General features: G+C 67.2%; 54 protein-coding genes (1 of these 54 running past the window's edge). 15 read left to right on the plus strand and 39 right to left on the minus strand.

Annotation, left to right across the window (positions count from 1 at the left end; translation table 11 throughout):
* Positions 1 to 106 precede the first annotated feature (106 nt).
* From A5645_RS04745 to A5645_RS04795, 11 genes are all read right to left on the minus strand, one after another.
* Positions 107 to 910, minus strand: coding sequence for an SDR family NAD(P)-dependent oxidoreductase (locus A5645_RS04745; RefSeq protein WP_065128624.1), 804 nt, complete (start codon positions 908 to 910; stop codon positions 107 to 109).
* 85 nt (positions 911 to 995) lie between these two features.
* The gene (locus tag A5645_RS04750; protein WP_065128625.1) at positions 996 to 3,383 is read right to left on the minus strand and encodes a CaiB/BaiF CoA transferase family protein; all 2,388 of its coding nucleotides are present in this window, start codon (positions 3,381 to 3,383) and stop codon (positions 996 to 998) included.
* The gene (locus tag A5645_RS04755) at positions 3,383 to 4,348 is read right to left on the minus strand and encodes an enoyl-CoA hydratase/isomerase family protein (protein WP_065128626.1); all 966 of its coding nucleotides are present in this window, start codon (positions 4,346 to 4,348) and stop codon (positions 3,383 to 3,385) included. Before A5645_RS04755 ends, A5645_RS04750 begins: the two co-directional genes overlap by 1 nt.
* 3 nt (positions 4,349 to 4,351) lie before the next feature.
* The gene (locus A5645_RS04760; protein WP_065128627.1) at positions 4,352 to 5,470 is read right to left on the minus strand and encodes a M24 family metallopeptidase; all 1,119 of its coding nucleotides are present in this window, start codon (positions 5,468 to 5,470) and stop codon (positions 4,352 to 4,354) included.
* A complete protein-coding gene (locus A5645_RS04765) occupies positions 5,460 to 6,662 on the minus strand; it encodes a M24 family metallopeptidase (RefSeq protein WP_081288160.1) in 1,203 nt (400 codons plus the stop codon). The genes A5645_RS04760 and A5645_RS04765 overlap by 11 nt, the downstream gene beginning before the upstream one ends.
* Before the next feature lie 23 nt (positions 6,663 to 6,685).
* On the minus strand, positions 6,686 to 7,852 hold the full coding sequence (locus A5645_RS04770) for an amidohydrolase family protein (RefSeq protein WP_065128629.1): 1,167 nt from the start codon (positions 7,850 to 7,852) through the stop codon (positions 6,686 to 6,688).
* A gap of 36 nt (positions 7,853 to 7,888) precedes the next feature.
* A complete protein-coding gene (locus A5645_RS04775; RefSeq protein WP_065128719.1) occupies positions 7,889 to 9,127 on the minus strand; it encodes a cytochrome P450 in 1,239 nt (412 codons plus the stop codon).
* A gap of 2 nt (positions 9,128 to 9,129) precedes the next feature.
* The gene (locus tag A5645_RS04780) at positions 9,130 to 9,324 is read right to left on the minus strand and encodes a ferredoxin (protein ID WP_036365249.1); all 195 of its coding nucleotides are present in this window, start codon (positions 9,322 to 9,324) and stop codon (positions 9,130 to 9,132) included.
* Positions 9,321 to 9,992 carry a TetR/AcrR family transcriptional regulator gene (locus A5645_RS04785; protein ID WP_065036725.1) on the minus strand — a complete coding sequence of 224 codons (672 nt, stop codon included), beginning with the start codon at positions 9,990 to 9,992 and terminating at the stop codon, positions 9,321 to 9,323. The genes A5645_RS04780 and A5645_RS04785 overlap by 4 nt, the downstream gene beginning before the upstream one ends.
* A 45-nt stretch (positions 9,993 to 10,037) precedes the next feature.
* Complete coding sequence (locus A5645_RS04790) at positions 10,038 to 10,958, minus strand: alpha/beta hydrolase (RefSeq protein WP_065128721.1); 921 nt, start codon at positions 10,956 to 10,958, stop codon at positions 10,038 to 10,040.
* Between the two features lie 8 nt (positions 10,959 to 10,966).
* On the minus strand, positions 10,967 to 11,773 hold the full coding sequence (locus A5645_RS04795; protein WP_065128630.1) for an SDR family oxidoreductase: 807 nt from the start codon (positions 11,771 to 11,773) through the stop codon (positions 10,967 to 10,969).
* An 87-nt stretch (positions 11,774 to 11,860) separates the two neighbouring features.
* Here A5645_RS04795 and A5645_RS04800 point away from each other — a divergent pair, with 87 nt between their 5' ends.
* From A5645_RS04800 to A5645_RS04810, 3 genes are all read left to right on the plus strand, one after another.
* The gene (locus tag A5645_RS04800; protein WP_081288161.1) at positions 11,861 to 14,641 is read left to right on the plus strand and encodes a helix-turn-helix transcriptional regulator; all 2,781 of its coding nucleotides are present in this window, start codon (positions 11,861 to 11,863) and stop codon (positions 14,639 to 14,641) included.
* 88 nt (positions 14,642 to 14,729) lie between these two features.
* The gene (locus tag A5645_RS04805) at positions 14,730 to 15,500 is read left to right on the plus strand and encodes an SDR family oxidoreductase (protein WP_065036722.1); all 771 of its coding nucleotides are present in this window, start codon (positions 14,730 to 14,732) and stop codon (positions 15,498 to 15,500) included.
* 30 nt (positions 15,501 to 15,530) lie between these two features.
* Positions 15,531 to 16,253, plus strand: a complete 723-nt coding sequence (locus A5645_RS04810; RefSeq protein WP_065036747.1) for an SDR family NAD(P)-dependent oxidoreductase — start codon at positions 15,531 to 15,533, stop codon at positions 16,251 to 16,253.
* Positions 16,254 to 16,260: 7 nt separating this feature from the next.
* On the opposite strand, the gene A5645_RS04815 is transcribed toward A5645_RS04810, so the two are convergent.
* Together A5645_RS04815 and A5645_RS04820 are read right to left on the minus strand one after the other, a co-directional pair.
* Positions 16,261 to 17,142, minus strand: coding sequence for a PPE family protein (locus A5645_RS04815; RefSeq protein WP_065128632.1), 882 nt, complete (start codon positions 17,140 to 17,142; stop codon positions 16,261 to 16,263).
* 137 nt (positions 17,143 to 17,279) lie between these two features.
* On the minus strand, positions 17,280 to 20,591 hold the full coding sequence (locus tag A5645_RS04820; protein WP_155767853.1) for a helix-turn-helix transcriptional regulator: 3,312 nt from the start codon (positions 20,589 to 20,591) through the stop codon (positions 17,280 to 17,282).
* 156 nt (positions 20,592 to 20,747) lie between these two features.
* Between A5645_RS04820 and A5645_RS04825 the strand changes: the two genes are divergently transcribed.
* Complete coding sequence (locus A5645_RS04825) at positions 20,748 to 21,962, plus strand: serine hydrolase domain-containing protein (protein ID WP_065128633.1); 1,215 nt, start codon at positions 20,748 to 20,750, stop codon at positions 21,960 to 21,962.
* Here A5645_RS04825 and A5645_RS04830 read toward each other — a convergent pair.
* From A5645_RS04830 to lpqS, 3 genes are all read right to left on the minus strand, one after another.
* Positions 21,865 to 23,139 carry an MFS transporter gene (locus tag A5645_RS04830; RefSeq protein WP_065128727.1) on the minus strand — a complete coding sequence of 425 codons (1,275 nt, stop codon included), beginning with the start codon at positions 23,137 to 23,139 and terminating at the stop codon, positions 21,865 to 21,867. The genes A5645_RS04825 and A5645_RS04830 overlap by 98 nt on opposite strands.
* Positions 23,139 to 24,314 (minus strand): PLP-dependent cysteine synthase family protein, encoded by a 1,176-nt coding sequence (locus A5645_RS04835; protein ID WP_081288162.1) that lies wholly within the window; start codon positions 24,312 to 24,314, stop codon positions 23,139 to 23,141. The genes A5645_RS04830 and A5645_RS04835 overlap by 1 nt, the downstream gene beginning before the upstream one ends.
* 106 nt (positions 24,315 to 24,420) lie before the next feature.
* Positions 24,421 to 24,822 (minus strand): putative copper homeostasis (lipo)protein LpqS, encoded by a 402-nt coding sequence (gene lpqS, locus A5645_RS04840; protein WP_065128634.1) that lies wholly within the window; start codon positions 24,820 to 24,822, stop codon positions 24,421 to 24,423.
* 145 nt (positions 24,823 to 24,967) lie between these two features.
* Here lpqS and A5645_RS04845 point away from each other — a divergent pair, with 145 nt between their 5' ends.
* Positions 24,968 to 26,620 carry a multicopper oxidase family protein gene (locus tag A5645_RS04845; protein WP_065128635.1) on the plus strand — a complete coding sequence of 551 codons (1,653 nt, stop codon included), beginning with the start codon at positions 24,968 to 24,970 and terminating at the stop codon, positions 26,618 to 26,620.
* A 97-nt stretch (positions 26,621 to 26,717) separates the two neighbouring features.
* On the opposite strand, the gene A5645_RS04850 is transcribed toward A5645_RS04845, so the two are convergent.
* From A5645_RS04850 to A5645_RS04885, 8 genes are read right to left on the minus strand one after another with little or no spacing between them, the layout of a single operon-like run.
* Positions 26,718 to 27,536 carry an alpha/beta fold hydrolase gene (locus tag A5645_RS04850; protein ID WP_065128636.1) on the minus strand — a complete coding sequence of 273 codons (819 nt, stop codon included), beginning with the start codon at positions 27,534 to 27,536 and terminating at the stop codon, positions 26,718 to 26,720.
* Complete coding sequence (locus A5645_RS04855; RefSeq protein WP_065128637.1) at positions 27,536 to 28,525, minus strand: cyclase family protein; 990 nt, start codon at positions 28,523 to 28,525, stop codon at positions 27,536 to 27,538. The genes A5645_RS04850 and A5645_RS04855 overlap by 1 nt, the downstream gene beginning before the upstream one ends.
* A complete protein-coding gene (locus A5645_RS04860) occupies positions 28,525 to 29,334 on the minus strand; it encodes a coniferyl-alcohol dehydrogenase (RefSeq protein ID WP_065036715.1) in 810 nt (269 codons plus the stop codon). The genes A5645_RS04855 and A5645_RS04860 overlap by 1 nt, the downstream gene beginning before the upstream one ends.
* Positions 29,335 to 29,362: 28 nt before the next feature.
* Complete coding sequence (locus tag A5645_RS04865) at positions 29,363 to 30,664, minus strand: LLM class flavin-dependent oxidoreductase (protein WP_065036714.1); 1,302 nt, start codon at positions 30,662 to 30,664, stop codon at positions 29,363 to 29,365.
* Between the two features lie 9 nt (positions 30,665 to 30,673).
* Positions 30,674 to 32,428: an FAD-binding protein gene (locus A5645_RS04870; RefSeq protein WP_065128638.1), complete on the minus strand. Its 1,755-nt coding sequence runs from the start codon at positions 32,426 to 32,428 to the stop codon at positions 30,674 to 30,676.
* Complete coding sequence (locus tag A5645_RS04875; RefSeq protein ID WP_065128639.1) at positions 32,425 to 33,345, minus strand: 3-carboxyethylcatechol 2,3-dioxygenase; 921 nt, start codon at positions 33,343 to 33,345, stop codon at positions 32,425 to 32,427. The genes A5645_RS04870 and A5645_RS04875 overlap by 4 nt, the downstream gene beginning before the upstream one ends.
* The gene (locus A5645_RS04880) at positions 33,293 to 34,975 is read right to left on the minus strand and encodes a bifunctional 3-(3-hydroxy-phenyl)propionate/3-hydroxycinnamic acid hydroxylase (RefSeq protein ID WP_065128640.1); all 1,683 of its coding nucleotides are present in this window, start codon (positions 34,973 to 34,975) and stop codon (positions 33,293 to 33,295) included. The genes A5645_RS04875 and A5645_RS04880 overlap by 53 nt, the downstream gene beginning before the upstream one ends.
* Positions 34,975 to 35,838, minus strand: coding sequence for an alpha/beta fold hydrolase (locus A5645_RS04885; RefSeq protein ID WP_065128729.1), 864 nt, complete (start codon positions 35,836 to 35,838; stop codon positions 34,975 to 34,977). The genes A5645_RS04880 and A5645_RS04885 overlap by 1 nt, the downstream gene beginning before the upstream one ends.
* 116 nt (positions 35,839 to 35,954) lie before the next feature.
* On the opposite strand from A5645_RS04885, the gene A5645_RS04890 reads away from it, so the two are divergent.
* Together A5645_RS04890 and A5645_RS04895 are read left to right on the plus strand one after the other, a co-directional pair.
* Positions 35,955 to 36,620, plus strand: a complete 666-nt coding sequence (locus A5645_RS04890) for an IclR family transcriptional regulator (protein ID WP_155767854.1) — start codon at positions 35,955 to 35,957, stop codon at positions 36,618 to 36,620.
* A 7-nt stretch (positions 36,621 to 36,627) separates the two neighbouring features.
* A complete protein-coding gene (locus tag A5645_RS04895; RefSeq protein WP_065128642.1) occupies positions 36,628 to 38,247 on the plus strand; it encodes an FAD-dependent oxidoreductase in 1,620 nt (539 codons plus the stop codon).
* On the opposite strand, the gene A5645_RS04900 is transcribed toward A5645_RS04895, so the two are convergent.
* On the minus strand, positions 38,237 to 39,454 hold the full coding sequence (locus A5645_RS04900; protein ID WP_065128643.1) for a sensor histidine kinase: 1,218 nt from the start codon (positions 39,452 to 39,454) through the stop codon (positions 38,237 to 38,239). The genes A5645_RS04895 and A5645_RS04900 overlap by 11 nt on opposite strands.
* Before the next feature lie 59 nt (positions 39,455 to 39,513).
* Here A5645_RS04900 and A5645_RS04905 point away from each other — a divergent pair, with 59 nt between their 5' ends.
* Positions 39,514 to 40,167, plus strand: a complete 654-nt coding sequence (locus A5645_RS04905; protein ID WP_065119042.1) for a response regulator — start codon at positions 39,514 to 39,516, stop codon at positions 40,165 to 40,167.
* Between the two features lie 7 nt (positions 40,168 to 40,174).
* On the opposite strand, the gene meaB is transcribed toward A5645_RS04905, so the two are convergent.
* The gene (gene meaB, locus A5645_RS04910) at positions 40,175 to 41,053 is read right to left on the minus strand and encodes a methylmalonyl Co-A mutase-associated GTPase MeaB (protein ID WP_065128644.1); all 879 of its coding nucleotides are present in this window, start codon (positions 41,051 to 41,053) and stop codon (positions 40,175 to 40,177) included.
* Positions 41,054 to 41,204: 151 nt separating this feature from the next.
* On the opposite strand from meaB, the gene A5645_RS04915 reads away from it, so the two are divergent.
* Both A5645_RS04915 and A5645_RS04920 read left to right on the plus strand, forming a co-directional pair.
* A complete protein-coding gene (locus A5645_RS04915) occupies positions 41,205 to 42,077 on the plus strand; it encodes a proline iminopeptidase-family hydrolase (RefSeq protein ID WP_065128645.1) in 873 nt (290 codons plus the stop codon).
* An 86-nt stretch (positions 42,078 to 42,163) separates the two neighbouring features.
* A complete protein-coding gene (locus tag A5645_RS04920) occupies positions 42,164 to 42,967 on the plus strand; it encodes a transglutaminase-like domain-containing protein (protein WP_065128647.1) in 804 nt (267 codons plus the stop codon).
* A gap of 93 nt (positions 42,968 to 43,060) precedes the next feature.
* Here A5645_RS04920 and A5645_RS04925 read toward each other — a convergent pair whose 3' ends face one another.
* The 4 genes from A5645_RS04925 to A5645_RS04940 are packed head-to-tail and all read right to left on the minus strand — an operon-like array spanning position 43,061 to position 47,202.
* Positions 43,061 to 43,828: an enoyl-CoA hydratase/isomerase family protein gene (locus tag A5645_RS04925; RefSeq protein WP_065128648.1), complete on the minus strand. Its 768-nt coding sequence runs from the start codon at positions 43,826 to 43,828 to the stop codon at positions 43,061 to 43,063.
* The gene (locus tag A5645_RS04930; RefSeq protein ID WP_065036703.1) at positions 43,829 to 44,917 is read right to left on the minus strand and encodes an acyl-CoA dehydrogenase family protein; all 1,089 of its coding nucleotides are present in this window, start codon (positions 44,915 to 44,917) and stop codon (positions 43,829 to 43,831) included.
* The gene (locus tag A5645_RS04935; RefSeq protein ID WP_065128650.1) at positions 44,904 to 45,809 is read right to left on the minus strand and encodes an acyl-CoA dehydrogenase family protein; all 906 of its coding nucleotides are present in this window, start codon (positions 45,807 to 45,809) and stop codon (positions 44,904 to 44,906) included. Before A5645_RS04935 ends, A5645_RS04930 begins: the two co-directional genes overlap by 14 nt.
* Entirely contained in the window at positions 45,787 to 47,202 is a 1,416-nt protein-coding gene (locus tag A5645_RS04940; RefSeq protein ID WP_065128652.1) for a class I adenylate-forming enzyme family protein, read from the minus strand. The genes A5645_RS04935 and A5645_RS04940 overlap by 23 nt, the downstream gene beginning before the upstream one ends.
* Positions 47,203 to 47,303: 101 nt before the next feature.
* On the opposite strand from A5645_RS04940, the gene A5645_RS04945 reads away from it, so the two are divergent.
* A complete protein-coding gene (locus A5645_RS04945) occupies positions 47,304 to 47,585 on the plus strand; it encodes a 2Fe-2S iron-sulfur cluster-binding protein (protein ID WP_065036701.1) in 282 nt (93 codons plus the stop codon).
* A gap of 20 nt (positions 47,586 to 47,605) precedes the next feature.
* Positions 47,606 to 47,914 carry a DUF4286 family protein gene (locus tag A5645_RS04950; RefSeq protein WP_065128731.1) on the plus strand — a complete coding sequence of 103 codons (309 nt, stop codon included), beginning with the start codon at positions 47,606 to 47,608 and terminating at the stop codon, positions 47,912 to 47,914.
* 81 nt (positions 47,915 to 47,995) lie between these two features.
* Here A5645_RS04950 and A5645_RS04955 read toward each other — a convergent pair whose 3' ends face one another.
* The 4 genes from A5645_RS04955 to A5645_RS04970 are packed head-to-tail and all read right to left on the minus strand — an operon-like array spanning position 47,996 to position 52,043.
* The gene (locus A5645_RS04955) at positions 47,996 to 49,069 is read right to left on the minus strand and encodes a CaiB/BaiF CoA transferase family protein (protein WP_081288176.1); all 1,074 of its coding nucleotides are present in this window, start codon (positions 49,067 to 49,069) and stop codon (positions 47,996 to 47,998) included.
* Between the two features lie 29 nt (positions 49,070 to 49,098).
* Positions 49,099 to 50,055 carry an LLM class F420-dependent oxidoreductase gene (locus A5645_RS04960; RefSeq protein ID WP_065128654.1) on the minus strand — a complete coding sequence of 319 codons (957 nt, stop codon included), beginning with the start codon at positions 50,053 to 50,055 and terminating at the stop codon, positions 49,099 to 49,101.
* Positions 50,040 to 50,465, minus strand: a complete 426-nt coding sequence (locus A5645_RS04965; RefSeq protein ID WP_065036698.1) for a cobalamin B12-binding domain-containing protein — start codon at positions 50,463 to 50,465, stop codon at positions 50,040 to 50,042. The genes A5645_RS04960 and A5645_RS04965 overlap by 16 nt, the downstream gene beginning before the upstream one ends.
* Positions 50,466 to 52,043, minus strand: a complete 1,578-nt coding sequence (locus A5645_RS04970; protein ID WP_065036697.1) for a methylmalonyl-CoA mutase family protein — start codon at positions 52,041 to 52,043, stop codon at positions 50,466 to 50,468.
* 101 nt (positions 52,044 to 52,144) lie between these two features.
* Between A5645_RS04970 and A5645_RS04975 the strand changes: the two genes are divergently transcribed.
* Positions 52,145 to 52,579 carry a hypothetical protein gene (locus tag A5645_RS04975; RefSeq protein ID WP_065128656.1) on the plus strand — a complete coding sequence of 145 codons (435 nt, stop codon included), beginning with the start codon at positions 52,145 to 52,147 and terminating at the stop codon, positions 52,577 to 52,579.
* Between the two features lie 199 nt (positions 52,580 to 52,778).
* On the opposite strand, the gene A5645_RS28060 is transcribed toward A5645_RS04975, so the two are convergent.
* Positions 52,779 to 52,949: a hypothetical protein gene (locus tag A5645_RS28060; RefSeq protein WP_172830467.1), complete on the minus strand. Its 171-nt coding sequence runs from the start codon at positions 52,947 to 52,949 to the stop codon at positions 52,779 to 52,781.
* On the opposite strand from A5645_RS28060, the gene A5645_RS04980 reads away from it, so the two are divergent.
* Entirely contained in the window at positions 52,915 to 53,607 is a 693-nt protein-coding gene (locus A5645_RS04980; protein WP_081288165.1) for a cutinase family protein, read from the plus strand. The two genes, A5645_RS28060 and A5645_RS04980, sit on opposite strands and share 35 nt — an antisense overlap.
* A 2-nt stretch (positions 53,608 to 53,609) precedes the next feature.
* Here the strand turns inward: A5645_RS04980 and A5645_RS04985 are convergent, their stop codons facing one another.
* The 3 genes from A5645_RS04985 to A5645_RS04995 are packed head-to-tail and all read right to left on the minus strand — an operon-like array spanning position 53,610 to position 55,941.
* A complete protein-coding gene (locus A5645_RS04985; RefSeq protein ID WP_065128658.1) occupies positions 53,610 to 54,422 on the minus strand; it encodes a class I SAM-dependent methyltransferase in 813 nt (270 codons plus the stop codon).
* A gap of 22 nt (positions 54,423 to 54,444) precedes the next feature.
* The gene (locus A5645_RS04990) at positions 54,445 to 55,215 is read right to left on the minus strand and encodes a M15 family metallopeptidase (RefSeq protein WP_436405468.1); all 771 of its coding nucleotides are present in this window, start codon (positions 55,213 to 55,215) and stop codon (positions 54,445 to 54,447) included.
* 54 nt (positions 55,216 to 55,269) lie between these two features.
* Positions 55,270 to 55,941 carry a sensor domain-containing protein gene (locus tag A5645_RS04995; protein WP_065128739.1) on the minus strand — a complete coding sequence of 224 codons (672 nt, stop codon included), beginning with the start codon at positions 55,939 to 55,941 and terminating at the stop codon, positions 55,270 to 55,272.
* Positions 55,942 to 56,096: 155 nt separating this feature from the next.
* Here A5645_RS04995 and A5645_RS05000 point away from each other — a divergent pair, with 155 nt between their 5' ends.
* Positions 56,097 to 56,747: a biliverdin-producing heme oxygenase gene (locus tag A5645_RS05000; protein ID WP_065036693.1), complete on the plus strand. Its 651-nt coding sequence runs from the start codon at positions 56,097 to 56,099 to the stop codon at positions 56,745 to 56,747.
* Positions 56,748 to 56,874: 127 nt separating this feature from the next.
* Here the strand turns inward: A5645_RS05000 and A5645_RS05005 are convergent, their stop codons facing one another.
* Positions 56,875 to 56,909 carry the final stretch of a GlsB/YeaQ/YmgE family stress response membrane protein gene (locus A5645_RS05005; protein WP_065036692.1) on the minus strand. It continues 250 nt past the right edge of the window, so only the last 35 of its 285 coding nucleotides appear in the window; its start codon lies beyond the right edge, outside the window — the gene reads right to left on this strand; the stop codon is at positions 56,875 to 56,877.

Consider the following 56,909-nt stretch of genomic DNA (forward strand, 5'->3'; position numbering starts at 1 on the left):
CCGGAGCAGGCCGCCGAAGGGTGGCGCCATTGTTGCGCGAGCACCCGACAAACCCCCCCCCCGCGGGGGGGGGGGGGTGTTTTCGCGTCTGCTCGCGCCAACAAACCTAGGGTCCGAGCTGGTAGGTCCCCGTCTGCGGGTTGTGATACCAGCCGGCGGCCGCGTGTGTTCCGCCATCGACGTGCAGGGTCTGGCCGGTGATGTAGGCGGACATGTCCGAGGCGAGAAACACTGCGACGCCCGCTGTTTCGTCGACATGGCCGGGACGCCCCCACGGGACGACGGCACCCATCGCCGCGCTGGCATCCGCGCCGCCGAGCGCCGCGAGACCTTCGGTCATGGTGATGTCGGGTGCGATCGCGTTGACCCGGATGCGATGGGGCGCCAGCTCCAGTGCGGCGGTCTTGGTGTAGTTGATGACACCGGCCTTGGCCGCGGCGTACGCGGCGTAGCCCGGCGCCGCCCGCACGCCTTCGATCGACGTGACCGACATGATGCTGCCCGGCAGGCCGGCCGCCACCATCGTTCGCGCGACCCGCTGCGTGCACAGCAGGACGTGCCGCAGGTTGGCCCGATACAGTGCGTCCCAACCGTTTTCGCTGGTCTCCAGCAGCGGCGAAGAGAACACCCCGCCGGCGTTGTTCACCAGGATCGTCGGTGTGCCCAGCTCGGCCACCGTGCGCTGCAGGGCGGCGTCGACCTGGGCGCTGTCGCGAACGTCGGTGGTGATGCCCAGTGCACCAATCGATTCTGCGGCCCGTGCGCAGGTCTCGGGGTTGCGCTCCCAGATCGCCACCCGGGCTCCGAAGGCCGCGAACCCGGCGGCGATCCCTCGGCCGATGCCCGCCCCGCCTCCGGTGACCACCGCGACGCGGTCGGTGAGCAGGATGTCGGAAGGATCGATCGGCACGCCACTCACCCCCACCCGCGAGCAGACGCAAAAGCCCCCTCGCGGCACGCGATTTGGGGGCTTTTGCGTCTGCTCGCGCAACTAATCATCGCGGTGCCTGGCCGATCACGCCGTCGGCCTCCAGCTCCGCGATCTCGGCATCGGTCAACCCCAGCTCGGTGAGCAATTCGTGGTTGTGTTGCCCGAGCAAGGGCGCGGGCTGGGTATGAAACCGGCACGGACCGCCGGACATCCGCATGGGCACGGTACTGAGCCTAGCCGGGCCGCACACCGGGTGGTCGACGACTTCGAAGAAGCCGCGCGCGTCCAGTTGCGGTATCTCCGTCTGACGGTGCGGCTGCAGGACCTTGGCCACCGGCACGCCGGCGTCCCAGAGCGCCGCGACGATCTCGTCGCCGCTGCGGCCTGCACACCAGGCCGCCAGCTGCTCGTCGATCCGGTCGGCGTCGGCTCGCCGGCCGGCGGCGGTACTCAGCGCGGGATCGGTTGCCCACGACGGAGATCCGAGTGTGTCACAGAGCCGGCCCCATTGCCGGTCGGTGGCCACCGCGATCGCAACCCAACTGTCCAGCCGCCCGAATTCGTCGATCTCGTTGGTACGGTACAGATTCTGCGGCGCGGCGGTAGGCCCGCGATTGCCCGCCCTTTCCAGCAGCACCCCGTACGCCGAGTACTCGATAACCTGCTCCGCGGCGATGTTCAGCGCCGCATCCACCATGGCCGCCTCCACCAGCACACCCTGGCCCGTTCGGCGCCGATGTTCGAGGGCGAGCAGCAGCGCGTTGAGTGCGTGCACCCCGGCGTTGGGATCCCCGACGGAATACGGCTCGAATGGTGTGCGGTCGGGATAGCCGGTCAGCCAACTCACTCCGGATGCCGATTCGATGACGTAGGCGAAGGCCGGGTTGTCCCGCCATGGTCCGTCGAGGCCGAAGCCCGGCATGCGCACCATCACCGCGTCGGGCCGAATCGACTGCACCGCAGCAAAATCCAGCCCGATCGAATCGAGGACGCGGGGTGTGAAGTTCTCCGCGACCACATCACAGGTGCCGATCAGTCGATACAGCAGTTCGCGCCCCCGCCGACTCTGCAGATCCAGCGTCAGCCCCTTCTTGTTGGTGTTCAGGGCGGCGAAGATCGGCGACTTCTCCCACCATTGCTCCTCGGTGACCGGTATGCCGGCGATCAGCCGGGTCCCGTCCGGGCGGCCGGTGGATTCCACGTGGACCACCTCGGCCCCGAGCATGGCCAGGAAGTGGGTGCAGGATGGTCCTGCCCAGAAGGTCGTCAGGTCCAGTACCCGAAGCCCGCTCAGCGGCAGGTGCGGTGTGGGCCGGTCCTGGGTCGACACCGGACGGGGGGTGAGACGCGCCGCCCGGTACTGGGCGGTGTGCTCACCGAGTCGGGGGGCCGGGCCCGGCTCGCGCAACTGGGCGGGTTGCATCCGATAGGGGTGGCGCGGCTGGGTGAATCCGTCGCGCGGGTTGCGCATGAATGAGTCGCGTGCCCGAAAGTGGTCCAGCGACGCGACGTTCGCACCGTTGGCCACCGGCGCGTTGGGTATCCGGAAGGCGGTGGCCAGTTCGCGGATCTCGTCGGCCGGCTGGCTGCGGACCCACGCGTAGATGTCGTCGGCATGAATGTTGGCCTGCTCGGTGATCGTCAGCCGCGAGTTCTCGTCGATCCATTCCGGGTGGCCGACCATGGCGCACAGGTCGAACCACTGCTGCGCGGTCCCGCAGCCGAGGTCCACCAGACCGTCCTGCGCGACCGCCACCCCGGGCACGGTGGGCCGCCGGGCGTCCCGCCAGGGGCGGTCCAGCATCTCGAAATAGGTGACGGGATAGTAGGTGAGACCGAGGATCTGAGTCTCCAGCATCGACAGGTCGATGAGCTCACCGCGACCGAGGTACCGCGTGGCGAGCGTCGCTGCGCTGGCATAAGCACCGGCCAGATATTCCCCAACCTGCCCGCCGACGTGGACGGGTGCCCGGTCGGCCACCCCGCGGCCCAGCCCGATGATGCCCCCCGACCACGCCTGCAACGTGAATTCGGTTGCCGTGCGGTCCCGCCACGGGCCGTCCAGTCCAAACGGAGTGATCGATGTGACGACGAGATGCGGGTGGTCACCCCGGATCTTGTGCGGTGGAAATGATTGCGCCACCGCGGATCCCGGCGACCAGACCACGGCGTCCGCGGCGGCGAGCAGCCGGTTGAGTAACCCGATGTCGTCCACCTCGCGCGGGTCGACGACGACGCTGCGCTTGGACCCCGCCAGAAAGCTGAACAACGCGCCGTCGCAGCCGGGCTCGATCGTCGCAGACGAAGAAGACCAGGACCGTAACCAATCCCCCTCCAATGGCTCAACTTTGATGACCTCGGCGCCTCCATCGGCGAGCAGTTTGGTGCAATAGGCACCCGCGATGCCGGTGGACAGGTCGACGACGGTGTAACCGGACAGCGGCGATTCCACTAGCGCTTCCGCTTCCGTTTGGGGTCGGGGCGCCGGTCCTTCTTGCTCAGCCGCCACTCCGGCGGGAATTTGGCGTCATTGTTCTTGACGGCCTCACCCAGCCCCCGGTCGATAGCCGTGTCCAAGGTGAAATCGTCGGCGTCCGGTTGCGCGCCGCCGCCGACGGACTCGAAGAAACCGCTGAGCAGACTGCCCATGTACTCGCCCTGGAACTGTTTCATGATCTCGAAGAACGTCTTCTGCATGAAGACGGTGTCGGTGGGGCGGTTACGCGCACAGGCCAACGCGTACTTCGCCACCTCGGCTTCGAGTTCGGCGCGGGGTACCACGCTGTTCAGGAAGTTGCAGTCGTACATCTCGGCCGCGGTGAAAGCCCGTCCGGTGTAGACCATTTCCTGGAACTTTCGGATGCCCATGGTCTGGGCCCACCACCACATTCGTGGTCCCCATCCGTAATAGCGGAACGACGGATGGCCGAACAGTGCGTCGTCGCTGGCGATCACCAGGTCGGCGTCGGCCGCCTGGTAGAAGTGCCAGCCGTAGCAGTAACCCTTGACCTCCAGGATGCTGATCTTCTTGAAGTCCTGCAGCCCGCGAATCCCGGAGTTCGGGTTGGCGTACCACTGCCCGATGGATGCGCCATGCCGAAACGTGCCCCGAGGCGGGTAAGTGATTTCGTCGGCACCGACCCGGAATTCGGTCAGCAACGGAGCCGGTTCGGCCGCGTCCTTGGCCCGCATGAACTCTTCCAGGTCCGCACCCGATCCCAGGTCGTCACCGGCACCCCGGATCACCACAACCTTGACCTTGTCGTCGATGCTGGCGCGGTGCAGCAGGTCGGCATAACGTTGCCGCGCGGCGATCGTCGGAGCGTTCAGGTATTCCGGCCGGTCGAACGTGATGATGGCGATCCGGGTCTTGGCGTCCTTTTCGTAGCGAATAATCTTCTCCGCCTTGGCGGCCATCGATCACCTCCGCCAGGACGGGCTCGCGGTCAGCACCTCGGGCCCGTCGGCGGTGATCAATACCGCTTCACGTCCGAACACCGCGCCGACGCCCGGCTCCCAGACGTAGCCCGTGACGGCGAGAACCATGCCGGGCTCCAGGCGCTCCTCGCCGGCGGTCCGGGGCAGCAGCGCGGAGATGACCGGCGGGTCGAAGCCCATCCCCAGTCCGCGGGCAACGGGCATCGGCGGTGCGGGTTCGCCGGCCGCCGCGTAGGCCGACAGCAGCTCGCCTGCCCCGGCTCCTGGTTGACACGCCGCGATCAGCAGCGACCACAGCCGATCCCAACGCTCGTACAGCGCTGCGGCACTGGGGTTTTCGCCCACTGGCCAGGTGCGGCCGACCTCGCCGATATACCCACCGGCCACCACGCCGGCCGACAGCGCGACCAGGTCACCGTCCTGCACCCGGCCGTCACCAGCGACTCGCCGCCAGGGGTGTTCACGAGAGGTCACCCATGCCACATCCTGACTCGACGGAGTGCTCACTCCGCCCGCGGCAAGCGCCTCCAGCAGCACCCCGGCCAAAGTCTGCTCGCTGACCCCCGGCCGCAATTCGGATACTGCGACACCCAGCCCGGACTCAGCCACCCTGATGGACCCACGCAGCGCATCGACCTCCGCGTCGGTCTTGATACGCCGGGCCGCACGCATCGCGAGTTCTCCGTCGACGAGTTCGGCCGCAGGAAACGCGGTCGGCAGCAACTGCGCGAAAACCGGTGAAAGCGCATCGGTTCCGACCCGCCGGGCGTCGGCCGCGCCGTCGATGCGCTGCAGCGCCGCGATGGTGTTGACCGGATTCCAGGAGATGCCGTAAAGGTTCTCGTGCGGAATGTCCTCCGGCACACCCTCGTCCCAGGTGCTCAGCAGGTGAATAGCGCCGGTCGCGCGGACCAGCACACACGTCGGGCCGAACGGCCGGGTCCCGGCGACCCACAGTTGCGGCGCGCCGGTGACGTAACGGACGTTGGCCTGGCGGCCCAGCACCAGCACGTCGAGGTTGTGCTCGGCCATCTGCGCCAGGGCTCGTTCGCGGCGTCCGCTGCGCAGGGCGCGGGCGTCGGGCAGAACCTCAGTCGACATAGGGGTCATAGGGGTAGTCGGTCAATCGTGTCGAGCCTTCCTCGGTGATCACCAGGACCTCTTCGCTGCGGTAGCCACCGGTACCGTCCTCCCAGACCACCGGCTCGAGCACCAGCACCATGCCCTGCTGGAGGACGAAGTTCTCGTCGAACTGGTCACCGAGATCCGTTCCGATCATCGGCATTTCGGCGGCGTTGACGCCGATCCCGTGGCCGAGGTAGAAGTGCGGCAGCCACGGCCGGGCGCCTCCGTTGGCGGCGATGGCCGCCCGGCCGAGGTCGGCGGCGGTGGCGCCGGCCCGGGCCACCCCCACCACGGCGTTCATGATCTCGCGCCACTTCTCGAACTGGGCTTGCTGGCGCGGCGACGGATCCTGCCCGACGATCCAGGTCCGCCCGAAGTCGGAGCAGTAGCCCTGGTAGGTGATGCTGACGTCGGTCCACAGCACATCACCTTCGGCAAGTTCGCGTTCGGTGCTCAGCAGCGGCAACGCCAGGTCACCGTGTGTGGTCCACACCCCCTCGGCCTTGCTGGGCGGCATCACCTGCCAGATCGGCTCGAGCATGCTGGCCATCGCCCCCAGCTCGAAGGCCCGGCGCAAGAACCGTGCCGAGAGGTCGATCTGGCGGATGCCGGGGACCAGCGCCCGGTGGACTTCGATCATGGCCTGATCGGTGATCCGTACCGCGGTGCGGATGCAGGCCAATTCGTCCGCGGTTTTGACCACCTTGGCGGCGCTCACCACTGCCGAAGCGTCGACGGGAGCACCGTTGGGGAACAACGACTTCCGGGCTCGTGACATGGCACCGGTGAATTCGTCGACCGCCACTGTCGATCCGGCGGGAATCAGGTCGGCCAGCTGCCGGGCGAAATCGTCTACCCCCTCGTCGAATTCGAGATAGACCGGCCCGTGCAGGTGGTCGGTGGGCAACTCCGATTCCTGCGCGGCGCCCTCCCGGAACGGCAGGAAGAGATGCGGCCACGGATCGTCGGCCAGCACCACCGCCACCGGGCGTTCGACGTAGGACACCCCGGCATCGCCCAGCGGCCAGCTCGCCCCGGTGGCATAGACGACGGCGTTGTTGCCGAGCAGGACCAGGGCGTCGACGCCGCGCTCGACCATGGCGGCCCGCAGCCGCGCCCCGGTCTCCCGGCGCATCCGCGACAGGTCGGGACGCTCCGGGATGGTCATCCCAGGTGCATCGGCAAAGACGGTCACAAGCCCAGGAATTCGGTGATGTTGCCGCTCACGATTCGCGCGGCCCGCTCCGGTCCGACCGCGTCCACCACAGCCGCCAGCGACTTCTCCGAATACCCGTACGTGCTTTCGTTGTGTGGGTAGTCCGAGGACCACATCACCTTGTCGACGCCGATCCGGTCGATCAGCTCCAAGCCCAACGGGTCGACCATGAATGACGCGCTCATGTGCCTATCCCAGTAGTACCGGACGTCGTGCTGCAACGGCCGGTTGAACATGTGCTGGTAGGAGGCAACCAGGTGTTCGGCGTCCTGTAGCGCCCACGGCACCCACGCGATCCCACCCTCGAACCAACCGATCCGCAGACCCGGGTGTTGATCGAGGATGCCCCCGAAGATGTACTTGGAGAACGTCTCCCGGAACCCGTCGATGTTGATCATCATGCCGACCACCACGCTGTTGAACTCGCACGGGCTCTTGGGTGGGGTCTCGCCGATGTGGTGGGTGACCGGGATGCCGGCGGCCTCGATCTCATCCCACACCGCGCTCATCGCCGTGCTCGCGTAGTCGATCGGGTTGCCGTCGTCGTCCTTGCCCGGGTTGAGCGGCATCAGGAACGTCTTGAGCCCCAAGGACTTCAGCTCGGCCAGGGTGTCCCTGGTGCCCTTCGGGTCCCACCAGTTGATCAGGCCCGCGCCGTAAAAATGGCCGTTGGAACGCTCCTGCAGTTCCGCGATGTACTCGTTGTAGATCCGGAAGGTGAGCTCGCGAAGTTTCTTGTCCGGGTAGTGGAACAGTGCCAGCACCGCGTTGGGGAAGGCCAGCTCCTTGTCGACGCCGTCCTCGCGCAACTCCTGAATGCGGGCGTCGATGTTGGTGCTGGCCGCCCCAGGCAGATCGTCGTATTGCATGAGCACCGCGCTGAAGTCGCCCGGCAGGAACGACTGACCTTTGCGGCCGACCTGGTATGCGCCCTCCTCGTACCAGATCCGGGGCGCCTTGTCCTTCAGGTCTTCGGGGAAACGCTCGTAGAAAATGTCGGCGGCGAGCGAAATGTGGTTGTCCGCCGAAAACACCTCGGTGCCCGTCGGCAACCCTACATCGCTGCCGATGGCATGCCCGCGACGATCCTTCGGTGCGCCGAAGCCTTTCGGCGGATACAGGGTGCTTGTTGGTGTAGTCATCGTCGACCTTTCACATACTTCTCGTTGGGCTGAGGCTTACCAGGTGACCGGCAACTCGTAGACGCCGTAGGCGAGGCGGTCGTGTTTGAACGGGATCTCGTCAAGCGGGACGGCAGGTTTCAGCGTCGGGATCCGCTGGAACAGGGTGCGGAAGACGATCTGCAACTCCGCCCGTGCCAGTTGTTGGCCGACGCACTGGTGACGGCCGTAGCCGAAGGCGACATTGCGTTCGGCGCCAGAGCGATGCAGGTACAGGCGCTCGGGTTCGGTAAAGGCCTGTGCATCCCAGTTCGCCGGAGCCAGGTCGATGATGATGCCCTCGCCGGCGCGGATCACCTCGCCGGCGATCGGGATGTCTTCGATGGCGACGCGGCGCTGACCGTTCTGAATGATGCTGAGGTAGCGCAGGAGTTCTTCGACCGCGTTCGCGACGATCTTGGGATCGTCGGCATCGCGAATGGCGGGCAGCTGGTCCGGATTTTCCAGTAGCGCAAGCACGCCCAGCCCGATCATGTTCGCGGTGGTCTCGTGACCGGCCACCAGTAACCCGTTGGCGAGCTGCGCGGCCTCTTTCACACTGAGCTCGCCGGCCTTGACCCGTTCAGCCAGATCGGAGACCGCGTCCTCGGTCGGGTTCTCCATCTTGGCCTCGACCAGCTTGATGATGTACTTGTACAGGCTGATCGCGCCTTTGGTGGTCTCTTCACCGGTCGCGTAGCGGGCCAGCCCGACGTTTGCGTGTTCCTGGAACAGTTCGGCGTCCTCATAGGGTACCCCGAGCAACTGGCTGATCACCAATGACGGCACCGGCAACGCGAGGGCACTGACCACATCGGCCGGCTGCGGCCCGGCCAGCATGGCGTCGATGTGGTCGTCGGTGATCCGCTGAATGGCCGGTCGCAATCCTTCGACGCGCCGAAAGGTGAACGGCCTGGACAACATTCGACGGAAGCGAGTGTGTTCTTCACCGTCGGAGGTGAACACCGAGCGCGGGCGCTTGTGCACCGTCGACAACATGCCGGCGTTCCAGTGCGGGAACCCGGGCACCCGGTCGTCAACGCTGACCCGGGAATCGGAGAACAACTCGCGGCACTGCTCGTACCCGGTGATGAGCCAGGGGGTACTGCCGTCCCAGATCCGAACCCGCGACAGCGGTTTGGCTTCGGCCAGTGCCATCACGTCCGGGGGCGGTGCGAACGGGCAACCGGCCGCGCGCGGCATCGGATACTCCGGGATGTCCGTGGCGGTGGTGTTATCCGTCAGGGTGTCGGACACGGTCACTCCTCGATCTGGATGGCCAGAGCCGGGCAGAAGGCGGCGGCTTTGCGCGCGCCCTCGGCCTGGTCGGCGGGCGGGTTCGGGTTGAGCAGGACGACGACGCCGTCCTCGTCGCGCTGGTCGAATACCTCGGGCGCGTTCATCACGCAGTTACCCGACGAAGCGCAGATATCCTGATTGACAGAGACTTTCATCTACCTGACTCTTCATCCGCAACGGTGACGGGTGCCAGCCACAGTCCGACGATCGCGTCGATCAGTCCGGTGGCGGCGGCCCGCCAGGACGGCCGGGGCACCGGGGTACCGTCAGCCAGCGCCCGCTCGAGATCGGCGCAGGTATGCATCAAAAGGTTGCGCGCCATGATGTTTCGTTCGAACCGGACGTCGACGGGCAAGTCGGGCAGGCAGCTGCTGATCCCGTCGATGACCTGAACCAGCGACGACGAACTCAACGCATCCTTGACGACGATGTTCTGGTAGGCGGGATCCGTCATGGCCTGGGCGGCGAACCGCGCATACCAGGTGGGATTACCGAGTGCCTCGAGGTGATCGGTCAACGGACGGACCAGGCAGGCGACCCAGTCCCGCATCCCGGCGGCGGCCGGCAGCGCCGCCACCATCTGCTCGCGTAACTGCTCGACGGGACCGCGATGCTTCTGCTCGATCGCGCGGACCAGGTCGGCCTTGGTGCCGAAGTGATAGCCGACCGCGGCGTTGTTGCCTTGCCCGGCCGCCTCACTGACCTGGCGGTTGGACACCGCGAAGACGCCGTGTTCGGCGAACAGCCGTTCGGCGGCGACCAGAATCGCCTCCTGCGTGGAGCTGGCCCGCTCGCTGCGCACGACCCGGCCGACTGTGGTCATACCGGCCAGTCAACGCCTCCCGCACCATTAAGTCAAGCGACTGATTTAATTCGGCCGGGTATCCCCGCCAACAGCCCTCGAGACGTGCTCCGCTATTCGGGCATACGCGCGGCGGGTGACCTCAGCGGCCCCGGTCATGATGTTGTAACCGTGGTCGACGCCGGGCACCTCGTAGTACTCCACCAACGCGCCGACCGCTGCCAGTTTGTCCGCATACCTGCGGGCCTCGTCGCGAAGCCGGTCGTGTTCGGCCGTCACGATCAAAGCGGGCGCTATGCCGGCGATGCCGTCGGCATTCGGCCCCCAGGCCGGTGAGGCCAGCCGATCACGCCGGTTCGCCGGATCGGGAATGTAGGCGGTGTCGAAAATCGCGCCCATCCACGGCTTCATCACCGCCCGGCCACCAATCGTGGACGTCTTGTCCCCGGTGGGCGTCACCAGATCCAGCGGCGCGTAGTGCAGCACCTGCAGCGCGATGGCAGGACCCCCGTTCTCCAGGGCGAGGCGGGCCGCGGCGGCGCTCAGGTTGCCGCCAGCGCTCTGCCCGCCGACGCAAAGACGCGTCCCGTCCCAGTCCCGATCTCGGTTTCCCGCCCAGCGCACGACGTCGTAAATCTGTTGGGGCGCAGCGGGAAAGCGATGGCCGGGAGCCAAGACGTAATCGGTGTTGACGACGACCACACCGGTGTGGGCCGCCAGGTAACGACACCACGGGTCGTCCTGTTCGGGATGCCCCACGACGAATCCCCCGCCGTGCACATTGACATAGACAGGGGGTGAAACCGGGTCACCGGGCGGGTGGTAGACGGTGGCGGAGACCTCGCCATGCCCGGTAGGAATCACAACCCGTGTGGTGCGGCCGGCGATCTCGGGGAAGCGTACGGCAGGCTTGGGAGCCGGGTTGAGCGTGGCCGCGATGACCCGAGCCACCGTGTCGGCCACCGCCTGTTTAGACAGGATCGACATCGGCAGCATCAGTCCCGCTTGCTGGACCGAATCACCTTGCCGGCCACCGTTCCCCCGTCCACCGGAAGCACGATACCGGTGACGTAGCGCGATCGTTCGCCCGCCAGATACAGGGCGGCCTCGGCGACGTCATCGGGGGTGCCTTCCCGCTTGAGCGGCCTATCGTCGCGCATGCCCTGTCGAATCCGGGCCTCGAATCGCTCGAGTTCCTCGGGGTCCATGTCTCCTGCCGACGACGCCAGGATGGGCGTGGGGATGTTGCCGGGGGCGATAGCGTTGACGCGTATCTCGTGATATGCCAACTCAATTGCCGCCGACTTGGTGAATTGGATGACCGCAGCCTTGGACGCGCGGTACGTCATGACACCGCCGCCGGCCTGGATGCCGCCGATCGAGGTCAGATTGATGATCGATCCCCCGCCGTTGGCCGCCATGTGCCGCGCCGCATCGCGGGTGCCGGTCATCACCCCGAGGACGTTGACCGCCATCACGCGGTGGAAGTCGGCGAAATCGTCGTCGAGCAGGCGGCGTAGCGGCCCGGAGACGCCTGCGTTGTTCACCATGATGTGCAGGCCCCCGAATGTCTGCACCGCTGTGGCCACCAGCGCGCTCATCTGTTCGGGATCGGAGACGTCGGTGCGCTGGAAGACGGCATTGGGACCCAGTGTTTCGGCCAGTGTCTGGCCGCCCTCGGTCTCGACGTCGGCGATGACAACCCGTGCGCCCTCGGCGGCGAACCGTTGGGCGATTCCACGGCCCAGCCCCGATGCCGCACCGGTGACGACGGCAACCTTGTCCACCAATTCGTTGACCACCCGTCGAGTTAATCGGCGGCGACCGCATTAAGTCAAGCAGTTGATTTAACAAGAGGCTCCGCGCTATCGGTAAGGTCAACCGGCAGGGTGATTACCGATCGGGCGCTTCGTTTACGGGGTCGGCGCGCGGAATGCGCGGCGCTGGAACGGTTGATGTCCGCAGCCCGGTCGGGACAAAGCCAGGTGCTGGTGCTGGGCGGTGAAGCCGGGATAGGCAAGACGGCCCTGCTGGATTTCACCGCGGAGCGGGCCGCGGGCTTCCAGACGGCGCGGGTGTCGGGCGTCGAATCGGAGATGGAGCTGGCTTTCGCCGCGCTGCACCAACTGTGTATACCGCTGCAGGACTGGATCGGTGAGCTGCCGGCGCCGCAGCGCGACGCGCTGGAGATCGCGTTCGGCCGCAGCGCCGGGCCCGCCCCCGACCGTTTCCTGGTCGGGCTGGCGGTGCTCAGTCTGATCGCGGCGGCCGCCGAACGCCAGCCGCTGCTCTTCCTCGTCGACGATGCGCAGTGGATCGATCGGGTGTCGGCCCAGACGTTGGCCTTCGTCGCCCGCCGCCTGATCGCCGAACCCGTCGCGATCGTTTTCGCGGTACGCGAGGGTCCGGGCGAGGAGCTGGCCGGGTTACCGGAGCTGACCCTGCAGGGGCTGAACGCCGCCGAGGCCCGCGCGTTGCTGGATTCGGCTGTACTGGGCCGGTTGGACAACGAGGTGCGCGACCGGATCGTCGCCGAAACCCGGGGCAACCCGCTGGCCCTGCTGGAGTTGCCGAAAGGGCTGACCGCTGCGGAGCTGGCCGGCGGATTCGGGCCGCCCGATGCGCAACCGCTGGTCGGGCAGATCGAGCGCACCTTCCTGCGCCGCATCGAGCAACTACCCGGCCACACCCAGCAGCTGCTGGTCACGGCCGCGGCCGAGCCGGTCGGCGACGCGGCGTTGTTGCTGCGTGCCGCCGCACACCTCGGGCTACCCGATGACGCCGCGGTGGGGGCCCAGGCGGCAGGGCTGATCGATGTCGGAACCCGGGTGCGGTTCCGCCACCCGTTGGTGCGTTCGGCCGCCTATCGGGCCGCGGGCCTGATGGAGCGACGACGCGCGCATCGGGCCCTGGCCGCGGTCACCGACGGGGACTCCGATCCGGATCGCCGCGCCTGGCATCTGGCGCTGGCCGCCACGGGACCCGACGACTCGGTCGCGGTGCAACTCGAGCTGTCCGCCGAGCGCGCGCAGGCGCGAGGTGGGGTGGCCGCCGCGGCGGCATTCCTGGAACGGGCCACCCAGTTGACCGCCGATCCGATGCGCCGGGCGGTCCGAGCGCTCGCTGCCGCCCAGGCCAAGTGGGACGCGGCGGCCTTCGACTCCGCCGACGAGCTGTTGACTATCGCGGAGTCCGGTGCCGCGCTGGATGACCTGCAGCTGGCCCGGCTCACCCGGCTGCGCGCCCAGATCGCCTTCGCCCGCAGCCGCAGCGGTGATCCCGAGGCGCCGACCGTCTCCGATTCGGCGGTCGGGCTGCTGGACGCCGCCCGGCAGCTCACCGCACTGGACAACGCTCAGTCCCGGGAGACCTACCTGGAAGCGGTGGGCGCGGCGTTGTTCGGCGGACGGCTGTGTCCGTACGGCGGCATCCGGATGACGGCCGCCGCCGCGCGTACGGCACCACCCGGCCCCCATCCCGCACGGGCGGTGGACCTGCTGCTGGACGGCATCGCGATCCGGGCCACCGAGGGCCACGCCGCGAGCCTGGTAACGCTGCGCGACGCACTGGCGCTGATCCGTTCCGAGGCCGAGCGCGGCAGCGACGACATCATGCGCTGGTTCTGGCAGGCGTTCCCGATCGTGCAGGAGTCCGCGGCGCACGAACTCTGGGACGACGAGATCTGGCATCAACTGGCCACTCACGCGGTGCGGATGGCCCGGCAGGCCGGTGCGCTCGCCGTCCTGCCACTTGCCCTGGTGTACCGCGCGGGAGTGCATGTGCAGGCCGGCGAGTTCAGCGCCGCCGCGGTCCTCATCGAGGAAGCCGACGCCATCACGACCGCCACCGGCTACGCCCCGGTGAAGTACCACTCGGTGTTGCTGGCGGCGCTGCGTGGTGCCGAATCGGAGGCCCTGCACCTGATCGGGTCGGCTCTGCACGACGGCGTCGCCCGCGGCGAAGGCCGGGTGATCGCCCTGACGAGCTTCGCCACGGCCGTGCTTTACAACGGCCTGGGCCGGTACGAGCAGGCGTGTGCGGCCGCCCGGCGCGCGTGCGAGGACGACGACTTGGGCCTATTCGGTTGGTGCCTGGTCGAATTGATCGAATCGGCGGCCCGCAGCGGCGAGCGGGACACCGCACGGGATGCGTTGACCCGTCTGGAAGAGCGTGCCCTGGCCAGCCAGACAGACTGGGCGACAGGCATTTTGGCGCGCTCTCGGGCGCTGCTCGCCGACGACCGCCGAGCCGAAGCCCACTACCGGGAAGCGATCGAGAAGCTGGGCAACACCCGGATCGCCGTCCAGCTCGCCCGCGCGCATCTGCTGTACGGAGAATGGTTGCGCCGCTGCAACCGCCGCGTCGACGCCCGCAGCCAGTTGCACACCGCCCACGAGATGTTCACCCGGATGGGCGCCGAAGGGTTTGCCGAACGCAGCCGCCGGGAGCTGCTGGTGACCGGTCAGAAGGTGAGCAACCGCGCCGCGGCTCCGGCGATGGAGCTGACGGCGCAGGAGGCGCAGATCGCGAAGCTGGCCGGCGAGGGTCTGACCAACCCCGAGATCGCCGCGCAGCTGTTCATCAGCACCCACACCGTGGAATGGCACCTGCGGAAGGTGTTCGCCAAGCTGGGCATCAAGTCACGCCGACAGCTCCGGCCCACGGACTGACTACGGACTTTCAAGGGTTCACCCCACCCCGTGGCCGGGGGATGCTGAACGTGCCAGTTCATCGGGAGAAACTTGGAAAGGCGTGGCAATGAAGATCTTGGTCGTAGGCGGCACCGGACTGATCGGGTCGCAGGTGGTCGCGAACCTGACCGAACAGGGACACGAGGCCATTTCGGCGTCGCCCAGCTCGGGTGTCAACAGTCTTACCGGTGAGGGTGTCGCCGAAGCGATGGCGGGGGTCGACGCCGTCGTCGACGTGTCCAACTCGCCGTCGTGGACCGACGAAGACGTGCTGAACTTCTTCACCACCTCCACCCGCAATCTGCTGGAGGCCGAGCGCGCCGCCGGCGTGCGCAACCACGTCGCGCTCTCGATCGTCGGCCTGACCCGGGCCGGTGACAGCGGCTACATGCGGGGCAAGATCGCCCAGGAGCGAGTGATCACCGAGTCGGGGTCGCCATACACGATCGTGCGGGCGACACAGTTCTTCGAATTCGTCGACGGCATCGCCGATTCACTGGCCGACGGTGATACCGTGCGCGCTCCGCACGGGGCCTTCCAACCCATCGCCGCCTCGGACGTCGCCGCGGCAGTGACTCGCGCCGCGACCGCCGAACCGGTCAACGGGGTCGTCAACATCGCCGGGCCGGAGAAGGCCGGCATGGACGACTTCATCCGCAACCGGTTCGCCGCCACCGGCGACCCGCGTCAGGTGGTGACCGACCCGGCCGCCCGCTACTACGGCGCGGTGCTCGACGAGGACACCATCGTTCCCATCGACGGGGAAGAAGTGACCATTTATCCCACCCGGTTCAGCGACTGGATGGCCGCGAGCGTGGCCAGCGGCACCGCCCGCTAGTCGGTGGGCGCCGCCCCGGAGGTGAATCGGATGGAACTGATCGACCACACCGCGGTCGTCACCGGCGGTACGGCGGGCATCGGGCTGGAGGCGGCCCGACTGCTCGCCAGCGAGGGCGCCACCGTCATCATCTCGGGCCGGGATCCGGTCCGAGGTGAGCTGGCCGCCGAGGCCATCGGGCCGAACGCCCGGTTCGTAAAGACCGATATGGCCGACGCCGAGTCGGTGCAAGCCCTGGTGCAGCAGTGCGGCGACGTCGACATCATCGTCAACAACGCCGCGAGTTTCCCATCCGCGCTGACCGTCGATCAGGACATGTCCAGCTTCGAGACGATGTTTGACACCAACGTCCGGGGCGCTTACTTCCTGGTCGCGGGTTTGGTGCCGGGCATGCTGGAGCGGGGCCGGGGCAGCATCGTCAACGTCACCACCATGGTCGCCGTCAAGGGCGTGGCAGGGGCCTCCGGCTACAGCGCTTCCAAGGCCGCACTGGAATCTCTGACCCGGACGTGGGCCGCTGAATTCGGCGCCAGCGGCGTGCGGGTGAACAGTGTGGCACCCGGCCCCACCCGCACCCCTGGCGTCGCCGCCGAATGGGGCGAGGTCAACGAGGAACTCGGCAAGGCGCTCCCACTGGGCCGCACCGCCCACCCGGCGGAGATCGCCGAGGCGGTGCTGTTCCTCAGCTCACCCCGGGCCAGCTTCATCACCGGCTCGACGTTGCATGTCGACGGCGGCGGCTCGGCGGTTTGATCGGCGATCAGGCGATCGCGCGCACCGCGCCCATCGCCACAGCGCCCCAGCTGGGCGGCACCACCAACCGCCCGACCACCACACCGCGGCCCATGGTCAGCTTCATGTCGGGCTGCGCAGGCATCTTCGGCCGCGCCGAAGTGCCCGAGGAAGTCATGCTCCGCGACGAGCTGATCGCCGAGGCGAAGGCGCTCATCGGGGAGGCGAACTTGCACTGCCGCAGCAGCCTGGCGATCCCGGAGGTGACCGCGGCCGACCGGACCGGTCCGGCGAGGCTGCGCAGCGCTTGAGGCACCGCCGGCATCGCGGGCGCCAACATGGCCGGGGTGCCGTCGCCTTCGTCGGAACCCATCAGTGCCGGCATGTTGTAGCCCAGCGCGGGCGGCGTCAGCGACGGAAGGGTGGCGGCCGCTGCCGAGGCGGCGGCATAACGGTACATCGCGGCGGCGTCCTGTGCCCACATCTCGCCGTAGTCGGCTTCCAGGGATGCGATCGCCGGTGTGGACTGGCCGGTCGCGTTGGTGGCACTCAACGCCGCCACGCGGGCACGGTTGGCGTCGACGACCGACGGCGCGACGGTGACGGCGAGCGCGTCGTCGAAGGCGCTGGCCGCGGCCCTGGCCTGACTGGCGATCTCTTCCGCCTGGCTCGCGGTACGGGTGAGCCAGCGCAGATAGGGCCCGGCGGCGTCGGCCATCGCATCAGCAGCGCAACCCTGCCAGCCGTCGGCTGCCAGGGCGGCGATGGTTGACCGGTAGGCATTCACGGTTCCGTAAAGCTCGTCGGCCAGCCGGTCCCAGGCGTGCGCGGCCTCCAGCATCGACCGGGAGCGGGAACCCGCATACATCCGGCCGGAGTTGACCTCCGGTGGCAACGCCCCGAAATCCATGGTTCACCTCACCGCGCGCACTGGACGCGTTCACCTTTCGTTAACCTTATGTTAAGGCCCAGTTGAGCAGCTGTTGGTGCAGCCGACGAAATTCACATGGAATTCGAATGACGCCGTTATGTGATTTCCGCGCGGCCTCAGGAGTCGGCGCTGCGGCGCGCGGTTTCGCGGGCGAGCTGTAGCCGGGAGGTGAAGCCGAGTTTGGTGTACATGTGGGTCAGATGCGCCTGGACCGTGCGAGGCGAGATGAACATCCGCTCGGCGATGTCCTTGTTCGCCAGCCCCTCGCTGACCAGGCGGGCCACGTCGAGCTCGGTCGGGGTCAGCGACGCCCAACCGATGGCGGGCCGCTTCCGTTCGCCGCGCCGGCGCAGCGCATGGCCGATGGCATCGTCGACGGTAAGTGCCGCGCCGGCATCATAAGACGCCTGAAATTCACTGTCTCCCAATGCTTTCCGACATTGCTCGCACGCCGAGTCGTAAGGGGGCTGGTACACGGGAAAGCGCAGCTCGCCGACGCGGGCGCGCTGGGCGTCCGCCGCCCCAAGCAGCCGGGCGGCCTCGGCGTGGCTGCCGGCGTCCACCGCCAGCCGTGCCAGGACCTCCAGAGCCGCCGGGACGCCGAGCCGGCCCTGATTGTCGACGGCCGTCGTCAGCGCGCGATGGGCGTCGCGGCGGGCCTGCTCGTTGTCGCCGCGATCCGCGGCGATGTGTGCGCGGACGCTCAGCGCGAGCAGGCGGTGCCAACCTTCGAGCGTGGTAACCGCCTCGTCGGCCAATTGCTGCGCCTTAGCGAGGTCGCCCTCGACGTGCGCGCACAGGGCGACGGCGCTGGCGGCCACGGTGCCGCGGTGAACAGCGGGATGGTCCCAGACCTTTGCGCCAATCGCGCTCGCGGCTTCGGCGTCGCCCTCGGCCACGGCCGCAATGGCCAGCACGGTTGCGGCCGCGAGTTCCAGTATCGCGTCGATTTCGGCCCCGGCGGCCACCGCCGCGTGGCCCGCGTCCCGGGCCGCGGCGACATCCCCGCGGTACACCAGGGCGCAACCCATGCTGATCAGGCACAACATGCCACCCAGAATGTTCCCGTCGGTTGTGCAGTCGGCGTGCACGTTGCGGAAGGTGTCCACGGCGCCGTCCAGATCCGCCCGAAACATCTGGGACATGCCCACACTCCAGCGGCACCAGTGCTCGTTCAGCCAGTCACCGAGCGCACCGGCGACTTCCGCGCCTTCGCGGCCGAGGTCCTCGGACGCGACCGGGTCGCCGGCCATGGCAGCGAGGTACGCCTGCCTACCCAGGATCTGACTGAGCCGCCAGTCGTCACCGCTCGCCCGGACCAGATCGATCGCTTCGGTGAAATACCCTGCCGCCGAATCGAAGTCAAGATTGGCGATGCAACCACATGCGGTCAGAGTGCGTGCTAGCAGCGTGGGGTCCCCGAGCTCGCGTGCGGTATCCAGGGCGCGGTGCACCTGCTCGACACTGTCAGTCGCCGCGGTGAAGGAATCCAGCACGGCCTTGTCCGCGATGGCGCGGGCATATATCGCCGGGTCGATGACAGCCGGATCGACGTCGGCACGGTTGAGCACCGAATTGAACCACGTCAGGCCCTCGCGCAACCGGCCGCGACCTTGCCACAGCGGTTGCAGTGAGGACGCCAGCTGCAACGCCTGTTCACACTCCCCGTTGTCACAGCAATGGGCGAATGCGGCCCGCACGTTGTCGAGATCTGACTCGACGCGGGCGACCCGGTCCCGAAAGTCGTTGCGTGTAGGGGTATCCAGCGCGGTGGCCAGCGCGGCGTAGTGGTCCCGGTGCCGACGACGCACCGCCGCGGCCTCGCCGGACTCGTTGAGCCTCTCCAAGCCGTACTCGCGGATCGTTTCCAGCATGCGGTACCGCGCCCGGTCGGCGATGTTGTCGGCCTGCACCAGTGACTTGTCCACCAGCAGGGTCAGCTGGTCGAGCACCTGATAGCGCTGCACGCCCTCGCCCCCGCACACCGATACAGCGGCGTCGAGGTCGAAACCACCTGCGAATACGGCCAATCGACGAAAGAGCACGCTCTCCGCTTCGGTGAGCATCGAATGCGACCAGTCCACCGAAGCCCGCAGTGTCTGCTGCCGCCGAACGGCCGTGCGTGCGCCACCGGTGAGCAGCTGGAAACGGTCCTGCAAGCTGTCCAGGATGTCGGCCGCCGACAACGCCCGCATCCGGGCGGCGGCCAATTCGATGGCGAGCGGCATCCCGTCCAGCCGCCGGCAGATCTCGGTGACCGCGTCGATATTGCTCTGGGTGATGGCGAACTCGGGCCGAACGTGGCGGGCGCGGTCGGTGAACAACGCGATGGCGTCGTCGGCCACCCCGAGCGAAGGAACCTGCCAGTTCACCTCGGCCGCGGTGCGCAGCGGTTCGCGACTGGTGGACAGTATCCGCACGGCGGGGCAGCGACCCAACAGCGAATCCACCAATGCCGTAACCGCTTCGCGCACATGCTCGCAGTTGTCCAGCACGATCAACGTCGGGTTGTCGGCAATGCGTGCCACGACGGTGTCGGCGATAGACCGGCCGGGTTGATCGGGCAGGCCCAGGGCTTGGGCGACGGCTCCCTCCACCAGAGCGGGGTCGCTGATCGGAACGAGATCGACATAGTGGATCGGGCCGCCGACCCCCTTGGTGAGATGTGTTGCCAGCTCGACGGCCAACCGGGTCTTGCCGACGCCGCCCGCGCCGGTCAGGGTCACCAGCCGGTGCTCGTTGACGAGCCGCGTAAGCTCCGCGATTTCGGCGCTGCGCCCGACAAAGCTGGTCAACGGTATCGGAAGCGGTTGAGCGGCAGCGCTATCCGATGACCGCAGCGGCGGGAATTCGACGCGCAGGTCGGGATGGCACAGCTGCACGATGCGCTCGGGCCGGGCCAGGCCACGCAGTTGGTGCGTGCCGAGCTCGGTCAGCCACGCCCCATCCGGCAGATGATCGACCACGACCTGTTCGGTGGCCGCGGTGAGCACGGTCTGGCCGCCGTGCGCCAGGTCGCGCACCCGGGCGGCCCGATTGATGGTGGGTCCCATGTAGTTGGCACCATCGCGGAGCTGAATTTCGCCGGTGTGCACCCCGATTCGCATCCGCAGCGGAGCCAGCGGTGCCCGCTGCAACGCCAGGGCACAGCACGCGGCGTCGCTGGCGCGGGCGAATGCGACGACGAAGCTGTCCCCCTCGCCCTGTTCGACCGGGCGCACCCCGTGGTGGGCGTCCACCAGCTCAGCCAGGGTCGCGTCCAGGCGCGCAACTGCCTCGGTCATCTCGGCGGGATGGTTCTGCCACAGCGCAGTGGATCCTTCGATGTCTGCCAGCAGCAGGGTCACCGTACCGGTCGGCAGTTCGCTCACGCCCAACTCGCTCCAGTTCAGCGGCGCCGTGTCCACGCGGGGATCAGATTCACCCATGCTAGCCAGCCTGCGGCGCGTCGTGGCCCGCAACATCGGCGGATATGCGTAGAAAAATCACCCGCTCACCGCGGCGGCGATTTACGCGATCCGGCCAATGCGCCGCGGGCGGCGCGGACCGCATATTTGCAGAACCGACCACAGAGGAGATCAACCATGACCAGACAAATCTGCGATACCGCAGTCGACGCCGTCATCGCCGGACACTACGACCCGCGCTTCGCCGACCTGGCGGCAGGCCTGGCCGACGAGCTGTCCACCGGCGGGGAACTCGGCGCCGCCATTGCGGTCGACCTCGACGGCGAGACGGTGGTCGACATCTGGGGCGGCTACGTCGACCGCACCAAGACCAGGCAATGGAACGCCGACACCATCGTCAACGTCTTCTCCAGCACCAAGAACGTCACCGCGCTGGCGGCGCTGCTGCTCATCGACCGCGGTGATCTCGACCCCTACGCGCCCGTCGCCCGTTATTGGCCGGAGTTCGCCGCGAACGGCAAGGAGGGCATCGAGGTCCGCCACGTGCTGAGCCACACCTCGGGGGTGTCTGGTTGGGAGCTGCCGTTCACCATCGAAGAGGTTTACGACTGGGAGAAAGCCACCGCCCATCTCGCCGCGCAGGCGCCGTGGTGGCAGCCCGGCACCGCATCCGGCTACCACGCGGTGAACATCGGCCACCTGGTCGGTGAGATCGTCCGCCGCATCACCGGCAGGACGCTCAAGGAGTTCGTGCGGGAGGAGATCGCCACCCCGTTGAGCGCCGACATCCAGATCGGCGCCCGCCCCGAGGATGACAGCCGTATCGCCGAATTGATCCCGCCACCACCGCTGGACATCCCATTGGACGCCGTGCCCGAGGACCACCCGATGCGTAAGACCTTCGGCATGCTGGCACCGACCGGTGAGGCCGCGCTGCTGGCGCAGAGCACGGAGTGGCGGCGCGCAGACATCGGTGCGGCCAACGGCCACGGCAATGCCCGTGCCCTGGTGCGAGCACTGTCTCCGATTTCGCTGGGCGGCAGGGTCAATGGGCGGCAGTTCCTGAGCCCGGACACGGTCGATCTGATCTTCACCGAGCAGGCCAACGGCATCGATCTGGTGCTGGGTATGCCGGCGCGCTGGGGTATCGGATTTGCGTTGCCCAAAGTGGAGGCGGTGCCGGATATTCCGGCGGGACGGATCTGCTACTGGGGTGGCTGGGGTGGGTCCACGGTGGTCATGGATCTCGACCGGCGGGTGACCTTTGCTTATGTGATGAACAAGATGGGCCAGGTCACCTCGGCCGGATCGGATCGAACCCAGAGGTATAGCCGGCTGATCTATCAAGCTCTGGAGCGGATCTGTCCAACCGGACCAACCCCAGGATCGTGACTATGCCCAGCAATATCAAAGCGGCCCAGACCATTTCGTCAGCGTTCCATCCGTGTGCCACGTCCATCAGGGCGCCGAGCGCGAGGTTGCCCGCCAAGATTCCCACCCCCACGATCGTGCTGTAGAACCCGTAATGCGTTGCGACCAGTCTGTCCCGCGACAGGGTCATCACGGTGCGCATTTCGAAGGGAAACAACGCGGCCGAGGCGATCGCGAGCAAGCCGGCTGAGAGCAGCAGTGCCGTCACCCCGGCGGCCGTGCCGAACCGCTGAGCGTTCGGCACCACGACGAGCGGCACGAAGGACGCCGCCAGGATTGCCGCGCCGACAACCAGGCTGCGGGCAGGCTCCCAGCGCTCGGCGAACCATGCGGTGATACGCAGTTGGCCGGCGATCGCGACCAGCCCCGAAACCGCGAACACCGCTGCCACGACCAGTGCTTGGCGCCCCGGCACCAAGAGCGACGCCTGCATCGGAAGCGCCAGATAGACCTGGAATGACAGGACGTAGGCGCCGGACATTGCAGCGGCGAAGGCGAGGAACCGCCGATTGCGGACCACCGTGCGCCAATCGTGTAGGACCGAGCCTCGTTCGGCACTGGGCTCGACCGTGCGCTGAGGTAGCGCTCGTAGCTGCGCCACCGTCAGCACGGCGAACACCGTCGCCGCGGTCAACACGGTCGCTCGGAAATCCACTGTCAGCAAGGCCAATCCCGCCAGCGGACCGAGCAGGATTCCCGCCTGGTAGAAGACGTTGAACGTCGCGAATGCGTCGACCTTGCGCTCACCGGAGTCGGCGGCGAGGTAGGCGCGCACCGCGGGATTGAACAGCGCCCCGGCGAAACCCGTGGCGGCCGCCGCGATCACTAGGCTGGGCAGGGATTGCGCGACGGACAGCAGAGCGAACCCACCGGTGCGCAGCAGGCATCCAGCGACGATCAACGGCTTGTACCCGAACCGGTCGGCGAGCGTACCGCCCACGAAGAACATGCCCTGCTGGGAGAAGTTGCGTACGCCCAGCACCAGACCGACGGCCCACGCCGCCAGCCCGAGGGGACCGAAAAGGTAGTCGGCCAGATACGGCATCAACAGGTAGAAGCCGAAATTGATGCCGAACTGGTTGACCATCAGCACCCGGGTGGGTCGATTGAAGCTGTGAAACTGCCCCAGCAATCCCATCACGCCACCGCCCGAACCGGGTTGACCACCGTGGTGGTACGCGTCCAACGGCTCACCACGGCGTCCGCCGGCGAGGCGATGTAGTCGGGGTCGGTGGCCGGGCGCCCGCCCAGTATCCCGCGGTCCGCGCAGTACTCATCGTTGTAGACGGTGTCGAAATACCGTTGCGGGCCATCCGGGAAGACCGCGGCGATCGTCGCGTCGGGCGACAGCGTGCGCGCGGCCCAGCCGGCGACCAGCGCGACCGCCCCGACGCTCCACCCGCCGCTGGCGAAGTGGGTGGCCGCCATGTTGCGCGCGGCCCACACCGCCTCGGCCGGAGCAACCCAGTGCACCTCGTTGAATGCGCCGTAGTCGACGTTGTCGGGATAGATGCTCGAACCCAATCCACGCATCACGCGGTTGGCTGCGGGCTGACCGAAGATGGTGGACCCGATGGTGTCCACGCCGATCAACCACAAGTTGGGGTTGAACTCCCGCAAGACCCGGGCCACCCCGGCCGAATGGCCGCCGGTGCCCACCGAGCACACCAGGACATCGACACGGCCGAGCTGAGACACCAACTCCAGGGCCAAGGTTCGGTAGCCGTCCACATTGTCGGGGTTGCTGTACTGGTTGGGGTTCCACGCGGCGGACTCGGTGGCGAGCAGCTCGCTGACCCGGTCCTTGCGGGCCTGCTGCCAGCCGCCGACCGGATGCGGCTCGGTGACCATGTCGACCCGGGCACCGTAGGCGGTCAGCATCCGCGCGATGATCGGCTCCAGACCCGGGTCGGTCACCAGGGTGACCGGATGCCGATACACGTTGCCGGCCAGCGCCAGACCCAATCCCAATGTGCCGCTGGTTGACTCGATGATTGTGCCGCCCGGTGCCAGGTCGCCGCGTGCGCGGGCACGTTCCACCATGTGCAGCGCGGGGCGATCCTTCATGCCGCCGGGGTTGAATCCCTCCAGCTTGGCCCAGAATCCGTGGCCGGTAGCGCCGACCGGGCTGGTCGCTCCGGAGACCCACAGGACCGGGGTGTTGCCAACCATGTTGGCAGGCTGATGATTCCGGGCCGGGACTGGGCGAGATCTTTGGGGAACAGGCCGGTACCGGTCGCGGTTAGGTCGAATCGCGGTGAGGTGAGCACGGTTGGAAACGCGCAGGTCTTCAACGTTCAGTAGAAAGTTCATTGGTTCCGTCGCTTCTGCATCGGTGCCGGCAACGAGTGCGCGGCATGGCTGGGGTCAGCGGTCACCGGCCACGGCGGCATTGCCGCCACGGCGTGGCGCTGACCACTCAGCGACGAGCCAGGCAGTAGCGGGTCAGCAAGTCCTGTCCGCAGGTGGAGGAATCCAGCGCCCGGGGCGGCGCGCGTCCCGTCGACTCCGCCGGGTGAGCGTGCGCGGCCACGAGACCCGCAACCGGCACTACCGACGCAGGGGTGAATATTGTTGCATTCGAACGTGATAGCGGAACGGCCACCATGTCCAGTTGGCACGGCGGTGTCGAGTTGTCGGAGAAGTGCGCGTGATCGGCGTTGACCGTGAACTCACCGCCTACCGCGGCCGCCAACGGATGCGGGGTATGCGGCGCGCCGTGCTGAACATGCGGCAACCAGCACTGGACGACCACCACCGCCACCAACCAGGAAACGGCGGCAAGAACCACCATTCGCATCGATCGGCGACGCAGGTTCATGCCGGACACTGTATACCCCCTATGGGTATAGTGTAAAGGGTGTTCCGGCGGAGCCGTCCCCGCCGTTCGGGTTGCGGTATGCTGCCGCGCTGAGCAGGGTGGAAGGCGTTTGGTTCGACGAATCGACGTAGACGAGGAGCAGTCCATGCCGGCGCAGCCGCCCAGCGGTTACCCCTCAGGCAGCGTTCGCTTCAACAGGCGCGGCTTCCTCGCCGCCGGTATCGCCGGCGGATTCGCGCTGGCCGCCTGCGGCCACAAGACGCAGATGTCCCCCATGGCGGCCGCAATCGCGGCGACCGAGGCCGAGCGTCCGCACAGTGGACGGACGGTGACCACCACGCTGACACCCCAACCCGCACGGGTCGACATCGGTGGACGGATCGTGGACACGTTCGCCTACGGCGACGCCGTCCCGGGCCCGCTGATTCGCGCGACCGTCGGCGACGAGGTCGTGGTCTCGGTGACCAACAAGCTCGATCGCCCGACGTCGGTGCACTGGCACGGCATCGCGCTGCGCAACGACATGGACGGCGCCGAACCCGCCACCCCGAACATCCCCGCCGGAGCGGACTTCACCTACCGGTTCTCGGTGCCGAATGCGGGCACCTACTGGGCCCACCCGCACACCGGCTTGTCCGCGGACAAGGGGCTTTATCTGCCCTTCATCATCGACGATCCGACCGAGCCGGGCCGCTACGATGCCGAATGGATTGTCGTCCTTGATGACTGGACCGACGGTGTCGGTAAGTCCCCACAACAGCTCTACGACGGGCTCGTCGATCCCAACAAGCCGACGATGCAGCCTCCCCCGCCCACCACCACAACGTCGACGTCCACCAGCACCAGCAGCAGCACCAGCACCAGCACCCCGACGACAACCACGACGACAACGACGAGTGCGCCCAGCACGACGACTACTTCGGCAAGCCCGACGAACAGGATGCCCGAAATGCCGGGGATGGGCGGAACGGGTGAGGTCGGTACCAGCGACCTGCTCGGTGGTGACGCCGGTGACATCGCCTACCCGTACTACTTGATCAACGGGCGAATTCCCGAGGCGGCCACCACATTCAACGCCAAGCCCCGGCAGCGCATCCGGATCCGCATCATCAACGTCGCGTCCGACACCGCGTTCCGTGTCGCATTGGCGGGACACACGATGACGGTCACCCACACCGACGGCTATCCCGTGGTCCCCGCTCAGGTCGACGCTCTGCTGATCGGGATGGCCGAACGCTACGACGTCCTGGTGACGGCGGCCGACGGCGTCTTCCCGTTGGTCGCATCCGCCGAAGGTAAGAACGCGCTGGCGCGCGCCTTGTTGGTCACCGGCAAGGGCAGTCCGCCCGACCCGCAGTTCAGGCCGGACGAACTGAACAAACGGGTCGGCGTGGTCGACATGTTCACCGCGACGACGTCTGTCAACCTGGGTCGCCCCGAGCCCAACCTCGACCTGCCGGTGGTGCTCGGCGGCACGATGGCCAAGTACGACTGGACCATCAACGGCGAGCCGTACAGCAGGACCAGACCGCTGCATGTGCGCGAAGGTGAACACCCGACCCTCACCTTCGACAACACCACGATGATGTGGCACCCGATCCACTTGCACGGACACACTTTTCAGGTGATCAACAGTGATGGCACCCTCGGTGCCCGTAAGGACACCGTCATCGTGCTGCCCAAGCGCAAGCTACGGGCGGTGCTGATCGCCGACAATCCAGGGACGTGGGTGATGCACTGTCACAACACCTATCACCAGGAAGCGGGCATGATGACCCGGCTGGACTACGTCTTCTGACGGTCGATTGCCGAGACTGAAACCCTGCAGGTCCGCACTCGCACTTCTGCTGCAATTCTTCAATCTCGGCGAACCCCCGGCCCCCATGTGGAGCTCTTCAGCCGCCGAAGAAGTCCAGCAGCAGCTCGTTGACCACCGCGGCCTGTTCGATCTGCGGGCAGTGGCCGGCACGGGGAACCACCACCGAACGCGCCCCGTCGATCTGGTCGGCAATCTGCGCGGCCCAGCCCGGCGGAAGCAGTTTGTCGCCGCCGCCCTCGACCACCAGCGTCGGCACCCCGATCCGGTGGTACGGACGCGCGCTTGACGGCGTCGCCGGCGGAGCGGCGTTGGGGCGCCGGAACCTGGCTGCCGCCACCGCTTCCCACGCACCCGGGGCGGTGCTGGACGCGTAGCGGCGCCACACATAGTCCTCGTCGGCCGGATACGAGGCGTCGTAGAACAGCGCCTCGACGATGTTGCGCATCGCCGGCAACGTGGCGTCATACTGCTGCAAGGCATCGAAGTGGTGGTTCTGCTGAATCTCCCCGCCACCGCAGATGATCGCCATGCTGCGCACCGGCAACAGCGGCGCATCCGACGTCATGTCCGTCAGCAGATTGATGGCACCCATCGAGTTGCCGGCGAAGTGCGCCGACGAGACACCGAGCAGCTGGCAGAACCGGGCGACATGCCGGATCCGCATCGCCCTGCTGTTGACGAAGTCGATGACCTTGGCCGACTGGCCGAAGCCGAGCTGATCCGGCGCCAGCACCCGGTAGCGCGCAGCGAGCGCGGGTATCGTTCGCTCCCAGCCCAATTCGGCGCTGGCGCCGAACTCACCGCCGTGCAACAGCACCACCGGGTCACCCTCGCCGGCCTCCAGGTAGCTGGTGGTCAGGCCGTCGACCTCGGTGGTCCTGAGCTGTATCTCCATCACTTGATCGCGATCGGATTCACCGGCGAACCCACCGCACCGGTGAACCGCAACGGCGGTGCTATCAACTGGAATTCGTAGACGCCGTCCGCGGCGCAATCGGCGGCAAGCGCGGTCAGGTCCCAATACTCGCCGAGCATCAGACCCATGTCCCGCAGGCAGAGGAGGTGGAAAGGCAGGAACAGACCTTCGACGTCGGACACCGGATCCTCGACCTGCAGGTTGTCGGACGCGACGGCGGCGACGTCGTGGTCGTGCAACCATTGCGCGCAGCGCCAATCCAAGCCGGAATAGGGCTCCACCTTGTCACCGGTAAGCAGAAACCTTGTCCACCAGCCGGTTCGGACCAGCACGATGTCGCCGCTCTCGATCGTCACGCCCTGCGCGCGGACGACGTCGTCCAGCTCCTCCGGGGTGATCGGGTTGCCGTGTTCGAGGAACACCTCGGCGCCCCGATGGCGCACCAGGTCGAGCAGCACACCACGGGACGCGATGCCTTTGACGTCGACCTTGTCGATGCCGCAGTGGAATGCGCCCAGGCTGGTCACCGAATCGGCCGGGAACCCGTTGTAGAGCCGGTCCTCGTAGTACACGTGGGACAACGCATCCCACTGCGTGGCGGCCTGCAGCGGCATGATGATCATGTCGTCGTTGAAGCGGAACGGATTGTCGGCGAGGTAACCGCTCAGCTGGGCCGCGGTCGGATTCTTCTCCCACCCGGGCCCGTACTGCAGCAGGGAGTTCGCGTCTCCCCCGTCGACTGTCATCACGTGCACCGGATTGTGCCGGAAGCCAAAGGCCCCTTGGGGTCCCGACGATCCGAAGTCCACACCCAGTGGGAAGACCTTGCCGTGGCGCACCAGGCCTGCCGCCTGCCGCACCTTCTCGGGGGTGATGAAGTTCAGGGTGCCGAGTTCGTCGTCATTGCCCCATCGGCCCCAGTTGCTGACGTCCTTGGCGACCCGGCGAAAATCAGCCATCGTGGCCATCAGGCCTCCTCGAGTTCACGGGCGATGGCGGCACCGACGTTCCCGCCGTCGACCCAGACGACTTGGCCGGAAATATAGCTTGCGGCGGCGCTATTCAAGAACAGCAGCACGGCGGCCTGTTCCGCCGGATCGGACACCCGGCCCAGTGGCTTGGGGATGTCGTCGAGAAATGCCGGCCCGTACGCGGTCCGGAGCTGGTCCAGGATCGGTGTTTCGGTGACGCCCGGGCCGCTGCAATTGATCCGGATGCCGCGCGCACCGAGTGCGGCGGCACTTCGCATGGTGTAGAGGATGACCGCTTCCTTGGCCAGTTGATAGCCGGTACCCAACGTGTCCGGGTGGCGCTGCGCCCATTCGGCGCCTTCCTGCATCGTCGCGGTGCGCAGCAGCGGGGCGATGTCGCGCAGGTGTTCGCGGTAGCCGGCCGCGGCCAGTGAGGACACGCTGACGATCGACGATCCCGCGCTCATCGTGGGGATCACCGCCTCGGTCAGGTGGCGCAAGCCGAGGAAGTTGACGGTGAGGACAAGCTGCGGGTCACCGACTCCCGAGGAGACGCCTGCGACGTTGAACAACGCGTCGACGGGCCCCGCGACGGCTGCGACGGCTTGGTCGATCGATGCCGGGTCGGCCAGGTCGACTTCGTGAAAAGCGTTGAGCTCGACCGCGGGTCGCCGTTGGTCCAGTCCCACCACTTCGGCACCCAGCTCGGTCAACCCGGAGACCAGGTGTGCGCCGATGCCCGAGGCGCATCCGGTCACCACGGCACGACGGCCGTCGTAGCGCCACAGCTCCTCGTATCGGGTCAACCGCTCTCCCGCGCAAGCCGATCTTTCGTCACTTGCCCTGCTCCTTCAGTCGCTGCGCCGCCTGTACCCGGCCCTCGTTGATCTCGGCCATCGCCTCCGGGATCTCGCTGGCGGTGAACTTACCGCCCCGCCCGGTCGGCAACCCACCGAACGAATAGTTCTCGTCGAACGGCGGCACCGTGGATTCGGGCCGGCGCGCCTCCACCTTTTCGATCACCGGCGCCAGCCGTGCGGCCTTGTCGGCAACCGCCTTTTCGTCCCGCTCGATGAACTCGGGCAGCACCTCTTTGCCCATCAACTCGATGGATTCCATGGTGCCCTCGTGACTGCGCGGGTTGAGCAGCAAGATGATCTCGTCTACACCGCTTTCCTCGTAACCGCGCAGGAATTCGCGCACGGTGGCCGGTGACCCGATCGCGCCCCGCCCCGGCCCATAGGCCAGCGTCGGGTCCTTCTCGACCTCCTCGAGATAGCGTTCCCAGACGCCGGTGCGGCCCGGGGTGTGCACACCGGTCATGTAGTAGTGCATGATTCCGAAGGAGAAGAACCCGCCGCCCTGGCCGAGGCGTTGCAGCGCAAGGTCATCGGACTTGGCCACCATCATCGACAGGTCCCCGCCGATGGCCAGGATGTTCGGGTTGATTGCGGGCGTGACGGGGACGCCGTTCTCCTCGAATTCCTTGTAGTAGCCGTTCACCCGCTCGGTCAGCGGCCCGGGCCCGGTGTAGGCGAAACTCAGTGCGCCGATCGCCTTCTGGGCCGCCATCTGCACGCTGGCCGGGCGGGTACACGCCACCCAGACCGGAGGGTGTGGCTTCTGCAGCGGCTTGGGAATGACGTTTCGGGCCGGCATCTGGATGTGTTCGCCCTTGAACCCCGAAAACGGCTCCTCGATCATGCACCGGATGGAGACCTCCAGTGCCTCCTCCCACTGCGCACGCTTGTCGGCGGGATCGATGTTGAATCCGCCGAGTTCGCCAACCGAAGACGATTCGCCGGTGCCGAATTCGACCCGCCCGTTGGACAGCAGGTCCAGGGTGGCGATCCGCTCGGCCACCCGGGCCGGGTGATTGACAGCGGGCGGAAGATGCATGATGCCGAATCCCAACCGAATGTTCTTGGTGCGCTGGCTGGCCGCGGCCAGAAAGATCTCCGGCGCGGTGGAATGGCAGTACTCCTCAAGGAAGTGGTGCTCGGTAAGCCACACAGTGGAGAAACCGGCCTTGTCCGCCGCCTCGACCTCGTCCAGGCAGTCCTGCAGCATCTGGCGTTCGTCGTCGGGCACCCACGGGCGCGGCAGCGCAAACTCGTAGAACAGCGAAATCTTCATCGTTACCTCCTAGGAGTATTCGGGGTCTGGGGTTGCGTCGAGCGCGGCGTCATGTGCGGCAAGGTATTTCGCCGCGTGATTCGCCGCGACAAAGCCGAAGGTCATGGCCGGCCCGATGGTCGCGCCGGCACCGGCATAGCTGCGGCCCATCACCGGCGCGGAGACATTGCCCACCGCATAGAGTCCGGGTATCACGGTGTCGTCGGCGCGCAGCACGCGGGCGAATTCGTCGGTACGCAAGCCGCCGGAGGTGCCGAGATCGCCCAGCACCACACGGAAGGCGTAGTACGGTGGGCCGCCGACCGGATACAGGTTGGGGTTGGGCAGCGTCGGATCGCCGTAGTAGTTGTCGTAAACGCTGTCCCCACGACAGAAGTCGTCATCGTGGCCCTGGCGGGCGAGTTCGTTGAAGCGCGTGGCAGTCGCCCGGAGTTGTTGCGCCGGAACAGCTATCTTCGCGGCCAGCTCCTCCCACGTCGACGCGGCCTTGACGACACCGGAGTCCAGCCAGGCCTTGGGTACCTTGCGCCCGGTGGGCACTGGGGCGCCGGGGATCTTGGGTATCGGCAGGTGGCCGCCGACGACATAGCGGTTGAACGATCGGTGGTCGGTGATGAGCCAACACGGGATATGCGTCGCGCCGGTCTTCTGGCCCTCGATCATCGCGTGGCCGAAGTCCATGTACGGTGCCGCCTCGTTGATGAACCGCTTCCCCTCGCCGTTGACGATGAACTGCGCGGGCATCATCCGCTCGTTGAGCATGAATTGCATTCGCCCGTCCGGCCATTGGATGGCCGGAAACCACCACGCCTCGTCGAGCAGGTCGGTGCCGGCACCCACCCGCTGACCGGCGCGGATACCGTCGCCGGTGGCGGCCGGGTTCCCGAAGCTCCAATCCTGGTCCACCACCGGCTGATGTTCTTTGCGCCATGCCATGTCGTGGTCGAAGCCGCCGGAGGCCAGGATGACCCCCCGCCGGGTACCGATCCGCAGCTGCGTGCCGTCGCGTTCCACCAGTGCCCCGACCACCGATCCGTCGGCGTCGGCGAGCAATTCGGTCATCGGTGTGTTCAGCCACAGCGGCACGCCGCCATCGCGCATCGCCAGCCGCAGCCTGGCGGCCAGTGACTGCCCGATGGCGGCGATCCGCTCACCGAACACCCTGGCCCGGACCATGCGAGAGATCAGCTTCACCAGTACGGCCTTACCGGCCCAGGACTGCCGGATCCGGTAGAAGGACCGCAGTTCCATGGGGCCCAGCCAGATTCCCTTCGGCGCCAGCGCCAGCGGCTGCAGCAGCTTGTCTTCGTCGTCGCCGAGCCGGCGGAGGTCGATGGGCGGAACGTTGATGGTGCTGCCGAGTTCGGATCCGCCCGGCAGTTCCGGGTAGTAGTCGGCATAGCCCGGCTTCCAGACGAATTCGAGCCACGGGCTGAGGCCTTCCAGGAACTCCAGCATCCGCGGCGCCGACTCGGCGTACTGCCGGAGTCGGGCATCGCTGACCAACCCGTCGGTGATCTGCCGCAGGTACTGCACGACCGCTTCGGCGTCGGGCGAGTAGCCCGCCCTGCGCTGGGCCGGTGCGCCCGGCACCCAGATGCCGCCGCCGGACAGCGCGGTGGAACCACCGAACCGCGGGGACTTCTCGATGACCAGTACGTCCAGGCCGGCGGCGGCCGCCGTGAGGGCCGCGGTCATGCCGCCCGCGCCGGATCCGACGATGAGCACATCGACGATCCGGTCGAAGCCGGCTGCGGCGGTCATTCGGCGGGCACCGCCGTCCGGACGGCGAACCCGGCGATCAGGGCCGCCGCCTGCCGGTAGTAGCGCACCGTGGTCCGGTATGGCCCGGCCGTCGCCAGCGCCGCGAAAGCCGCGATCCAGGTGCGGATTTCGTGCGCGGAACTGCCGCCCTCGTGGGTGACGAAGGCATTCGACCAGCGATCCAGATCGGCCAGGTGGCCGCTGTCGACGATATCCAGGAACCGCTGGTCCCAGGCCGGGTTGAGGGCCTGCAACGCACCGGTGCCCTCGGCGAACTCCTTGGCGGCCTCGATCACCTGCGCCTGCCGGGACTGGCGCTGTTCGGTGGTCATCGGCCGACCGTGCACGATCCGCTCGAGCACGGCTGGGGCGGCGGTGGCCAGGGTGGGCACCGGGGGGCTGTGCGACAGGCCACCGGATCCGATCACCAGTACCCTGCGTTCGAGGGTGGCCAGGAAGTTGCCGACCGCGCTGCCCAGTGCGCGGCACCGATGCAGCGGCCCCAACGGTGCGGCGACAGCGTTGACGAAGATCGGTAGCACCGGACGAGCTGTCGCCGCGCCCAGCAACTTCTCCAAAGGCTGAACGGTGCCGTGGTCGACGTCCATGCTGGCCGATACCGCAACGTCCACTCCTTCGGCAAGGACGGCCGTGGCGCAGGCTTCGGCGATGTCCTGGGCAACATCGAGTGGGCCGGCGTGAGTGCCGTAGTCACCGACGCCATTGGCCTGCATGCCGATACAGAACGGCGGCATCACCTTGTAGAAGAATCCGTTGTAGTGATCGGGGGCGAAAATGACGACGAGTTCCGGGTCGTACGCGGTGACGAATTCCCGCGCCTGCGTGATCGCGGCGTCGACGTCGTCAAGCAGATCCCGCGGCGGCCCCGGTAGATTCAGTAGCGGGCTGTGCGACATACAGCAAAGAGCCAGTGGCACTGTCGATTTCACCCCCCTCCGGTGTCAGTGTCAAAGCATCGATCAGCGCCGCGCTCAATTCGGGCGACCGCTGGGCGATACAGGCGCCGGCGATGCAGCGATCCGGGCGCAGGAACACCACCGATTCCTGGTGGCCGTCGAACCATGCTTTGAGCCCCCCGGAGCGATCGCCGATGATGACCACATCGGCATCGTCCTGGCCGGACCAGTGCAGCTGCGTCAGCGGTCGCAGCGCAAAGAAACGTGCGCCCAGGGCTTTCCACTGCGCGAACGCCTGCTCGCCGAGGATCTGGCGCGGGTTGTTGTTCCAGCACATCACCGCGAACCACGGGCCCAGCACGTCGTCGAGCAGGATGTTCTGCTGAGTCCGCGTATCGACCCGGGGCTGCACGAACAACGTCCCAGCCGGTGATTGCGGCCGGTCATGCACGACGGCACCGTGCTCGTAGCGAGGCATCGGTTTGAACCGCATCTCCAGCACGTACCGCTTGAGCGACGGCAGGATCGACGCGGATCGGATGAGCACATCACGCGCCCCGGCCACCCTGCGGTTGGTCGGAGAGATGACCCGGCCCACCATCGTCGACAGGTCGATCATGGCGCGGGCATGTTTGCGCCGCTCGACATCATAGGTGTCCAGCAGCGCGTCACCGGCCCGGCCGCTGACCACCGCTGCGAGCTTCCAGCCCAGATTGGCGGCGTCCCGAATGCCGCTGTTGTAGCCCTGTCCCTGCCACACCGGCATCAGGTGGGCCGCGTCTCCCGCGAGCAGCATCCGGCCGGCACGGAAGGCTCCGGCGATCCGCGAGTGGTGGGTGTAGACCCGCCGCCGGATCACCTCGACGCGATCCGGATGCGGCACCATCCGCGCCAGCATCTGCCTCAGAAACGCCGGGTCCTCGGCTTGCTCATCTGTCTCGTGGGCGTGAATCATAAACTCGAAACGGCGAATTCCGTGCGCAATCGATATCGACGCGTACGGGCGCTGCGGGTCCGCGCCCACCTCGCTGTTCGGGTGGCCCAGCGGATCGTTGGCGATGTCGACCACCAGCCACCGGGTCGGCGACGTGGTGCCGTCGAAGGAAACGCCCATCATGCCGCGGGTCATGCTGCGGCCGCCGTCGCAGCCCACCACATACCGCGCGCGCACTGTGGCGGTGTCCTCGGTGCCGCCGAGCGTTACGGTCACCGTGTCGGCGTCCTGGGTGCAGGAGGCCATCGGACGGTTCCACCACACCTGCACGTGGTCGAATCTGTCCAGCCCGCGTAGCAATTCGGCGTCGACCAACGGCTGCACGAAGCCGTTGCGCTTGGGCCAGCCGAATCGCGCGTCGGGCGGTGCCATTTCGGCGAGCACCCGGCGCTTGGCGTCGTAGAAACGCAGGATCTGATTTGGAACCGTGTGCGGCAGCACGTTGTCGACCAATCCGATCGACTGGAAGGTGCGCAACGCCTCGTCGTCCAGGCCGACCCCGCGGGGATAGTCGATGAGCGTGGACCGCTCGTCCACCACGAGTGTCCGAATACCCTGCAGGCCAAGAATGTTGGCCAACGTCAGGCCGACGGGGCCGGCGCCGACGACGACCACGTCGAAGCCCGGGCCGGCCATCAGCGCCCCAGCAGGAAGTCGAGGTGCAACCGGTTGAAGGTCTTGGCGTCTTCGTACTGGGGCCAGTGACCGCAACCGGGCATGAGCTCGAACCGCGCCCCGGGAATCATCGAGGCGATGCGGCGGCCCTCGGGCACATCGGCGGTGGGGTCGTCACTCGTCCACAGGACCAGGGTGGGCGCGGTGATCGAACCGTACTCCTCCGGGCCCAACAGGTTTCGGGCCCGGACCTCCGGATCCTGCAGCGCCATGATGTCGCGCATCGCCGCGACGAAGCCGGGCTGGCGGTAAATGCGTTGCCGGCTGGCGACCAGGTCGTCGTAGTCCTTGGACTTATCGGCCATCAACCATTTGATGCGTGCCTGCACGGTCTCCCAGGTCGGGTTCTCCACGGCGGCCATCGATAACGTGATGATGCGTTTCATCACCACCGGGTCGGCCTGCGAGCCACCGGCGGTGTTGAGCACGAGCCGGTCAATGACGTCCGGATGGTCGACCGCGGCACGCGCGGCGACCCAGCCGCCCAGCGACTCGCCACTGAGTCTGATCCGGTCGGCCCCGATGCTGCGCACCACGGCCATCAGGTGCTCGACATAGTGCCGGATCTCCAGCGGGTGGCCGGGTTTGTCGGTGTATCCGTGCCCCAGCATGTCGATCGACCACGTCCAGAAGTGCTCGGCGTGCGCGGCCAGGTTCCGCACGTAGGCCTCGGCGTGACCACCGGATCCGTGCAGCAACACCAGCACCGGCTTGCCCGGTTCGCCGGCGCGCAGGTAGCGGGTCCGCACGCCGCCCGCGTTGAGGTAACCCTGGGAAAACTCAACGCCCTGCAGGTCGCTCCAGACGCTCTCGAACTCCGTCACGGTTCCTTCTCGCCGGAAATCCGGTTCTCGTTTTCGGATCATCTTGTGTGCTAATATCGCACATTGATGTGCGTTATATATAGAGCTTGGCTCTCGCCCCGGGGTCTGTCAAGACCGTGACGGGTTCGCAGACGCTGGCCAGGGGACTCACCGCGCTGCAATTGGTCGCGGCCTCCTCGACCGGGCTCACCATGCAGGAAGTCGCTGACCAGGTGGGAGTGCACCGCACCATTGCGTACCGGCTGCTGACCACACTGGCCCAATTCCGCTTGGTATCCAAGGGTGAGGACGGCCGGTATCGGCCGGCCGCCGGGCTCGCCACGCTGGGCGCTTCGTTCGACCACAACGTGCGCCAACTTTGCCTGCCGACACTGCGGGCGCTGGCCGACGAACTGGGCACCACCGTGTCGTTGCTGGTGGCCGAGGGCGAGGAGCAGGTCGCCATCGCGGTGATCGTGCCGACTCAGGTCGCCTACCAACTCGCCTTCCACGAGGGCAGCCGCTACCCGCTGGATCGCGGTGCGGCCGGGGTTGCGCTGCTGGCGAGCATGCCGCCGCGGCCGGCCGAGCGCGACCTGGTCACCGAAGCCCGCCAGCGCGGCTGGATCACCACACACGGTGAAATCGAACCGAACACCTATGGCCTCGCGGTGCCGGTGCATCGCCCGGCGCCCTCGCCGCCGACGTGCATCAACCTGATCTCGCATCGGGAAGACGTGGTGATGCGTGGCAAGGACGCCGTCATCCGGGCCGCAGCGCGGTTGTCCGCGGTCTTGAGCTGAAAGGACCATGCCTTTGACTGACTGGGATCAGGAATACGACGTCGTGGTACTCGGTAGCGGTGCCGCCGGTCTGACGGCCGCGCTCACCGCCGCGGCCGCCGGCGTCACGGTCCAGGTGTACGAAAAGGCGGGCACCGTCGGCGGAACCACCGCCGTCTCCGGCGGCATCGCTTGGATCCCGGCCCACAACCGTTGTCCGGACCGGGAATTGACGGTTGAGGATGCCTTGCAGTATCTGCGCGCGCAGTCGTTCGGCTCGATGGACGACGCACTCGTGGACACGTTCGTGCGGACCGGCCCGTCGATGCTGGACTTCGTCGAGGACCACAGCGGACTGCGGTTCGAGGTAGCCACCGGCTTCCCCGACTACCAGCCCGAGTTGCCAGGCGGGCAGCCGACCGGTGGTCGTTCGCTGAGCGCGGCGCCGTTCGACCTCGGCCAGCTCGGCGACTGGGCCACCCGCATCACCGCGTTCCCCGCCGACTGGTCCAACGTCGGATTCGACGCGGAAACCCGGGCCCGGCTGCACGCCGAGGTGGAGCGCGCCGGAGACCTTTGTGTCGCCGGTACGGCGCTGATCGCCGGTCTGCTGAAGGGTCTGCTGGACCTGGGGGTGACGCTGTGCACCCACTCGCGCGCCACCGAAATCATCGTCGACTCCGAGGGTGTCGCGGGAGTCCGGATCGCCGGGCCCGAGGCGAGCATGAACATCCGCGCGCGCCGCGGGGTCATCCTGGGCACCGGCGGATTCGAGTGGGATTCCGTTCTGGTGCAAGCCTTTCTGCGCGGGCCCATGCACGGCGCAGTGTCGCCGCCCAACAACACCGGCGACGGGTTGCGCATGGCGATGGCGCTGGGTGCGGACCTGGCGAACATGGGTGAGGCGTGGTGGGTGCCCATCGTGCGGATCCCGAACGACACCATCGAGGGCAGGCAGCGCAGCCGCAGTGTGCGGCTGGAACGGACCCGTCCGCGCAGCATCATCGTCAACCGGGCCGGCCGTCGGTTCGTCAACGAGGCATGTGACTACAACTCGATGGCCGGTGCATTCCACTATCTCGATCCGCGCGGCGGCTACGTCAACGACCGCGGCTGGATGGTGTTCGACGCAATTCATCTACGCAACTACGGATTTCTCGGTATCGCGCCGGGCGAACCGGTGCCGGACTGGTTCTGCGAGTCGGCCGACCTCGCTGAGCTGGCCGCCAAGACAGGCATCGACGCGGCCGGTCTGGCCCGTACCGTCGAGCAGTGGAACCGCAATGTCGCCGCCGGCGCCGATCCCGACTTCGGTCGCGGCTCCAGCGCCTACGACGGCTACTGGGGCGACGACCGCGCCACCACCCCGGCCGGAAAGACGTTGGGCCCCATCGACACCGCCCCCTACTACGCGGTGCCGGTCCACATCGGCGCAATGGGCACCAAGGGCGGCCCGCGGACCGACCGCGACGGCCGGGTGCTGCACGTCAACGGTAAACCCATCGCCGGGTTGTTCGCCGCGGGCAACGCGATGGCCGGGGCCACCGGCCGGGCATACGGCGGTGCCGGCGGAACCATCGGCCCGGCAATGGTATTCGGGTACCGCGCCGGCTACGCGGCGGCCACCGGCGAGTCCGTCAAACCCTGATCGGCAACTGCACGCGTACGTGCGTGCCGGCCGGGGCAGGGAGGAAGAGGAAAGTGCCGCCGGCGGCGTCGACGCGGGCACGGTGCGAGGCGAGTCCGATGTGCCCCTCTCCCAGCCGTCGCGCCATCGTGTCGTCGTTGACCCCCACACCGTCATCGGCCACGTCCAGCACACAACTCGCACCGTTGATCTGCAGGCTGACCGATGCGTGTTCGGCGCGGGCGTGCCGGACCACGTTGGACAACAACTCGCGGACCACACCGAACACGATCGGATCGATGTCGTCGCGGATCGGATAGTCGATGTCGGTGCTGATTTCGATGCCCGAGCGGGCGGCGGTGAAACCGGCCAACTGCTGAACCGCGGCACCCAGCCCGACCTGCTCGAGAACCGCGGGATGCAGCTCGAAAGTGGCCTGGCGCAACCGTTCCGAGGCGCTCTGCAACCCCGCCAACGCGCGGTTCACCCGCTCGTCGTCGGGGGCGTCGCTCTGCAATTCGATCAGCTCCTGGCGGGCGACCAGCACGTCCTGTAGGGCTCCGTCATGAATGGATTCGGAGATCCGGCGCTGCAACTCCTCCGAGGCCGTCATCGTCTGCGCCAGCAACTCCTCGCGCAACGCGCTCAACCCGGCGATCGAACGCGCGTGCCGCTCCTCGATGCGCACCACCACCAGCGCGGTCCCGCACAGGAACGCATACAACGCGAACCGGAAGACGGCCTCGGGCCAGCCGATCGTGCGGACCATCACGGGGTCCTGGACCACCGCGAGCGCAAAACCGACCAGGGTGAACGCCAGCACCACCGCGGCCCGCCGGGTGGAGACGTCAAGGCCGACCAGCACCGGCAGCAGCGTCATGATCAGCAGGGGGTAAATGCCGTCGGTGGACAGCAATTGGTATCCCGTCAGCGCCACCACGTCGATCGCGGTGAAGGCGAACGGCTCCAGCCGGCGCATCTCGTCCAATGACCCCATGCCGATCCGCCGGCGCGACGGGCCGTACGCCAACACCAACGAACACACCGCGGTAAACGCGTAGACGCCGATCAAAATGCTTTGCTGCGCCCACTCGGACCGCCGAGTGCCGATGAGCATGGCCGCGATCATCAGTCCCGCGACGCCGATCCGGAGTACCGAGGCTATTCGGTAAGACCGCAGCTGGTGCACCCGACGCACCCGGTCCAGTTCGACGTCACTGGTCGCCACGGAACCACCGTACTCACCGGATCCGGTGAGCCTTTGCCGGCAGCCGCTACACTTTCGCCATGGTCGGCGCGGGGACGCCTGAGAAAGTGCGGGTGGTGGTCGGCGATGATCACCCGCTGTTCCGTGAGGGTGTGGTGCGCGCGCTTTCGCTGAGCGGTTCGGTGAACGTCGTCGGCGAGGCGGATGACGGTTCGGCCGCCCTCGAGTTGATCAAGGAGCATTTGCCGGACGTCGCCCTGCTGGACTACCGCATGCCGAAGATGGACGGCGCGCAGGTGGCGGCGGCGGTGCGTAGCAACGACTTACCCACCCGGGTATTGCTGATTTCCGCGCACGACGAGTCGGCGATCGTGTACCAGGCTCTGCAGCAGGGCGCCGCCGGATTCTTGTTGAAGGATTCGACCCGCACCGAGATCGTCAAAGCGGTACTCGATTGCGCCGAGGGCCGTGACGTGGTGGCGCCCGCACTTGTCGGCGGTCTGGCCGGCGAAATCCGCCAGCGCGCCGCACCCAGCGCTCCGGTGCTCAGCGCGCGCGAACGCGAGGTGCTCAACCGAATCGCGCAGGGCCAGAGCATTCCGGCGATCGCCGGCGAGCTCTATGTGGCACCGTCCACCGTCAAGACCCATGTGCAGCGCCTCTACGAAAAGCTCGGTGTCAGTGACCGCGCCGCCGCTGTGGCCGAAGCGATGCGCCAGGGGCTGCTTAATTAGTAGAAGCTCAGTCTTGTTGCGGCGCAGGAGATAACAGCCGGGCGGCGGCCGTATACGGGTCGTCCCGGCCGTCCACCACCGCCTCGGCGAGCAGGTCGAGGTCTGTCCGGTTGCGCAGCAACGTCTGGGCCAGGGACAGGATCTGCGCTCGGGCGCGGGCCAACCGGCGGGTGCGGCTGTCGGCGCGATGGTGGGCGTCGATCGCGGCCACCAGCTCCGGCAGGCCGTCGCCGCGGGCGGCGACGAGACTTACGATCGGGGCGGCGGTTTCCGCCCGCAGATCCCGCACCGTCTGCTCGGCGCCGTCGCGGTCGGCCTTGTTGACCACGACGACGTCGGCGACTTCCAGAAGGCCCGCCTTCGCGGCCTGCACCGCGTCGCCCGCCCCGGGATTGAGGATGACGACCGTCGGATCGGCGACGGCGGCGATCTCGATCTCGGACTGGCCCACCCCGACGGTTTCCAGCAGGACGACGTGGTATCCGATGGCGCCGACCAACCGGATGGCTGCGGGCACGGCTGCCGCTAGGCCGCCGAGATGTCCCCGACTGGCCACCGAGCGGATCAGCACGTCAGAGTCGTTGATGTGCGCGGTCATTCGGATGCGATCGCCCAGTAACGCTCCCCCGCTGAACGGTGACGAGGGGTCGACGGCCAGAACGGCCACCCGCCGGCCCTGCTCCCGGTACGCGCCGACCAGCGCGGCGATTGTCGTCGACTTGCCGGCTCCCGGCGGACCGGTGATACCGATGACCCGTACATCGGTGGACGGTCCGATAACGGCCAGCACTTCGTCGCGCCGGTCGCTTTCGACCAGGCTCAGCAACCGGCCCGCGGCCCGCGGCGAGCCGCTGCGCGCTCGGGCAATCAGATCGGAGACGTCCATCGGTGACGCTAGGCGGCGGCAACCTCGACGACCGTCGAGGTGTCCTCACCTAGGATGACGTCGTCGGGCACGGGCTATCTCCAGTTCAGCAACCAAGAAACGAGAACACTATTCTCTCACCGCGAGAGTGCGAGTTGCAAGGAAGTGTCGGGTGAGCACGATCGAGGTGCCCGGTGGCACGGTCTGGTTCAAGCGGGTGGGCCCGACGAGCCCGGGAAAGCCGGGGTTGCCGCTGCTCGTGGTGCACGGCGGGCCGGGGCTGCCGCACTACTACCTCAGTTCCCTGGAACGCCTGGCCGACGAGCGGCCCGTCGTGTTCTGGGATCAGTTGGGCTGCGGCAATTCCGACCGGCCCGACGACCGCTCCTTGTGGACGATGGAGCGCTCGGTGGCCGAGATGGACGCCGTCATTCGGGCCTTGGGGTTGGACGCTTTCCACATCTTCGGCAACTCGTGGGGCGGCATGCTGGCCCAGCAGTATGTGCTCGACGTGCCCTCCGGTGCGGTCAGCCTGACCATCTCCAACAGCACCGCCTCGATCCCCCGGTTCGCCGAGCACGTGACGCGGCTGAAGTCGCAGTTGGACGCGGCGACACAGGACGCGATCGATCGTCACGAGGCGGCCGGTACCACCAGCGCTGAGGAATACCAGGCCGCGATCATGACCTGGAACGAGACGTTCCTGTGCCGCGCACGTCCCTGGCCGGACGATCTCTATCGGGCATTCCAGAACATGGGGACCGAGATCTTCGAAACGATGTTCGGCCCCAGCGACTTTCATATCGTCGGGACCATCCGGGACTGGGACGTGCGCGATCGGTTGCGTGAAATCGCGCTGCCCACTTTGTTGCTTGCGGGCCGGTTCGACGAATGTTCCCCGGACGACATGCGTGCGATGCACGAAACCATCGACGGCTCACGGTTCGAGTTCTTTGAGCACACCGCCCACCTGCCGTTCATCGAAGAGCCGCAGAAATTCGACGCGGTGATGCGCGAATTTCTTCGCTGGCACGACGTTGGTTGACGAGCCACGAGATGCGGGTATAGACGCAGCGTGATTGGCTGCAAACGATGAAGCTGCGACGAATTCGGAACAAAGGGGGCGCGTCGATGAAGCGTGAGGTCGGGGTGAGCCTGGGGGTCAACGTGACCGATCCGACGTCGCTGGAGTTTCAGATCGCCGCCGCAACCCTGCCGGGGCTGGAAGTGAGCGAGTCGTTGACGGCCACTTTGGACGGCACGCGGATCTCGTTACGGGAGATCAGCGGGCAGCACGGCACCCGGATTCACACCGCGGACGTCGGGGTCGGTGAACTGCGGGTCAACTACGAGGCCACCGTCGTGGGCACGGCGGACCCGCTACCGGTCAACGACATCGACATCTCGACGTATCTGCGCCCCAGTCGGTACGCCGAGTCGGACAAGTTCTTCGGCTTCGCCGCCACCGAGTTCGGCCAGTACACCAACTCGGTGACCCTGCTGGAGAAGGTGTCGTCCTGGGTGGGGACGCGGCTGAAATACGTTCCAGGGTCCAGTGATCCGATCGACGGCGCCACGGACACGCTGCTGGCCGGTGCCGGCGTGTGCCGCGACTACGCGCATCTGGTGGTCGCGCTGCTGCGAGCGGTCAACGTGCCCGCCCGGTTGGTCGCGGTGTATGCACCCGGTTGTCAGCCAATGGATTTCCATGCGGTGGCCGAAGCGCTGGTTGACGGACAGTGGCGGGTGGTGGACGCGACCTGTTTGGCGCCGCGACAGACGATGGTGCGGATCGCCACCGGACGGGACGCCGCGGACACCGCTTTTCTCGACAACCACGGCGGCGCGATCGAGCTCACCGAAGCCGTGATCACCGCGGTCAGCAGTGACGATTTACCCCGTGATTCCGTCGCGGATTTGGTGTCGCTGGGCTGACGGCGTGTTTGTTGTTCACGAGCCAAACCGCCCTGCGAGATCGCGACCCGAAATTCGCAGTGCCGTTCGGCTGGCGAGCCAGAACGACGGCGTTCAGTTCTTGCCGGCGTTGAGCTTGCTGACGATTGAGCGGAAGTCCTCGGTCACGAACGACTGATGCTCGGCGGACAGTGCGTAGTCCAGGCTGGCGAGCACGGCACGTTCCAGATGGATGTTGAGCACCCGCTTGGTGCTTTCCACCGCCTGCTGGGGAAGCTTCATGATGCGCTTCGCGCAGGCGATTGCTTCGGCGACCGGATCGTCGACCACGTGGTTGGCCAGGCCGAGTTCGACGGCCCGCTCGGCGCGAATTCTGGTGCCGGTGAGCGCATATTCCTTGGCCAGCAGCAGGCTGATGTGCAGCGGCCAGGTCAGTGGTCCGCCGTCGGCGGCGACGAGCCCCACCTGTACGTGCGGATCGGCGAGAAACGCGTCGGGGGCGATGAACACCAGGTCGCTGAGCGCCACCAGACTGCAGCCGAGTCCGACCGCGGGCCCGTTGACGGCCGCGATCACCGGAATGCGGCACCGGGCCATGCCCAGCACGATCTCCCGGCCGTCGCGAATGGTCTTAGCACGCAACGCGGCATCCTCGGCCAACTCGGCGAGATACGCGAAATCGCCACCGGCGGAGAATGCTTTGCCGCTGCCGGTGATCACCGCGGCACGGGCCGAGGCGTCGTCGGTGAGCCGCTGCCACAACCGGGCGAGTCCGACGTGCAGATTGTCATTGACGGCGTTCAGATCGTCGGGACGATTGAGCGTGATGATGCGCAGAGCGCCGTCAGCGCGGACGTCGATTTCGCTTGGCATGTCATACATTCAGACTCCCAACCCCAGGATTCGTGCGGCGATGATGTTCTTCTGTATTTGTGATGTCCCGCCCATCACGCTCTGCGCGCGGCTGTACAGGTATGCGCTGAGCAGGTCCGGGTCGCGGGTGCCGCCGACGGCCAGCGCGGCGTGCCCCACGGATTGTTCCACCCAGGTCATCAACAGTTTGTCCAGCGAGCCCTCCGGGCCGTGCGACACCCCGTCGAGTTGTTCGGACAGCCGGCGCCGCACGTGGTGCGTCAGCATCTGCGCTTCGACCGCAGCCCATGCCACGTCGTCGTCCACCTCGCCGTCGCTGCGCGCCACCAACTCCCGGACCAGCTTGTTGTAGCGCGCTGCGTAACCCAGTGTGGATGGTTCGCGCTCGTGCCCGACCACGGTCATGGCGACGGCCCAGCCGTCACCCGGCGCACCCACCATGCGATCGGCCGGCACCGTGGCGCCGTCGAAGAACACCTGACCGAATTCGTTGGTGACACCGTTGATCATGCGCAGCGGACGCTGTTGCACGCCAGGCTGTTTCATCGCCAGGACGAACGCAGACAGGCCGCGGTGCCGTTTGGCCTCCGGATCGGTACGGGCCAGCAGCAGGCACCAGTCGGCGACGTCGGAATAGCTGGTCCAGATCTTGTGCCCGTGGATGACGTAGTTGTCGCCGTCTCGGGTGGCGGTGGTGGTCAGCGAGGCCAGGTCCGACCCGGCGCCCGGTTCGCTGAAACCCTGGCACCAGCGCTCGGTGCCGTTGATGATGCCCGGCAAAAACCGTTGCCGCAGCGCGTCGCTGCCGTGCCGGCCGATCCCGAAGACCAGGTAGCCGACGCTGGGCCGCGGCGGTGCGCCGGCCCGGGCCAATTCCTCATCGACGATCACGTCGTACACCGGCGGCAGCTCTTGTCCACCGTACTCACGCGGCCAGGACAGCCCGAAGAATCCCTCTTCGTAGAGGGCTCGATGCCACTGCGCCTGACGGGCCCAATACTCGTCACCCGACCCGACAAATTCCTTGGCGTGCACGGACAACCAGGACCGGAGCCGGTCCCGGAACTCGGCTTCCTGGGCAGAGTCACGAAAGTCCACGAGCGACCTCCTTCAGGCTGACCGGCCACAGCTCGGTCGATGTGAGCGCGCGGCGCAAGTACACGTGCGCCAGGCATTCCCAGGTGTTGCCGATGCCGCCGTGCACCTGGATCGCGGTCTCACACACGGTTCGGGTGGCACGGGCACAGTAGACCTTCGCCACCCGGGCCGCCTGGATGGCTTCGGCCGGATCGAGTTCGTCCACGGCCCACGCGGCATGGCGCAAGACGCTCACCGATCCCTCGATCAGCGCCAGGCTCTCGGCCAGCAGGTGTGCCACGGCTTGATATGACCCGATCGATTTGCCGTACTGCTCACGGATTTTCGCGTAGTCGCAGGCGACCGCGTGCGCGCCGCGCGCCGACCCGACGAGGTCCGCGGCCGTGCCGACCAGGGCCAGGGCCCGCCAGCGGTCGGCGGCCGCGGCGGAGATCTCGCCCAGTCGGGCGGGTGATCCAGAGAGCGTGGCGGACACCCGGGTGAGGTCCGCGCCGCCACCGTCGCCGGCGATGTCGTCGGCTGACACCGTGGTGCCGGACAGCAGCAACGCCCTCCGGTAGCCGCGGGCGTCGACGGCCAGATTGTCCACGGCGATTGTGGCGGAATCGATCTCGTCGTCGAGGTGGCGCGCCAGATCGTCGGCGAGCACCGGGCCCAGAAATGGCGCGTCGACCAGTCGGCGCCCGAATTCCTCTGCCACGATCGCAACTTCGACTCCCGAGGCCTCATCCGAACGCAGCGATCGCCAACCGGTTATGCCGATCTGCTTGTCCAACCGGGTGATCCGGCTTTGGTCGGCCAGGTCCTGCACCGCCGCCGGGCCGAGGTCGTCGGCCAGCTTGGCTGCGGCGTCGCGCAATTGCTGTTGTTCAGCGGTCAGACGTACATCCATAGCTCTCCTTGAGCACTCTGCGCAGCACCTTGCCCGACGGCAGGCGAGGAATTTCCGGGACGAACACCACCCGGCTCAGACGTTTGTAGGACGCCAGTTGCGCTTCCACCCGGGCGGTCAAGTCGGCAGCGAAATCGGTTGTCTCGCAGCCGTTGTGGGCGGAGACGGCGGCGACGACGGCTTCCCCGTTGAGGCCGTCGGGCACCCCGAAGACCGCGCAGTCCTTGACCGCCGGGTGGCCGTGCAGGACGGTCTCGATCTCGGCGGGGGCGACCTGGAAGCCGCGCACCTTGATCATCTCCTTGAGGCGATCGGTGATCCGCAACCAGCCACCCGCGTCGATCCACCCCACGTCCCCGGTGCGGTACCAGCCGGCACAGAGCGCGTCGGCCGTGGCCGCGTCGGGCAGGTATCCGGCCATCCGCGAATCCGACCGCGCCTGGATTTCACCGACTTCGCCGGGCCCCACCTGCTCACCCGTCTGCAGCGAGACCACCCTTAATTCGACGCCGGGCACCGCGCGGCCCACCGAATCCAGCCGCGCCCCGTCCAGCGGGTTGCAGGTGATCACGGGAAGCTCGGTGGTGCCGTAGGCAGGCACCCACCCGATGCCGGTGCGCCGGGTCACCGCCTCGGCGATGCTGGCGGTCACGGGGGTGGCTCCCCACATGATGTACCGCAGGGACGACAGGTCGTACGACTCGAGCTTGGGATGGGAGGCGATGGCCAGCGCGATCGGCGCAACGGCCATTTCGACTGTGATGCGGTCGGTTTCGATGTGGCGCAGCATCCGGTCGATGTCGAAACGCGGGTGCAGCCGCAGCCAGGCTCCGGTGCGCAACGCGGTGAGGATGTTGAGCAGGCCCAGGATGTGCGACGGCGGGGTGGCGATCTGGATGCGGTCGCGGTCGGTGAGCCGTAGCGCATCGCGCCAGTGCCGCACCGCCGCGGTCAACGAGGCGTGCGTGTGCCGGACGGCCTTCGGTAGCCCGGTGGTGCCGGAGCTGAACACCAGGACCGCGTCGTCATCGGGCCGCGCGGCCGGGGTCGCGGGCTCCCCGGCCGCTGCGGGCTCGTCCAGGTGCAGCATCGGCATCAATTGCGCCAGCACCGGATGATCGCCGAGTGCGTCAGCGGGGTCGGTCAGCGCCAACGCATGCTCGACCTCACTTCGCTTCCAGGCCGGGCTGAGCAGGACGGCTGCCGCGCCGAGCCGCCAGAGCGCCTGCACCGCAGCGACGAACTCCGGCCGGTTGGACGCCATCACCGCGACCCGGTGCCCCGGGCCGACCCCTCGTTTGTGCAGGGTGGCAGCCAGTCCGTCGGTCAGCGCGGCGAGTTGAGGCAGGCTGAATTGCCGATCCTCGAACACGAGCGCAGCCGGCTCGCTCACGTTTCGGTCCTTCCGGTAGGACAGGCTTGAGAAGATCCTATCGTCCTGTGAGAATAGTATTCTCAATAGTGAAGAACGCAACTAGTCCCAGATAGGCGGTCATGACCGAGCCCGGCACGGTAACCATCCACCTCGAGCGCAAGAAAGTTACGGTGCCGCTGGTCCCCGGCGAGACGCTGCTGCAGAGCGCGCGCCGGGCTGGGCTGGATCCGCCGTTCAACTGCGAGGCCGGCAACTGCGGAACGTGTATGGCGCGGCTCACCGAAGGCACCGCGACCATGCGGATCAACGACGCGCTCGACGACGACGAGGTCGCCGACGGCTACATACTCACGTGCCAGGGCATACCGGAAACCACACCGATCACCGTGCAGTACGAGTAGTCACCAGGGAGGCCGTGAGCATGGCAAAGGGCATCATCTATGTCGAGACCTATCCGAGTTCGCCCGACCGCGAACAGGAATACAACACCTGGTACGACGAGATCCATCTGCCCGAACTGGTCGCGGTGGACGGCATCGTTTCGGCTCGCCGGCTGCGGCCGGTCGACGGGCAGGGACCCTACATCGCCCTGTACGAGATCGAGGGCGACGACCTGGCGGCGATCCTGCAGACCATGAGCCGTACCAAGCTGACCATGTCCGATGCGCTACAGCTCGACCCGCCGCCGATACCGCGGCTGCTCGAGGTCGTCACCGACTACGCGCCCTGAGCTCCCTCGCCCAGCGGCCTAGCGGCCTAGCGGCCTAGCGTGCAGCCAGCTCCACGCTGGATCGCGAACGTGAAGCCAGTTTCACGCTCGAGGGGCGCCGTCGAGTTTGGGCGGCGGCCGGTAGTCGGGCTGATAGCCGGACACGTGAATCGGGCTGCCCACCAGGCGCATATCCCCCGCGGACACCACAATCTCCGGCGTTGCTTTGAGCGCCTCGGGCAGCGTGCGCACCGCGGCCGCGGGGACGCCGAGCGGACGCAGCCGTCGTTCCCAGCTGGCGGCGGTATCGGTGGCCAGCATCGCGGTGACGACGGCCAGGACCTCATCGCGGCGGCTCACTCGCTCGGCCATCGTCTCGAATCCGCCGATACCCGCCTCGGTCGCGAACCACTTCCAGAATCCGTCGTGGGTGATGAACAGCGCCAGGTATCCGTCGGCGGTCGGGAACAGTTGCGCGGGGACGTAATACGAGTGCGCGCCGTAGGGCCGGCGTTGCGGCTCGGTGCCGTCGTTGAGGTATGCGGCGGCGTGGTAGTTCAGCTGGGAAAACATCACGTCACGCAACGAAACATCCACCTGTCCCCCGCTGCCGGAGACGATCTTGGCCAACAACCCCAGGGCGGCACACATTCCGGTGGAATTGTCGGCCGAGGAGTAGCCGGGCAGGGTCGGCGGCCCGTCCGGATCGCCGGTCAAGGCGGCAATGCCGACCCCGGCCTGCACGACGTAGTCGAACGCCGGGTCGTCACCGCCGTCGAGACCGAACCCGGTGATGGCCACGCACACGATCTTCTCGTTGTGCCGGCGCAGCGCTTCGTAGGTGAGTCCGAGGCGCCGGATCGCCGAGGGCTTCAAATTCACCAGCAGCGCATGCGATTGCGCGACGAGTTCGCCCAGCTGCCGTTGTCCCGCATCGGTATTGAGGTCCAGGCAACGGCTGGATTTGTTGCGGTTGAGGCTGGCGAAGTAACTGTCGCCGACCCCGCGCGATATCTCGCCGCCGGCCGGCTCGATCTTGGTGACCTCGGCGCCGAGGTCGGCGAGCAGCATGGTGGCGTACGGCCCGGCCAGCATGGTGCCGACTTCCAGAATCCGGATTCCGGCGAGCGGCCCCTCGCCGCCCTCCGCGCGAGAAGACGTGAAAGCACCCGACACGCCGTGCGTGTCGGTGCTTTCACGTCTTTTCACCGTAACTCCGCAGCCAGCTCGGCGATCATCTCGCGGGTGCGGCGCTTGGAGGCGATCAGCTCGTCGCGGTTGTCGCCGATGGGCAGCAGGCGCACCGACAGGTCGGTCACACCGGCGTCCGCAAAACGGCGCATCCGGGCCAGAATCCCGGCCTCGTCCCCGGCGGCACACAGATCCCCGACGTCGCGGGCGTCGCCGCGTTCGAGCAGCCGCTGGTAATTCGGCGACACCTCGGCCTCACCCAGAATGCGGTTGGCGCGCTCCTTGGCCGCATCCACTTCCGAAGGCGCACAAAGACATACCGGGATGCCCGCGACGATCCGCGGTGCGGGCCGGCCCGCGTCGGCGGCGGCCTTGGTGATCTTCGGCGCGATGTGCTCACCGATCGCGCGCTCGTCGGCCATCCACAACACGGTGCCGTCGGCCAGTTCACCGGCAATTTGCAGCATTACCGGCCCGAGCGCGGCGACCAGCACCGGCATCGGGGGGTCTGCGGCCAGCACGGTCGGATTGTGCACCGTGAACGAATCGTTCTCGACGTCCACCGGTCCCGGCCCCGCGATGGCGGCGTTGAGCACCTGCAGGTAGTCGCGGGTGTAGGCGGCCGGCTTCTCATACGGCAACCCCAGCATGTCGCGGATGATCCAGTGGTGCGACGGCCCGACCCCCAGCGCCAACCTGCCCCCGGTCACCGCGTGCGTCGAAAGCGCTTGACGGGCAAGGGCAATGGGGTGCTGAGCCTGCAGCGGCACCACCGCGGTGCCCAGTTCGATGCGGCTGCTGTGGGCGGCCATCAGCGACACCATGGTCAAACAGTCGAAATCGTCGGGGACCTGCGGCATCCACGCCGTATCGAGGCCGGCGGCTTCGGCCCATTCGATGTCGGCGGCCAGTTTGGAAACCTTGCGGGCCATGTCGCCACGCTCGGCGCCGATCATCACTCCGACGCGCACGGCGCCTCCTGGTCGGGTTCGGGTGTGCCGGTCAGCGCGCGGATGTCCCGCACCAGGGTGTCCAACGAAGTCCCGGTGGGGAACACCGCCGCCGCACCGGCCGAGAGCAGCTTGGGTACGTCGGCGTGCGGGATGGTGCCGCCGACGACCACGGCGATATCGGCGGCGTCGGCCTTGCGCAGCGCCTCGATCGTGCGCGCCGTGAGCGTCAGGTGCGCGCCGGACAGGATGCTCAGGCCAACCACGGCGACGTCTTCCTGCACCGCGATCGACGCGATGTCCTCGATGCGCTGACGGATGCCGGTGTAGATGACTTCGAAGCCGGCGTCCCGCAGGGTGCGGGCGACGATCTTGGCACCGCGGTCATGCCCGTCCAGGCCCGGCTTGGCGACCAGGATGCGCGCCGCCATCTAGAACACCACCGGCTGCTGGAACTCGCCCCAGACCGCCTTGAGCGCGGAGACCATCTCTCCGACCGTGCAGTAGGCGTTGGCGCAGTCGATCAGCTTGTGCATCAGATTGTCGGTGCCCTCGGCGCTGCGCGACAGCGCGGCGAGCGCGGCTTCCACTGCGGCGCTGTCTCTTTCGGCTTTGACCTTGGACAAGCGCTTGAGCTGCAGATCGCGCCCCTCAGCGTCGAGTTCGTAAGTGACGACGTCGGGTTCGGGTTCTTGCGACACGAACCTGTTGACCCCCACGACCGGGCGGGTGCCCGACTCGATGTCCTGATGGACCCGGTACGCCTCGTCGGCGATCAGGCCCTGCAGGTAACCGTCCTCGATCGCACTGACCATGCCGCCGTGCTGCTCGAGGTCGGCCATGATCTCGATGATGCGGGCCTCGGTGGCGTCGGTGAGCGCCTCGACGAAGTAGGAGCCGCCCAGCGGATCGGCGACCTGTGTCACGCCGGTTTCATAGGCGAGGATCTGCTGGGTGCGCAACGCCAGCGTGGTGGACTCCTCGGTGGGCAGGGCGAACGGCTCGTCCCAGGCCGCGGTGAACATCGACTGCACGCCGCCCAGGACCGCCGCCATCGCCTCGTACGCCACCCGCACCACGTTGTTCTGCGCCTGTGGCGCATACAGCGATGCGCCGCCACACACACAGCCGAACCGGAACATCGACGCCTTGTCCTTGGTGGAGCCGTAGCGCTCCCGCACGATGGTGGCCCAACGACGCCGTCCCGCACGGTATTTGGCGACCTCCTCGAAGAAATCGCCGTGTGTGTAGAAGAAGAAGGAGATCTGTGGCGCGAATTCGTCGATGGTCATCCGGCCGCGTTCGACGACCGTGTCGCAATAAGTGACGCCGTCGGCCAGGGTGAACGCCATCTCCTGCACCGCCGTGGCGCCCGCATCCCGAAAGTGCGCCCCCGCCACCGAGATCGCGTTGAACCTCGGCACTTCGGCCGCGCAGAACTCGATCGTGTCGGCGATCAGTCGCAGTGACGGTTCGGGCGGCCAGATCCAGGTTCCCCGGGACGCGTATTCCTTGAGGATGTCGTTCTGGATCGTGCCGGTGAGCTTGGCGCGCGGAATCCCTTTGCGTTCGGCCGCCGCGACGTAGAACGCCAGCAGAATCGCCGCGGTGCCGTTGATGGTCATGCTGGTACTCAGCTTGTCCAGGGGGATGCCGTCGAACAGAATCTCGAAGTCGGCCAGCGTGTCCACCGCGACGCCGACGCGACCGACTTCTTCGCCGAAATCGGGGTCGTCGGAGTCGTACCCGCACTGGGTCGGCAGGTCGAGCGCGACCGACAGGCCGGTGCCGCCCTGCTCGAGCAGGTAGCGGTAGCGGCGATTGGACTCCTCCGCCGTGCCGAAGCCGGAGTACTGCCGGAAGGTCCACAACTTGCCGCGGTATCCCGAAGCGAAGTTGCCCCGGGTAAACGGGAATTCCCCCGGCGGTGCTGGCTCGCCGCGTCGGTCCGCCGGTCCATACACCGGCGCGAGCGGTATGCCCGACGGGGTCTGGGCTGCGTTATCCATCAGTGCATAACGTACTTGCAAAAAAAGAGAATGCCAATACCATAGTGTTGACCTGGTGAAACGGGGTATGCACCTGGCCGCTTTTGCCGCAGAATGCCGCCATGACTGAGGACTTGCCGCGTCGAAGCGCCGGGAGCCTGCCGAAGGTCAGTGGGCTGTTGCGTCGCCAGCGGCGTGAGGCCGAGCGGGCGCTGTTCGGGCTGGTCGACACGATCGTGGGCGACAGCATCAGCCTGGAACGGATCGTGCGGCGGATAGATATCAACGCCATCATCGCCCGCCTCGATATCGCCGAGATCGTTTCGCGGCTCGACATCGACGCCCTGATGGCTCGCATCGACATCAACGCAATCATCGCCCGCGTCGACATCGAGGCCATCGTGGCGCGCGTGGATTTGGACGCGATCATCGCGCGTCTCGACATGAATGAAGTGATCGCAAGGATGGACCTGGAGAGCCTGGCCGACCGAATAGCCGATGGCGCCGAATCGGCCGATCGGCTCGACCGGATCGACGGCACGGGTGGCGGCGCGTGATCCGGTATTGATCGGCTTGCGCGGCAGCGACATTAGGTCTTTCGACATTGTGACGATGATTACAACAACGCCGTCGGGAGAGTTCGCCGGCACTTGACCGCGCACCAGCGGTCAAGTGCACAAACACCTTTGACTAACCCGCTCCTACCTTCGCTGGGAAATTCAACCGCGGTGCGCCCGTCGGTCCGCTGAATTACGATCACTTCGGCACCGGTGCAAAACCGTGCGGAACAAATATCCCCGTCAACAGGTTCGTATCGGCGAACCCCTCGATTGACCGACGAAAAGAGCCGATCTTGCGCCGCACCGGATCCCCTACGCCGTCATTTCCGCGAGTGGCGCCATTGTTGGCCGCGGCCGTCTTGGCCACGCTGGCGTTGGTGGCAGCACCCGCCGCCGTTCTCGCCCACGCCGGGGCCGATCCCGGCTGTCCGGATGTCGATGTGGTGTTCGCGCGCGGGACCTTCGAGGCTCCCGGCGTCGGCGCCACCGGGCAGGCTTTCGTCGATGCGCTCAACGCCCGCCTGGCCGGCAAGAACGTTGCGGTCGATCCGGTCAACTACCCGGCCTCGCTGGACTTCAACCGGGCCGTCGACGGCGTCGCTGACGCGAGCTCGAAGGTCGAGGCCACCGCCGCCAACTGCCCGAACACCAAGATCGTGCTGGGCGGCTACTCCCAGGGCGCGGCCGTCGCCGCATACACGACTTCGGATTCCGTTCCCGACGGTGTCGCCCTGCCCGATGGCGTGACCGGGCCGATGCCGCCGGCCGTGGCTTCCAAGGTCGCGGCGGTGGTGTTGTTCGCCCCGCCGTCGGATTGGTTCCTCCACCTCGTCGACCGCAGCGCTCCGCCCATCAACATCGGTTCGCTCTACGCACCGAAGACACTGCAACTCTGCGTCGACGGTGATCCGGTGTGCTCCCCCGGCGGACGCGACCGCGCGGCACACAGCACCTACCGCGACAACGGAATGGCCAATCAGGCCGCCGACTACGCCCGCAACGCCATCGTCGCGCACGGCGGCTGACGTCAGGCGCGGCAGAGTATTTCGCCATTCGGGATGGCGAACCAGCCGTCCGGCGCCACCGACCATTGCCGCCATCCGGATGAGATCTCTTCGAGTTCGGCTCTGGTAGCCAGCCCGGACTGCTCCAACTGGCGAGCCAGGTCGGAATGCAGGATGCGATCGGCCCACATGCCGCCCCACCAGTCGCGCGTCTCCTCCGTCGCGTAGCACCACATGCTGGCGGTGGGTGTGATGTCGTCAAATCCGGCTTGGCCGGCCCAGGAGAGCAGCCGGCGGCCGGCATCGGGTTCACCGCCGTTGGCGCGCGCCGCCTCGGTATACAACCGCAGCCACCGATCCAGGGCCTCGAGCTGCGGGTACCAGATGAATCCGGCGTAATCGGCGTCCCGCACCGCGACGATGCCGCCCGGCACACACACCCGCCGCATCTCCCGCAGCGCCTGTACCGGATCGGCCACGTGCTGCAGCACCTGGTGGGCGTGGACGACGTCGAACGCGTCGTCGGGAAATTCCAGGGCGTGCACGTCGGCGGTGACGAACGAGATGTTGGAGACTTCGCGCCGTTGCGCCTCGGCGCGCGCCAGGTTCAGCGCATCGTCGGTGACCTCGAGCGCGGTCACCTCTCCGGGTGCCACCAGAGCCGCCAGGTCAGCGGTGATCGTGCCTGGTCCGCAACCGATATCGAGCACCGACGATCCCGGTCGCAGATGCGGCAACAGGTAACCGGCGGAATCTTGCGCCGTGCGTCGCCGGTGGCCGCGGAGCACCGACTCGTGATGTCCGTGGGTGTAGACGGCTCGGGGTTCGTCGCTCACGCGAGCAGCCTAGTGAGCCTGCTCAGTTGACCGTCACGTTGAGGATCGGGCGGTCGGCTCCCGCGCCGGGGCCATCGAAATGCCACCACTCGCCGGAATAGACGGCCAGGCCCCCGTAGCCCATCGCGTCGCGTAGGCGTTTGCGGTTGGCCTGGGCCGCGGCGCTGATCCCCTGCGTCGCGTAGGCGTGGGCACGTGCGGAGAAGTCGTCGAAGTCGGTGCCCATCTCGGCCAGGCAGATACCGGTCACCAATTGACCTGCGGGACATGGGGATTGCGCGGCGGTATAGGTCACGTCGACCGACCGGCCGGATTCGTGACTGTGGGCGTACTGGCCGGGGCGTGCCACCCATGCCGGATTGGGCACCACCTGGAACATCTTGACCTGCACGTCGTGTGGCCGGTAGCAGTCCCAGAAGACCAGCACATGCCCGTCCGGGCGCAACGCGTTCGCCGCCGCCACCAGGCCCTGCGCCATGGATTGGTGCACCAGGCAGCGGGCGTCGGCGGGATAGAGCTGCGTCTTGGTGAAATTGTTCGTCGTCGCGTACCGCAGGTCGATCAGCGCGTCCGGAACGACGCTGCGGACGTCCACGAATCCCGCCGCCCGGGCTTCGTCGCTGACCGGTGGCACCCCTGGACCCGACGGGGAGGTGGTGAGAACCGGCCGGACCGAGAGCGCAGTAGCGAGCGGTTTCGCCGCCTGGGTCGCGTGGGTCGCATGGCACGCGCCGAGCAGGCATGGCGCGATCGTGAGCAGAACGATGAGCCGGACCACCCGCCGAGGACGCACGTCAGACATTGTCCCGGCTCACCGGACCGAATGCCGCCAGCGCCACGGTGCGTCTCAGAGCCGGTCGGCGGCCGTCTGCAGAATGGCCTTCGCGATCTGATCGGCCGGTTCGAGTCCCAGCACGCCGATACTGATCAGCACCGCCGACTTCTCGTGATACACGTGACTCCACGCGTTGGCGCTGATTCTGACGGTGGCTGTGTCCGGCCGGTCGAGAGTGAAGTCGAACTTCGGGTCGTGCAACGCGACACAGTCTTGCAACGACGACTCGAGTTGGTGCAGGACACCACGCGCCGTGGCGGAGTCCGGGTACACCGCGACGGCCTGACTGACCGTCTGGATCATGGCCGGTCCGCCTGGTTTGAGGTCGTCGGTGATCCCGTGATAGCCCGCGCTGCGGAATTCCGTCCAGCCGCTGCCGAATGTGACGTCGCTGATCCCGGCCGCCCGGCAAGGAGCGGGCGCGTTGAGGTCACTGGGCGGCGGATGACGCAGGTCCGCGTGGGTATGTGCGGTCAGCTCTTCGTAATTCGCGATCCGACGGACTTCGTCCACGCTGACGATCAGGGCATCGGCCCGAGAGCCGGGCGTGGGTGTGGGGTTAGCCGACGGGCGGCTGTGCGAACACGCAGTGGCGGCGACGGTCGCGCAGCAAGCAACGACGGCCACCGCCCTGCCCGCACCGGCAACTAGGGTCCGAATGACCCGGGGCCCCCGCAAAACCATGCCCGGAAGTTTACGGGCCCCCTTGCCGCACTGCTGGTCGCACATGCGGTGCGCGGTGGAATTGGCGAGCACCGGGAACAGATGCAGCGCTTGACGACTTGTCAGTATCGTTCTGACAAGTAGGCAAAATCGCCGCAGCAACCGACGGGAGCAGGATGTCGCCGAGCGCCACCGAGGCCGTCAAGCCTCTCTCCGTGGCGATGAAGGAAGGTTCGACCGTCGAACACGAGGCCGCGGAGGAGTCGCCGTTCGTCTCGGAACTGCTTGCCGGCCGGGTCAACCGGCGGGGGTATGCCGACTACCTGCTGCGGTTACGCGCGATCTACGAGGCGCTCGAGGCATCGGTCCGTAGCCGGCGCGACGACCCACTGGTGGCCGCGGTGTATGACCCCGCGCTGGAACGGTTGGGCGCCATCGATGCGGATCTGGACTTCTGGGCGCCCGGAGCAACGCGGGAGGTGGACTCACCCGCTGCCCGGTCCTACTGCGACCGGCTGACCGGTGCTTCGTGGGGCGGTGCGTTGGTGGCCCACCACTACACCCGGTACTTGGGCGATCTGTCCGGCGGCCAGGCCGTCGGCAAGATCCTGGACCGCACCTTCGGACTGGACGGCGCCGGCTTGGCGTTCTATCAATTCCCGATGCGCGCCAAGCCATATAAGGACGCATACCGCAGACGGTTGGACAGTCTTGCGCTGGATCCCGACGAAATCGATCGCGCGGTGGGCGAGGTCAAAGTCGCCTTTAATCTGAATCAGGCATTGTTCGACGAGCTCGGCAACAATCTGCCGGCCTATCAGAGCTGAATAAAAACACGAGGCTGAACAAAAACACGAGGCCGAACAAAAACACGAGGCCGACAAAAGCACGAGCGTAACGCTGCGGCGGGATTTACCCTTTCGCCGCAGCGTTACGCTCGTGATTTCTGGCTGTTTAGCGGGTGAGCCGGGTGTGGGTACGGCGTCCCG

The organism is Mycobacterium asiaticum, from assembly GCF_001673635.1.
GTDB classification, from domain to species: Bacteria; Actinomycetota; Actinomycetes; order Mycobacteriales; family Mycobacteriaceae; genus Mycobacterium; species Mycobacterium asiaticum_C.

Excerpts from the sequence above, each read along its gene's own strand:
- A5645_RS04875 (WP_065128639.1), bottom strand. The coding sequence starts at position 33,345 with ATGTCGCACAGCCCGCTACTGAATCTACCGGGGCCGCCGCGGGATCTG.
- A5645_RS04950 (WP_065128731.1), top strand. The coding sequence starts at position 47,606 with ATGGCAAAGGGCATCATCTATGTCGAGACCTATCCGAGTTCGCCCGAC.
- A5645_RS04895 (WP_065128642.1), top strand. The coding sequence starts at position 36,628 with ATGCCTTTGACTGACTGGGATCAGGAATACGACGTCGTGGTACTCGGT.
- A5645_RS04785 (WP_065036725.1), bottom strand. The coding sequence starts at position 9,992 with ATGACCACAGTCGGCCGGGTCGTGCGCAGCGAGCGGGCCAGCTCCACG.
- meaB (WP_065128644.1), bottom strand. The coding sequence starts at position 41,053 with ATGGACGTCTCCGATCTGATTGCCCGAGCGCGCAGCGGCTCGCCGCGG.
- A5645_RS04945 (WP_065036701.1), top strand. The coding sequence starts at position 47,304 with ATGACCGAGCCCGGCACGGTAACCATCCACCTCGAGCGCAAGAAAGTT.
- A5645_RS04830 (WP_065128727.1), bottom strand. The coding sequence starts at position 23,139 with ATGGGATTGCTGGGGCAGTTTCACAGCTTCAATCGACCCACCCGGGTG.
- A5645_RS04975 (WP_065128656.1), top strand. The coding sequence starts at position 52,145 with ATGACTGAGGACTTGCCGCGTCGAAGCGCCGGGAGCCTGCCGAAGGTC.
- A5645_RS04920 (WP_065128647.1), top strand. The coding sequence starts at position 42,164 with ATGAAGCGTGAGGTCGGGGTGAGCCTGGGGGTCAACGTGACCGATCCG.
- A5645_RS04810 (WP_065036747.1), top strand. The coding sequence starts at position 15,531 with ATGGAACTGATCGACCACACCGCGGTCGTCACCGGCGGTACGGCGGGC.
- A5645_RS04935 (WP_065128650.1), bottom strand. The coding sequence starts at position 45,809 with ATGGATGTACGTCTGACCGCTGAACAACAGCAATTGCGCGACGCCGCA.
- A5645_RS04760 (WP_065128627.1), bottom strand. The coding sequence starts at position 5,470 with ATGTCGACTGAGGTTCTGCCCGACGCCCGCGCCCTGCGCAGCGGACGC.
- A5645_RS04905 (WP_065119042.1), top strand. The coding sequence starts at position 39,514 with ATGGTCGGCGCGGGGACGCCTGAGAAAGTGCGGGTGGTGGTCGGCGAT.
- A5645_RS04925 (WP_065128648.1), bottom strand. The coding sequence starts at position 43,828 with ATGTATGACATGCCAAGCGAAATCGACGTCCGCGCTGACGGCGCTCTG.
- A5645_RS04790 (WP_065128721.1), bottom strand. The coding sequence starts at position 10,958 with ATGTCGATCCTGTCTAAACAGGCGGTGGCCGACACGGTGGCTCGGGTC.
- A5645_RS04855 (WP_065128637.1), bottom strand. The coding sequence starts at position 28,525 with ATGGCCACGATGGCTGATTTTCGCCGGGTCGCCAAGGACGTCAGCAAC.
- A5645_RS04970 (WP_065036697.1), bottom strand. The coding sequence starts at position 52,043 with ATGGATAACGCAGCCCAGACCCCGTCGGGCATACCGCTCGCGCCGGTG.
- A5645_RS04965 (WP_065036698.1), bottom strand. The coding sequence starts at position 50,465 with ATGGCGGCGCGCATCCTGGTCGCCAAGCCGGGCCTGGACGGGCATGAC.
- A5645_RS04880 (WP_065128640.1), bottom strand. The coding sequence starts at position 34,975 with ATGGCCGGCCCGGGCTTCGACGTGGTCGTCGTCGGCGCCGGCCCCGTC.
- A5645_RS04815 (WP_065128632.1), bottom strand. The coding sequence starts at position 17,142 with ATGGATTTCGGGGCGTTGCCACCGGAGGTCAACTCCGGCCGGATGTAT.
- A5645_RS04770 (WP_065128629.1), bottom strand. The coding sequence starts at position 7,852 with ATGACTACACCAACAAGCACCCTGTATCCGCCGAAAGGCTTCGGCGCA.
- A5645_RS05000 (WP_065036693.1), top strand. The coding sequence starts at position 56,097 with ATGTCGCCGAGCGCCACCGAGGCCGTCAAGCCTCTCTCCGTGGCGATG.
- A5645_RS04845 (WP_065128635.1), top strand. The coding sequence starts at position 24,968 with ATGCCGGCGCAGCCGCCCAGCGGTTACCCCTCAGGCAGCGTTCGCTTC.
- A5645_RS04820 (WP_155767853.1), bottom strand. The coding sequence starts at position 20,591 with ATGGGTGAATCTGATCCCCGCGTGGACACGGCGCCGCTGAACTGGAGC.
- lpqS (WP_065128634.1), bottom strand. The coding sequence starts at position 24,822 with ATGAACCTGCGTCGCCGATCGATGCGAATGGTGGTTCTTGCCGCCGTT.
- A5645_RS04850 (WP_065128636.1), bottom strand. The coding sequence starts at position 27,536 with ATGGAGATACAGCTCAGGACCACCGAGGTCGACGGCCTGACCACCAGC.
- A5645_RS04870 (WP_065128638.1), bottom strand. The coding sequence starts at position 32,428 with ATGACCGCCGCAGCCGGCTTCGACCGGATCGTCGATGTGCTCATCGTC.
- A5645_RS04825 (WP_065128633.1), top strand. The coding sequence starts at position 20,748 with ATGACCAGACAAATCTGCGATACCGCAGTCGACGCCGTCATCGCCGGA.
- A5645_RS04780 (WP_036365249.1), bottom strand. The coding sequence starts at position 9,324 with ATGAAAGTCTCTGTCAATCAGGATATCTGCGCTTCGTCGGGTAACTGC.
- A5645_RS04765 (WP_081288160.1), bottom strand. The coding sequence starts at position 6,662 with ATGACCATCCCGGAGCGTCCCGACCTGTCGCGGATGCGCCGGGAGACC.
- A5645_RS04865 (WP_065036714.1), bottom strand. The coding sequence starts at position 30,664 with ATGAAGATTTCGCTGTTCTACGAGTTTGCGCTGCCGCGCCCGTGGGTG.
- A5645_RS04995 (WP_065128739.1), bottom strand. The coding sequence starts at position 55,941 with ATGGTTTTGCGGGGGCCCCGGGTCATTCGGACCCTAGTTGCCGGTGCG.
- A5645_RS04755 (WP_065128626.1), bottom strand. The coding sequence starts at position 4,348 with ATGGCCGCCAAGGCGGAGAAGATTATTCGCTACGAAAAGGACGCCAAG.
- A5645_RS04805 (WP_065036722.1), top strand. The coding sequence starts at position 14,730 with ATGAAGATCTTGGTCGTAGGCGGCACCGGACTGATCGGGTCGCAGGTG.
- A5645_RS04835 (WP_081288162.1), bottom strand. The coding sequence starts at position 24,314 with ATGAACTTTCTACTGAACGTTGAAGACCTGCGCGTTTCCAACCGTGCT.